Here is a 57,671-nt window from a genome sequence, read left to right as displayed (position 1 = left end):
ACCGACCATTCATGGTTTATCCGTTATGAGGGACCCGGCTGGGAAAACAGTAAAATTGGCTACCGCCTCTATTTAGATTGGCGAAATGCTATCGATATTTTTGGTAAAAAAGTAGATTCTATTGTTTTGCCTTTTGTTGGTCAAGACGGGTTCGACTCATATCATGAGCCCTCTCCTTGGGGTCAGGATATTTTAAAAGCCGGGAAATCAATGGGCATTGGTAGCTACGGACGCATTGTTGCCGATACCATTGTGCATTTTCAAAAGGTTGAAAATACCTTCGCTAAAGTTGAAAATTCAGAATACAGCTCTTCAGTACATATCAATTACAAAGGCTGGGAAACTGGAGGAGAAAGTATCGACTTAGATTCAAAACTAACTATCTTTCCTGAGGGACGCCATACAATAGCTGAATTAACGCCTTCAAAGGAAATTACCGGACTTTGCACCGGTATTGTAAACCATGGGGTAGCTTTTCATAAAAAAGAGGGTGAAAAATGGGCGTACATTGCTACTTATGGTGTGCAAACTTTGGCTAGTCCACCTGATAATTTAGGTATGGCTTTATTCTACAAATTAGACGATGTTGCCGAACAAAAAGATGGACAATACGACCATTTGGTTATTTTTAAACCCACTACAAGCACCATATCTTACTACTTTTTAGGCGCTTGGGAGCAAGAACCTAATGGTATTAAGACCGAAGAGGCCTTTATCGCTGACCTTGATAAAAAATTAGAATCATTAAACACCACAAACGCAATACAATAAAAACCTATGAAAATGAAAAAAGCAACTATATATATTGCACTGTTTGCACTGGCCGTTGGCTTGTTTACGTCTTGTAAAGACACTAAAAAAGAAAACGTACAAGAAGAAACCGCTACTGTAGAAAAAGTCGTTCCCGAAGATTTGAAATGGTCTGAACGCATGATGCTTTCAGAAATTCATCGTTTTCCAGAAGCTACAAAACTGGATTTTTCAACAAAACCACGTTGGACTTACACGCCTGGTTTAGTGTTAAGTGCATGTTCTCGTGTTTATGAAGCAACAAATAACAAAAAATATTACGATTACATCTACGATTATGCAGATACTCTAATCGATAGTACGGGTACAATAGACACCTACTCGTTAGAAAAACAAAATCTAGATATGATAAAGTCTGGTGATGTTCTTTTGTTTCTCTACCCTATCACCAAAGAAGAACGTTTTTTAACCGCTATGCACACCTTAGACAAGCAGTTGCAATCGCAACCATCAACGTCTGAAGGTGGCTACTGGCACAAAAAAAGATATCCGCACCAAATGTGGCTTGATGGGCTTTACATGGCCGAACCATTCCATGTTAGATATGCTAAAGAATACGTTGATGACGAAGAGGAAAAACAAGACATCTACAACCATGCTGTATTACAATTCGATTTAATTCAAAAGCATAGTCGGGATGAAAAATCCGGCTTATTATATCATGGTTGGGATGAAAGCCGTGAGCAAAAATGGGCAGATAATGAAACTGGAAACTCACAACATTTCTGGTCACGCGGTATGGGCTGGTACGGTATGGCTATGGTCGATGTATTAGACTTTTTACCAGAAGACCACCCCGGTAGAGAACGTATTATAAAATACTTAAATCAATATGCCGAAGCTGTAACTAAAGTTCAAGACGAATCAGGCTTATGGTGGCAAGTTTTGGATCAAGGTGACCGTGAAGGCAATTACCTTGAAGCTACAGGAACGTCTATGTTCACTTATACTTTTGCCAAAGGTGTGCGTAAGGGATATTTACCTGAAAAATATTTGGACGTGGCTAAAAAAGCCTACCAAGCTTTATTAGACGACCTAATTACTGTTGAAGAAAACGGCGTGGTTAACCTAAATCAATGTTGCGCGGTTGCCGGATTGGGTGGAAACCCTTATAGAGATGGGTCTTTTGAATACTACATAGGAGAAACCATTAGATCAAATGACCCTAAAGGTACTGGGCCTTTTATAATGGCTAGCTTAGAGCTAAACAAATAAAATGCCCCAAAACAACTAATGTCAATGAGACTAAAATTATTAATACTTTCATTATTCTTCACCGCCATTCTATTTGCTCAAAACGAGAAACCTTATGTGTCAGACGTATGGGTAGCTGATAATGGTGATGGCACATACAACAATCCAATTATTTACTCCGATTATTCCGACCCCGACGTGGTTCGTGTTGGTGACGATTATTACATGACAGCTTCTAGCTTTAACGTCGCTCCAGGCTTACCTATCCTGCATTCAAAAGATATGGTAAATTGGAAACTGATAAACCATGCTCTGGAAACCCAAGTTCCCGAAGAGCACTTTAGCGTTCCACAACACGGTAATGGTGTTTGGGCACCGGCCATACGTTACCACAAAGGCGAAATTTACATTTATTGGGGAGACCCCGATTTTGGAATTTATATGGTAAAAACCAAAGACCCATATGGAAAATGGGATGAGCCTATTTTGGTTATGGAAGGCAAAGGCCTTATTGATCCATGTCCGCTTTGGAATGACAACGGTGATGCTTATTTGGTTCATGCCTATGCAGGAAGCCGTCGTGGTGTCAAAAGTTTACTTACAGTAAATAAAATGAATGCTGAAGGTACCAAAGTTATTGATAAGGGAGTCCATGTGTTTGATGGTCACGACAATCACGAAACCGTTGAAGGCTCTAAATTCTACAAACGAAATGGCTATTACTACATTTTTGCTCCAGCGGGTGGCGTAGCTACGGGATGGCAGCTTATTTTACGCTCTAAAAACGTTTATGGCCCTTATGAAGAAAAAGTAGTTTTAGAACAAGGAAGCACTGAAATTAATGGGCCTCACCAAGGCGCATGGGTAGATACACCAAATGGCGAATCTTGGTTTTACCACTTTCAGGATGTGGGTGCCATAGGTCGTATTGTCCACCTGCAACCTATGAGCTGGATAAACGATTGGCCAGTTATGGGCAAAGATTTTGACGGTAACGGTATCGGCGAACCCGTTAAATCGCATAAAAAACCAAACGTTGGCAAAACCTACCCTATTGAAACACCTTTGGAAACTGATAATTTCAACGAATTCAACATTGGGTTGCAATGGCAATGGCACGCCAATAACGATGTGGTTTGGCATGCTAAACTACCAGGTGAAGACCACTTGAGATTATTTTCAATTAAAGTACCAGAAGATGCACCAAACTTATGGATGGCGCCTAACTTATTGCTTCAAAAAGTACCTGCACCCGAGTTTACAGCTTCAACAAAAATCACTTTAATTCCTGAGGAGGCCAAAGAAGGTAAAACAGCAGGCTTGATTGTCATGGGGATGGATTATGCCACATTGAGTATTTCCCATAACGATGATGGTTATTTCCTAAAACAAACCGAAGCCATTAACGCCATTAAAGGCAATGAAGAACAAGTGAACGAAGAGGTAAAACTGAAATCGAACGCTGCTTATTTTAAAGTAGAAGTTTTGGCTCCCGATACTATGTGCCAATTTTATTATTCTGAAAATGGTAAGAAATTCAAAAGAATAGGCAAACCATTCAAAGCCAGGGAAGGAAAATGGATTGGCGCTAAAGTAGGCGTATTCTGTATAAGTACGCAAGAATCTAAACGTGGTGGTTATGCCGACGTCGATTATTTTAAAATTTCAAAATAATTCAATTCAATAATGAAAATTTCAATAACAAAATTAGGGTTAATGCTATTAACCCTTTTTTGTGCAAAAAACTTAAATGCACAACAAATAAACGAACAAACCATTTATGATGGCATAGCTTTTAATATGCCCAAAGTAAAAACAACAAACTTCCCTAATTACAGCGTAAGTATTTCCGATTTTGGCGCTGTATCCGGAGGTTTGGTTAAAAACACCGAAGCCTTCGCAAAGGCCATTAACGACGTAACAACAAAAGGCGGCGGCAAGGTAAACGTTCCAAGAGGTATATGGCTTTCAGGCCCCATTACTTTAAAAGACAACGTTAATTTACATTTAAACGACGGTGCATTAATTCTTTTTAGTGATGATTTTGATGACTATCCGTTGGTAAAAACCAGTTTTGAAGGTCTTAACACGGTAAGATGCGTGTCGCCTATTAATGCCAATGGTGCTGAAAACATTGCTATTACAGGAAATGGTATAATAGACGGAAATGGCGGTGCATGGCGTCCGGTAAAAAAATCGAAAATGACAGATGGCCAATGGAAACGTCTAATAAAATCAGGTGGAGTTGTTTCCACAAACGGGAAAATTTGGTTTCCATCAGAAAAATCAAAAAAAGGTTACGAAAGCACCACCAATTTTAACGTTCCCGATTTAATAAGCGACGAAGAACTGCAATCGGTAAAAGATTATTTGCGGCCAGTAATGGTTAGTATCGTCAATTCTAAACGCATTCTTTTAGATGGCCCAACCTTTCAAAACTCACCAGCTTGGAACATCCATCCCTTAATGAGTGAAGACCTCATCATTAGAAATCTTAATGTTAGAAATCCGTGGTACTCCCAAAACGGCGACGGACTTGATTTGGAATCCTGTAAAAATGTGTTGATTTACAACAATACCTTTGATGTTGGCGACGATGCCATTTGTTTTAAATCGGGTAAAAACGAAGATGGCCGAATACGCGGTATGCCTACCGAAAATGTCATTGTAAAAAATAATGTAGTGTATCACGGCCATGGTGGGTTTGTTATTGGCAGCGAAATGTCGGGTGGTGTTAAAAATGTTCATGTTTCAAACTGTACGTTTTTAGGCACCGATGTTGGGCTGCGTTTTAAAAGTACCCGCGGGCGTGGCGGTGTGGTTGAAAATATCTATATATCTGATATTGATATGGTAAACATTCCAACGGAGTCTATTCGTTTTAATATGTTTTATGGTGGTAATTCCCCTATTTTAGAAGACGATCAAGATGCAGAGGATGAAAAACGTGATGAAACCATGATGCCCGTAACTGAAGAAACACCTTCATTCCGAAATATTTTTATGAAAAACATTAAGGTATCAGATTCTGAAACGGCTATATTCTTTATGGGATTGCCCGAAATGAACCTCAAAAATGTATCACTTGAAAATTCAATTTTCCAGACCAAAAAAGGGATTACGGCTATCGATGCCGATGGTATTACACTTAAAAACGTAAAAGTTATCGCTTCGCAGGATTATGCCTTAACGGTTTACAATAGCAAAAATGTTTCGGTAAGTGGACTGTCATTTTCCGAAAGTGAATCACCTATAAAAGTTTTGGGTGAAAAAAGTGCCCATATCGAGTTTGATAAAAATGATTTTTCAAATTCAAAAGCACAGCTGAAACAAGGCAAAGGTGTTGACAAAAAGCGATAAAACTAAAGTAACATAAAATCATTACGTCATTACGAGCGTAGCGTGGCAATCTTTTTTTATTAAGAGTTCTCTTCGGTCATTCTTCCCTGGTAATGATGCATATATTTACTAATTACATATCATTCAAGATAAAACACAACCATGACAAAAACGGTATTCGTCTATTTAACTTTTCTATTTTCTTTGGCTACCTTAGCCCAAGAAAACATCTCATTATGGCCCAAAGGAAAAATGCCAAACACCAAAGGCTTGATGCTTGAACACATTGAAGAACGTGAACGTATTACACAAGTTTCAGAACCTAAAATGTTGGCGTTCTTTCCTCCAAAAGAAGAACAAAATGGCAGTAGTATTTTAATTTTACCGTCGGGTGGCTATCAAAAACTCACTTATAATTTAGGTGGTATTCAATTGGCTAAATGGTATAATACACAAGGTATTACCGCTTTTGTATTATTGTACCGTTTACCCAACTCACCCGATTTAATTATTAGTGAGCAAGGTCCCATTCAAGATGCGCAGCGTGCTATGAAGCTCATTCGGACTAATGCCCAAAAATGGAACCTAAATAAAGGCAAAGTAGGTGTTTTTGGTTCATCGGCAGGTGGCCATTTAGCTTCGACCATAGCAACACATTCCACTGACTTTTCAAATATTGAAAACGACACTATCAGCAAACAATCTTTTAAACCTAATTTTATGGTGTTGGTTTCGCCCGTTATCAGTTTTGGAAAATATACCCACGAGGGCAGCAAAAAAAACTTCCTTGGAGATTACCTTACTACAGAGAACATTCATTACTATTCCAACGAATTTCACGTTTCAAGACAAACGCCTCCAACCATTTTGTTCCATGCCCAAAACGACCATGCCGTAAACCCCATGAATAGTATCTTATTTTATCAAGCCATGTTAGAAAATAATGTTAAAGGGTCATTGCACATTTTCCCGAAAGGCGGACATAGCATTGGTATTTATAACGCATCAAACCTTACAGAACTATGGAAAACCATTTCAACAAAATGGCTTAAAGAGATAGAAGTTATACCTTAAAACTTAGAACTAACCAGGTAATAACTAAAACATGAATCGCACTAATTTTATCTTAAAATTTTTTTTAGTACTCACCCTTATCGTTTGTTCGCTTTCGTGCAAAAATGAAAATACCGAAAGTCAAGCAGTATCAAACAATATAATGTGGTACAACAAAGCCGCCAATAATTGGAATGAAGCCTTACCTATAGGAAACGGTCGAATTGGTGGTATGCTCTTTGGTGGAGTTGAACACGACAAAATTCAACTTAACGAAGAAACCGTTTGGGCAGGCGAACCTGGAAATAATGTACCAAAGGACTATTATAAACAGATTGAAGAGATAAGAAATTTGCTGTTCAACGGCAAATACAAAGAAGCCCAAGACATGGCTAATGCCGTGTTTCCTAGAGGTGCCGAGGAAGGCAATAATTACGGAATGCCTTACCAAACTGTTGGCAACTTGAATTTAAATTTCCCAAACCATCAAAATAGCACTCATTACAAAAGAACATTAGATATAGGAAATGCAATTTCTACAGTATCTTATACCCATAACGGCATTGATTATAAAAGAGAGTATTTTGTTTCCTATCCAGAACAAGTCATGGTTGTTCACCTTACAGCCAACAAGCCTAAAAGTATAAGTTTTAATATGTCTATGGACAGCCCTCAAATTGACCATAATATTTCGTACAATAATGGACTTATTACGCTAGCAGGCACCACCGGAAATGTAGATAATAAAGAAGGAAAAATAAAATTCACCACCTTGGTTGCGCCTAAATTTGTTGGCGGTGAATTGGTAAAAAACGACGAAAATATTGAAATAAAAAACGCTGATGAAGTTACCGTATTTGTAAGCATCGGAACGAACTTTAAAAATTATAAAGATTTAAGTGATTCTGCTGAAAATATTGCAGAAAATCATTTAAAAGTGAGTCAAACAAAACCTTTTGATGCACTAAAAAAGGCCCATGTTGAAGATTACCAAAAGCTTTTTAACCGCGTATCTCTTGAATTGACCAAAAATACCAACGATTCTATACCAACAAACAAAAGATTAGAAAATTTTGCCACTAACGAAGACTTATCGTTGGTATCATTATATTTCCAATTTGGAAGGTATCTATTGATTTCCAGTTCCAGGCCCGGGGGGCAACCTGCCAATCTTCAAGGTATTTGGAACAACCATTTATCTCCGCCTTGGGACAGCAAATACACGGTAAATATCAATACCGAAATGAACTATTGGCCGGCCGAAATAACTAATTTATCGGAATTACACCAACCTTTATTTTCCATGCTGGAAGATTTATCGGTAACCGGTCAAGAAAGTGCACAAAAAATGTATCATGCCCGCGGTTGGAATATTCACCACAACACAGATATTTGGCGAATTTCAGGAATTGTAGATGGTGGATTTTATGGCTTTTGGCCTATGGGAGGCGCATGGTTGAGCCAACATATATGGCAGCACTATCTGTTTACAGGAAATACGGAATTCTTAAAAAAGTACTATCCTATTTTAAAAGGCAAAGCCCAGTTTTATGTTGATGTTTTACAGGAAGAACCCGAAAATAATTGGCTGGTTGTTGCTCCATCTATATCGCCCGAAAACAAGTACTTAAATGGTGTTGGTGTTACTTATGGAACAACCATGGACAATCAGTTGGTATTTGATGTGTTCAGTAATGTTATCAATGCTTCAAAAGTTTTGGGTATCGATACCGAATTTGCCGATTCCATTGCGGTTATGAAAAAACGTTTGCCTCCTATGCAAATTGGTCAACACAACCAATTACAGGAATGGATAAAAGATTGGGACAGCCCTAACGATAAACATAGGCACATTTCTCATTTATACGGTTTACATCCATCAGCTCAAATTTCACCATTTAAAAATCCAGAATTATTTAAAGCTGCCGAACAAACCTTAAAATACCGAGGAGACAAATCTACGGGTTGGTCTATGGGTTGGAAGGTGAATTTTTGGGCGCGCTTATTAAACGGAAACCGAGCATACGATTTAATAAAAACCCAATTAACATTGGTACACGATGGCACAACTGATGGCGGAACTTATCCCAATTTATTGGACGCCCATCCCCCATTTCAAATTGATGGCAACTTTGGTTGTACGGCTGGCATTGCAGAAATGTTAATCCAATCGCACGACGAAGCACTCCACCTTTTGCCTGCCCTACCCGATAGTTGGCACGATGGCGATATTGAGGGGTTAAAAGCAAGAGGTGGTTTTGAAGTGGATCTGCATTGGAAAAATAACCATTTGAATTCGGTTAAAATAGTATCTGAATTGGGCGGAAACCTTAGACTAAGAACTACTGAAACTTTGGTTGACGCCAACGGAAACGAATTGACCAAAGCAAAAGGCAAAAACACAAATATCTTTTACCAAACACCAGAAATTAAAACACCTCTTATTTCTGAAAAAGCTGAAAAACGTATTTTAGAGCTTCCTGAATATAAACTTTATGATATCCAGACCGAAAAAGGAAAGACTTATCAATTTCATGTAAAACGTTAAAAATGAATTTTAAAATTTCAACTTATTTCCTAGCAATTTTATTTGTACTAAATTTTTCCTCCTGCAACTCCAACAAACAACAAGACATTGCGAAAGAAAAAGAAGATGAATCTAAAATCACCACCATTTATTTGATAGGAGACTCCACTATGGCCGATTATACCGGCGATTACGACAAAGGTAAAGACTATATGAAAACCCGATACCCCGTTACGGGCTGGGGGCAAGTGTTTCAACCCTTTCTGGTTTCCGATAGCTTAAGTCAAGTTTCAAACCTTATCAGAACTGATAGCGCTTTGGTCGATGACCGTGCCCGTGGCGGACGAAGCACTCGTACTTTTTTTCAGGAAGGAAGATGGCGCGCCGTTTATGAAAACTTGAGAAAAAACGACATTGTTATCATGCAGTTCGGGCATAACGATGCTGCCGAAAATAAGACCGAACGTTACGTAAATATTGAAGGCTACAAAGAATTTTTAAGGCTATTCGTTTCGCAAACCAGACAAAAAGGAGCGGTCCCTATTATTTTAACGCCTGTGGCAAGAAATTATCCTTGGAAAGACGGCAAACTTGAAGATGTTCATGGCGCATACGACCTAGCTCCAAAAGATGTAGCTGAAGAAATGGATGTGTATTTAATCGATTTAAACTTAAAGTCGCGCGAATTCTTCACCATAAAAGGAAAAGATTTTGTTTCTGAAAATTATTTTATGAACCTCCCTGCTGGCAAATATGAAGCCTACCCAGATGGTGCAGACGATAATACACACTTTCAAACCAAAGGCGGCATAGAAGTTGCACGATTGGTGTTTGAAGGACTAAAGGAAATAAATTCAACCGTAAAAAAATAACATATGAAATCGCTTTTTCCTCTTTTTACCATTTTTCTAATTATAGCGTCAACTTCAACATACGCCCAAAAAAAAGAAGATTACAAAGAATATACGATTGAAAACACATATAAAAAACTAAGAAAGCATTTCCCCAACGTTTCGCCCATTAAGCCGTTGGTTTCTAACGATATTAAATACAAAAAAGACGTTACCTACAAAAAAACGGAAACCAGTAAATTAAAATTGGATGTCTACTTTCCAAAAAACAATCGCAAAAAAACCTTTCCAGCTGTTTTACTTATTCATGGTGGTGGTTGGCTTACAGGCAGTAAAGAAAACGAACGTGTTATGGCACAACACTTGGCCTTAAATGGCTATGTGGGGGTTTCTGTAGCCTACAGATTAGGTTTTGAAGCCACCTACCCTGCTGGAGTAAACGATTTAAAAGACGCCATTATTTGGTTAAAAAAACATGCTAAAAAATACCACATAAACCCTAGTAAAGTGGCTGTTTTAGGTGCTTCTGCTGGAGCTCAATTGGCAACTCTAGTTGGTGTAACACCAAACTCGTCCCTATATCATATTGATAAAACTATTTCGAATGAAGTTCAGGCCATTGTTAATATAGATGGCATTGTATCGTTCATTCATCCTGAAGCGGCCGCCGAATCGAAACCTGGAAAAGCGTCTATGGCCGGTATTTGGCTAGGTGGAGAAAAAGAAGAAAATTTCGAAAAATGGAAAGAAGCTTCACCTTTGGAATATGTTGGTAAAAATACACCCCCGACGATTTTTATCAATAGCTCTCATGAAAGATTTCATGCAGGGCGCGATGATATGATAAGTATTTTAAGCCAACATAATATTTATAACGAAGTCCACACAATTCCCGAGAGTCCGCACTCCTTCTGGCTTATGCACCCTTGGTTTGAAACTACGCTAAACTACACAGTAAACTTCCTAAATAAAGTTTTAAAAAATTAATAATGACAATATGCCCGTGAGCTTACTGGCGAACAAGTAAGGTGGGAGGATTTAAAGCGTTTTGGAAAGCTTAGCAACGCTTACCTAAACGAAACCAATCCAGATATTACAGGCTTTGTTGACAGAAAGCACACCGTAAGGCCAATTCCTCAAGCATTTTTAGACGCTATAGGAAATGCCAACGAATTTGGCACTAACGGGTATTAAAATTTAGTATTTAGTTTAGTTAGTTTTAGTTTTTGAAATATTACCCATGTTCCTGTTAAAAGTAGGATACATGCGGTAATATTTCATTTTTACCTCTATTCTAAATTAGGAATTTAAGGAAATAGTTTATTCATTTACAAAAACTAAACTACTTAAGATATGAAAACTAAATTTTTAAAAAGTATTTTATTCCTATTGTTATCCTCCTGTTTTTTAATGGCACAAGAACAAATAACAAACATTTATTTAGTTGGCGATTCAACCATGTGTTTATATGATGATAGCCGATTTCCACAAGCTGGTTGGGGCATGCCGTTCGTTCATTTTTTTGATGAATCTGTTGCCATTGAAAACCATGCAAAAGGCGGAAGAAGTTCCCGGTCATTTATTGAAGAAAATCGTTGGCATCCTATTGTCGATTCTTTAAAAACCGGTGACTATGTTTTAATTCAATTTGGACACAACGACGCGCATAACTCCAAAGACCACCCCGATAGAAAAACCACTCCCGAGGAGTACAAAACATATATGGCCAAATACATTAATGAAACCCGGGCTAAAAAGGCCCAACCTATTATTATAAGTCCTGTTACCCGATGGAACTTTGATGAAAAAGGTAAAGCCATAGAATGCCACGCACCCTACCTCAAAGCGCTAAAAGAAGTAGCAAAAGCATACCAAGTGCCCTTTATTGACCTTGATACAAAAAGTCGTGAACTTCTCAATAAAATGGGAAAAGCATGTTCTAGATATTTGTATATGTATTTTGAACAGGGTGAGTATTTTAAATTCCCCGATGGTTATCCTGATAACACACATTTTACCGAATTCGGTGCCCGAAAAATGGCCGAAATTGTGATTAAAGAAATTAAAAGTCAAGGTTTAGAACTTGCAGAACATATTATAAAACCATATAGGAGAAAGAATTAGATTTCTTAATGAAACCTTTCAAACAAAAACATCAAAACCATAGCAGTAAGGTCTTTATTTTCTATGGACCTCAGAAAAGCGTAAGAACGCTTCATTTGGGTTTTTACAGTATTAATTGAAATATCATAGCGCTCTGCTATCTGCGCATAACTTAAACCGTCAACAACATGCGAGATAAATATTTTACGCCTGCTTTCGGGTATTCGATTAACTAGTTCACGAATTTTAGCCTCTTTGTTGCCACCTTTTTCAAAAAAAATCGGTTCAACAAATTCTTCAGAAGGCACCGTCGCTGTTTCGGCTAATTCCATTTTTTTATGCTTTTCAACATATTGAAGACTTAAATTTTTTACCGCTCGTGTAGCATAAGCGTTAAACGATACATTAATTTTTGTCTGATCGTCCTTGCTCCATAAATAAATAAAAAAATCCTGCACCACATCTTCGGCTACAGCTCTATTCTTGGTAATTTGAAAGGCTACCAAACACAGAAACTGAAAATGCGCTTTGTATAATTTTTCAAATGCTTTTATGTCGTTTTGAAAGGTCATTTTTTCATAAAAATCAATACGCTAAATTGATAAAAAGGCAGGGCTAAGGTTGCCAAATATATAAATTTTTCATGGCGATGATAAAAAAATCAAAATTTTTGTCACCCTAAATTAATATTTACATAACATAAATGTAACACGTCTTATTATGCATACGAACGAAAACATTATAAATATTCTTCGGGAAATAGCAAAAACCAAAACTATTAAGCCCGAAAGCTTAAAACATTTATCCCCTGAAGCGCAAGAGTTAATACGTAATTTGCACGAAGACAATTTGGTTCAGGAAGCTCTGGAATTTTCAGAATCTCTCAACGTCAACGAAAACTGGGACAAGCTAAAATTGACTTTAACAGAAAAAGAAACTACCGTTACCCCATTATGGCAAAAAGCTTTTAAATACGCGGCTATTTTGGTGGTTTTATTGGGGCTTTTGTTTGTATTTAAACAACAATTCGCCCCAAATGAAAGTCCTACACAAGTGGCCACCGACGCCATTGAACTGCTTTTAGAAGACGGAAGCGTTAAAACACTTGACAGCAATGGCAACTATAAAATTGCAGATGCCCAAGGAAAAGTTATTGTTAATCAAAAAGACGATGTATTAAATTATAACAGCACCTCTGAGTCTCAAAAACTGGTTTACAACCAATTAAAAGTGCCTTATGGCAAAACATTCAACATTGTGTTGTCTGACGGTACAAAAGTTTATTTAAACTCTGGCACAAGCCTAAAATATCCCGTTCACTTTATAAATGGTAAAAACAGGGAGGTTTTTCTTGATGGTGAGGCGTATTTTGAAGTTTCAAAAGACAAAAACCATCCCTTTATAGTTAACGCTAACAATATGAACATAAAAGTTTTGGGCACACAATTTAACGTTTCGTCTTATAGCGATGAAGACGAGACAAATACCGTTTTAGTTGAAGGTTCTGTTAGTTTAACCAATGAAAATTCAAACGCCCCTACCCTGCTTAAGCCAGGTTTTAAAGGTTATATCAATAAAAACAATCCCACTAGTATAGAAATTGAAGAAGTAGACACCAAAATTTACACCGAGTGGATGAACGGCGACGTTATCTTTAGGAATTCAATATTTAAAGACATGGTGAAAAAGCTGGCTAGAAACTATAACGTAACCATTGAAAACCATTATGAATCGCTTAACCAAAAACGGTTCAACGCCAGTTTCAACAGGAAGATTGAAAGCATTGATGATATTATGGTTGCCATAAGTGAAATATATCCATTTACTTATTCAAAAACAGAAAATAAAATAATTATAAACCCGTAAAATTTTAATGCCAATGAAATAAAGTGAATATGCAGCATTAATCACTTAAAAAAAAGAAAATCGGAAAATAGTACCAGTATTTCCCGATTTATTGAGTGTATTAAACGATCCAACAAACGTTAACCATTTAAACTAAACAAAATTATGAAAAAACTAATTAAGGTAAGCAGGAAACTTACGTGCTTTCCGAAAATGGACTTAAAAATGAAACTCACCACTATTTTACTAATAGTTTCGTTGTTGAAAGTACAGGCCAACACCTATTCTCAAAATACAAAACTAACACTAAATGCTAAAGACTCCACGGTCGGTCAGGTATTCAACCAAATTGAATCGATGTCCGAATTTCGGTTTCTTTACGAAAGCCAGCAAATAGACTTAAACCGAAAGGTTACGGTTCAGGTAGAAAATAAAAAAATAACAGATGTACTGTCTTTGCTATTTAAGGACACCAATGTTGTTTATAAAACGAACGACCGTCAAATAATCTTGACTTTAAAAAGCGGGAAAGATGACAAACCCATAAATGCAAACACTCAGGGCGCCATACAAGATATTCAGGTAAACGGTAATGTAACCGACGAAACAGGGATGCCTTTGCCGGGCGTAAACATTTTGGAAAAAGACACATCCAACGGAACACAAACCGATTTTGATGGTAATTATGCAATCACCGTTAGCGGAAACAATAGTGTACTTGTGTTCTCATATATAGGTTTTGCGACACAAGAAATTATTATAAATAACCAAAGCACCATAAATATTGTTCTAAAAGAAGATTTATCAGAACTAGATGAAGTTGTAGTGGTTGGGTACGGTGCCATCAAAAAAAGTGATGTTACAGGATCTGTGGTTTCACTCGACAGCGAACAAATAAACAAAGTAGGCGCAACAAGCCCTATGCAAGCTTTACAGGCTAATGCTGCTGGGGTAAATATATCCCAAAGAACAGGTTCTGTAGGTGCCGGGTTTGATATTCAAATTCGTGGCACCAATTCTTTTTCAGAACAACAGCCTCTGTATGTTGTGGATGGTATCTTTACCGAAAATATTGATTTTTTAAACCCTCAGGATATTGAGAGAATCGACATTCTAAAGGATGCTTCATCTACAGCTATTTACGGATCAAGAGGTTCTAATGGGGTTGTAATAGTCACCACGAAATCTGGAGAAGGTGCAACAAACCGAAAACCTTCCATTTCATACTCTGGTTTCGTGGGAATTCGAGAAATAGTCAATATGCCTGATTTTCTAAACAGTTATGACGAGAGCGTTCTATGGAACAGAGACCGACAAGTAACCCGTGACCTGGTATTGGGCAACCCAATAGTAGACTCTCCAACTTATGGATTTCCCGATGTTATTTTAGAAGATGGCACCAATTACTGGGAAGAAAATCTTTCCAACAGAAATGGTACCGATTGGTTAGATGAGTTCTTAAAATCTAGCATACAACAAAACCATTTTATTTCAGCTAATGGCGGTAATGAAAACGTTGGCTACGTAGTAGGATTTGGATATCAAGGTGACGACGGAAATACCAAAGGACAATACTACAAGAAATATAACTTCAAGGCAAGTGTAGATGCGAGAGTAAGTGATCAATTTTCAATTGGCGCTAATATTAACTTGGCCTTTTCAGAACAAGAATTGGTTTCTAGACAAGACTACTTACAACAAATATTTAGAATGCCTTCATACGCGCCTTCACATAATGCTGATGGATCCATAATTCAACAACCTATGCAAGGAATCTCTGGTAATGTTAGCCCATTTACATTTGAAAACGGCAACTCTGAGTGGAATGTAGAGCAATATAATATTATATCTAATTTCTACCTTAAATTCAATCCCATCAAAGAATTAAGCTTTAAATCTACGTTTTCCCCAAATGCGAGAATACAAAGAGATGGCGAATATAAAGATCGATTTGCCACTAGATCAATATCTGTTGCTAGGTATTGGACCAATAATAGGCTTTCGTATGTTTGGGACAACCAAGTTAATTTTACAAAAGAATTTGGAAACCATAACATTTCTTACGACTTCATACAATCGGCGGCCTTTGATAGATTAGAACGTTCCTTCTCATATGGTAGAGACGTTCCCTTTAAGTCATCATTTTACAACGTGCAAAGTGCCCCACGTCGAGATGCAGAATCTGGGTTTATTAAAAGTACATTGCTATCGTTTACAAATCGTGTAAACTATAGTTTTAAGGACAAATATCTCTTTACAGGTACCTTTAGATGGGATGGCGCCTCACGTCTTGCCCAAGGAAATAAATGGGCTACTTTCCCTTCGGCAGCCGTAGCTTGGAAAATGGACAAGGAAGATTTCTTAACAAATGTTCCTGAAATTAACAGCTTAAAACTTAGGCTAAGTTATGGTTATACTGGTGGTTTAGGTCCAATTAACCCTTATGTGACACAAAACTCCTTGAATAGACAAAAGTATTACGATTGGGACGGGTCAACAGCTAATGGATTTGTTCCAAGTGACTTGTCAAACAAATCATTAACATGGGAACGTACTAGGGAGTGGAATTTTGGTGCAGATTTCGGCCTATTTAACAATAGAGTTTCTGGAGAAATCAACCTATACGACAGACTTTCTGACGGAACCATATTAAGTCGAAAATTAGCCATACCTAGTGGATGGGCATCAACCTTCGATAATATTGCTTCCATAAGCAATAAAGGTATAGAACTTCAATTAAAAACTGTAAACATAGACAATGGCGATTTTAAATGGGAAACTAACTTTATCTTTTCAAAGAACAACAACAAAATTGTTGATTTATACGGAAAAAAAGAAGATGATGTGCCCAATAGATGGTTTATTGGTCAACCTGTAGACGTTATTTATGCTATGGTATTTGATGGTGTTTGGCAACGCGATGAATTAGCGCCTGAAGATTTACAAACCATGGAAGGAACGGCTAAGGTAAAAGATTTAAATGGAGATGGAAGTATTGACATTGAAAATGACATGAAAATTTTGGGATCGCCTGCACCTGATTGGATAGGAACATTTTCAACAACCTTTACCTATAAAAACTGGGATCTTTATGCCTCTGTATACACAAAACAAGGCTCTCTTGTTTACAGCCCGTTTCATCAAGAATTTACAGATTTCAACAGTAAGGTTATATTAGATGTACCTTATTACGTTAGAGAAAACTCGATAACAAGATCTAGATTCTCAAATACCTACCCACAACCAGCCTATCAAGGCCAATACTGGGGAGAAGATGCCGGAAATTATGGTTATCCAGGTTTTAATAAAGATGCGTCTTTTGTTCGTGTTCAAAATATAACCTTAGGCTATAATTTTGATACTAACTTCTTGAGTAAAGCTGGCATATCTGGTTTACGTTTATATGTAAACGCTTTAAACCCTTTTACGTTCACAAAATATGATGGATTTGACCCTGAGTGGGCAGGTGCTAGTATGGCTTGGAATGCTGATGCTAATAATACTGGGTATTCTATTTATCAATTAGGTGTTAATGTTAAATTTTAAGATTATGAAGAATTTAAAAACAAAAATATATGTAATCCTTTTAGGATTGTCAATCATAAGTTGTTCAGATTATTTAGAGGAAGAAAATCTGGGCAATACAACAGCAGAAAACTATTATGGTACAATAGAAGGCTACGAGGGGCTCGTTAATGCGTCATATGCGACATTACGCGATGTATATGCACCAACGCCCTACATTTTTTGTGCTGGAACCGATTTGTTCTTTGCTGCACACCAAGAAGTGCCGTTAGGATTAGCTGCTTATAAAACGTTAACCCCTGGCAACAGTGATGTTGAAACGTTGTTTAGTAGTCTTTATCAAAGTATTCAAATCACTAATATGGCTTTACATTATTCTGATAAGACTGAAGACTTTTCAGAATTAAATACCAGAATTGCAGAGTTAAAAGCCATAAGAGCCTATTATTACTTTTTATTGGTTCAAAATTTTGGAGACTCATCTATTGTTACAGACTTAACAACAGAACCCATAACCCATTTTGATAGAAATCCAGCGAGTGAAGTCTATCAATTCATTATAGACGAGCTAACCAGTGCCATTAGTACACTACCCAATACACAAGCAGAATTTGGTAGGGTTACAAAACGGGCAGCTCAACACATATTAGCCAAAGCTTATTTAACACGAGGATATGAAGATTACGGTGATGGTTCTGATTTTGCTACCGCAGCATCACTAGCGGATGAGGCCATAGGAGGACAAGGCCTAAATTTACCGTTTGCAGACCTATTCCAATATCAAAATGATAACAACGAAGAAATCTTATGGTCTATTCAATATAGCCAGTCCTTATCTGGAGAAGTCTCCCATAATTGGGATTACCCATGGGGTCCTTTGGTTACTGGTAGCAACGATGGTGTAAACAAAAAAAATACATTACACCCAACTGAATATTTATTCACTTTATTTGATGATAACGATACACGTTTTGAGGGCACCTTTTTAAATGTAAAGACCACACCTTATTCTGGATGGAGACTAGACCCAAGCAATACCCCTGTCCAATATTATTATCCCAGAACGGACGAACAAATTACAAATGTTGATGCCTGGAGGGCAGAAGACCCAGACAATAGAACTGATACGACTATTTCTCCTATTGACCCACATTGGTGGGACGGGTTAAACCAAACCGATTACCCAGCAATCAGAAAATTTGACAGAGTACAATTACCTTCTATTCAGTACACGCATGATTTGTATTTAGCAAGATTGGGAGAAACCTATCTGATTGCAGCCGAGGCTTATTTACAATCAAATAACCCTGGTAATGCTTTGGCACGTGTTAACACAGTTCGTCAAAGGGCTGGCGCAGATCTTGTTGGAACTGTTGACCTTGATTTCATTTTAGATGAAAGAGCTCGAGAACTTGCTGGTGAAGGCTTCCGTTGGTTAGACTTAAAACGCACAGGAAAACTTATGGAATACACCAAAGTTAGGAATCCTGATATAAAAACGCTTTCTGATACTGGTACCGATCCATTTTTAGGTACTGATGGAAATTTAAAGATATTAAGACCTATTCCACTTTCAGCTATTTCGTTGGATAGTGGTGATTACCCGCAAAACCCGGGTTACTAAAATTTAGTATTTAGTTTAGTTAGTTTTAGTTTCTGAAATATTACCCATGTTCCTTTAGAAATAGAGGATACATGCGGTAATATTTCTATTTATATTGATATCTTGTAACAGTTTAAATTATTCTATTTTATGAACATTCAGTTACACAAAATCAGTACCCTCACATTTTCCACATTACTTTGCTTTCATCTTAATTCTCAAAATCCTAAAAAAGAAATTCCCCGAGACAGTTCTTACAATATTATGGGGCAATTCAAAAAATACGTTAAGTACTATCCAGAAATAACACCTGGTAAAGACTCGGTTCCAGAAAATGTTGTTGCCTATAGAGATGTGGTTTATACTATGTTAAAAGACACTCCTTATGGCGATAGAGACTTACATATAGATATTTTTTCACCTAAAAAATCTGGCCAATACCCAGCTTTAATTATGGTTCATGGCGGTGCGTGGCTTACCGGCGATAAGTCGATGCAAGTTCCTATGGCACAACAATTAGCTACTAGAGGTTATGTTACCATTTGTGTAGAATACCAACTTACCCTAGAAGCCAAATATCCTGCAGCCGTTTACAATATAAAAAGTGCCATCCGGTGGATGCGCGCCAACGCCCAGAAATATAATATTGACCCGAATAAAATAGCCATATCTGGCAGCTCAGCTGGCGGACAATTGGCTATGTTGGTTGGACTGACAAATGGCGTTGAAAATAAGGAAGGTAACCATGGAAATCCAGATTTTTCAAGTGATGTAAATGCCATAATAGACTTAGATGGCGTTATTAATTTTATGGCTCCCAAATCGCTCAACCTAACACGCAGACCCAATTCACCAGACGTTAAGTGGCTAGGCGGCACATTTGAAGAGAACCCAAAAAATTGGAAAGACGCTTCAAGTATTTACTGGGCCAATGAAAATTCCGTACCTATCCTGTTTATTAACAGTAATTACCCAAGATTTCATGCTGGGCAAGACGAACTTATTGCTATGATGACTGATTGGGGCATTTATACAGAGGTAAAAAAAATGGGTTTGAATGCGCATTCCTTTTGGTTGTTTGAACCATGGATAGAAACTACGGTTAGTTACATGGATGCTTTTCTAAAAAAAGTTTTAAAGTAAAATATAAATCATCAAAAATCAAATGAACAAATTATTGAAAATCGCCTTAATACTTTCGGTGATATGTACGTCTCAAATTTTAAGTTCACAAACATCCAATCCAGATAAATACAAATACGATTTTGTAGTCGCCAAAGATGGCAGTGGGGATTACAAATACATTCAGGACGCCATAGATGCCACGCGCGTATTTCCTTTAAAACCTATCACGCTTTTTATAAAAAAAGGCGTTTATACTGAAAAAGTGGAATTACCCCGATACAACGTTGATGTGACTTTTATTGGCGAAAGTGTAGACAAAACCATCATAACATATAACGATTACGCTGGACGCGGAAAACATATTGGCACCTTTAATTCGTATACCGTTAAAATTTCAGGGAACCGTTTTAAAGCTGAAAATATCACCTTTGAAAACTCGGCTGGTTCTATGGGTCAAGCAGTTGCCCTGCATGTTGATGGTGACAAAGCTATTTTTAAGAACTGTAAATTTATAGGGCACCAAGACACTATATATAATGGCGGTGAATTTTCTCGACAACTTTTTGAAGATTGTTATATTGAAGGAACAACCGACTTCATTTTTGGTCCTGCAACAGCCGTTTTTAAAAATTGCACCATTCACTGTAAAAGGAATTCGTATATAACTGCTCCCAACACGCCAAAACACAAAGCGTTTGGTTTTGTGTTTTTAGATTGTAAAATCACCACAGCTAGCGACGTAACCAAATTGTATCTGGGTAGGCCTTGGCGCTACTACGCAAAATCTGTTTTCATAAATTGCGAAATGCCTCAGGCCATACGGCCAGAAGGCTGGCATAATTGGGGCAACCCTGAAAATGAGAAGACCGCTTTTTTTGCTGAGTATAATTGCTATGGAGAAGGATACTCTACCGAAAACCGTGTGAGTTGGTCGCATCAATTATCTGATAAAGAAGCAAACAAGTATAACCTCAAAACTATTTTTGATACCTGTGCAACCCTTGGAAAATATAAAAATAATTATAGTCATAAAAAAAGGTCGCCTAAACAGCGACCTTTTTCATGACTAACTCAAGTAAAACTTAAATACCATGCTTGCTTTTCCAAGCATTATGATCCGCATTTAAATTTTTTGCCCAACTACCATACCAAGCATAACCATTTCTTCTTTCATGTGATATCTCTGCAATGGTCTTTTTTGGTATACCATCTCTACTACAGAAAAATGGTTCATTAGCTCCAAACGAATCAAAATATGAACTATATGAATAACCGGTATAATCATCTAAACTGTAAAACCTAGCCCACATCACATTACCTGGTGATTCTACCAAAATTTTATCATATCCGTTTTCATACTCATCTCCAGTAACATCCTTTAAAGCATACCCAACAATTTTCACCGATTCAAACCAAGCTACAGCACTGTTAACGGCATCAATCACTTCCGATGATGGATTTTCTAAAGTCATTAATAATCTAACTACACCTACTGACTCGGAACCGCTATTGGAAGCTAACTCGTATGATCTTGCCATCCTCGGGGCCAGAGTAACTTCATCGTGCTGTGCACACCAAGCTGCTTTTGTTCCGTTGATTGTAACTTGAGTATCCAAAATAACTTGAATACCTTGATCAAAAGCTGTTTGAGCTTTGGCTACATAGCTTTCGTCAAGTAGTTCCAAATTATTTTGTTTTAAGAAAATATCACGCATTAAGTTCATAACATTAACCATAGCGTTATCATTATAGGTTATTCTTGAACGATATCCACTTGTATCTGGATAATATTGAGGCCAACCGCCATTATCATACTGTGCTTCAAAAAGGTAATCAACACCTCTAATGGCAGCATCCAAATATTCCTGGTTACCAGATGCTTGGTAGGCGCTTAATAAAATTCTAATTTCTCCTATAGTATGGTTATTATCAATAGTTGTGTCTATCGCATCTTTTTTTGCTGCCTCTTGTAAATCTGCAGAAGTTTGAGTTCTGTCATATCCAGAAAAATCGTTATGATATTTTGACCAACCACCGTTGTTTCGTTGAAATAACAATACGTTTTCGGCTTTTGGTATTGTTATTGAAATTCCAGAGATTTCTATATTGATTTCTCCTTTAACATTACTACCATCAATTGAGGTAGCAGTTACTTTAACCGTTCCATTTTTCTTAGGGTTGACCAACCCTTCACTAGTTATGCTAGCAACAGTCTCATCTGAAACCGACCAAACCACAACTTTGTTGGTGGCATCTGTTGGCAGTACTTCGGCTGAGAGCTGTAATGGTTGTCCATCGGTAATTTCGGTACCACCAGTTATCGATATACTTTCAACAAGCACAACAGGACCAGATAAGCCAGAAATGTTTACTGTCTTTTCATCACTTACACCAGAACCATCGTTAGCTTCTGCAATTACTTGAACGGTGCCATTATCGAGAGGTGTTAATATGCCAGTATTAGATATGGTAGCAATAGTTTCATTTGAAACACTCCATGTAACCGTTCTATCAGTTGCATTGCTTGGTAACACTGCTACAGTAAATTGTTTTGCTAAACCGTTAGTTATGTCACTACCGTTAATTACAATAGTAGATACCTTTACATCTTTTGTTTCATCTACGGCATCACTGTCACTGCTGCATGAGCCCAAAACCAATAACCCTAAAGTGAGGATTAAAAGTCCTTTTAATTTTTTCATAAAAATCTTTATTTAGTTTAGTATTCTTCACTGCATTGTTGAAATGCAATCGATTACACAATATTAATGAATTATATTTTTGAATAAAACTAATTAATGTTAAATTTTTAATATTGTCGTTTCAAAACACTTTTTGGGGTTGTATAACACTGTGTGATTTTTGAAAACAATCTTATACGTCCTGTTTAGGTAACAAAATTAATATACTTTTTGTGGTTATTTAAATTAAAATACTATATTTATGTAATCGATTACTTAACAGAAGTAACAAGTTCCAATCATGAACATAATTTGTTTTGTTTTTTAAACGTACATTAGCATCATTATTTAATAGTATATGAGTAAAAAAACCACCATTTATGATATTGCAAAAAAGCTCAATATCACCGCTGCAACGGTCTCTAGGGCATTAAACAACAATCCTAAAATAAGTGAAACTACCAGGGAACTTGTATTAAAAACAGCCGCAAAAATGAATTATGAGCAAAATAGGCTAGCTCAGGCATTAAAAAGTGGCAAAAGTTATAATGTTGGTGTTGTTGTTCCTCGTATTGACTCTAATTTTTTCGCTTCTGTTATTCGAGGTATCGAAGAAGAGCTTCACCCAGAAGGCTATCATGTTATTATCTGTCAAACCCACGACCAAAAAAGTCTTGAACTTGCCAATATCAATTCATTGTTAAATGCTCAAGTAGATGGTGTACTAATGTCTATCTCTAATGCTAACGATGCTAACGATGCTGATGATGCCATAAAAGCTAAAGACATCAATGCTGAGGAAAATAGTGTTTTTGAAAACTTGATTAAAAAAAACGTACCCCTCATATTTTTTGATAGAAAAAAAGATATTAAAGGGGTGAGCTCTATAGTTATAAACGATTTCAAAGGTGCTTATGATGCTACACAGCACTTGATAGATCAAGGCAAAAGACGGATTGCTCACCTATCGAATAATAGGGATATGGAAATTTTTAAAAACCGATACCTTGGCTATAAGCAGGCTATAATTGATAATGGTTTGGAGTTTGACGAAAATTTGGTGATTGAATGTTACAGTAAAGTACCTGATGGACAAAAAGTAACCCAAAAACTTTTGGCTATGAAAAACCCTCCAGATGCCATTTTTTCTGTCAGTGATTTTTCTGCACTCGGTGCTATACAAGAAATAATTGAACAAGGATTGAAAATACCCGAAGATATCAGCGTAGTAGGGTTTAGTAATGAACCTTTTACAAAATTCATGGAACTTTCTATAACTTCAGTTGATCAATCTCCCACAGAAATGGGAAGAATAGCTGCTAAAGTGTTTTTAGAAGAAGTGAACAACGGCAACAAAGTAAAGTCTGTAAAACACGTTGTTTTGAGTCCTGAATTGATGGTTCGTAAATCTTCACTCATAAATACAACGGCAGAGATTAGTTAATCTTTTTAAGATATAAAATGAATAAAAAAGCCAAGATTTAAAAATCTTGGCTTTTTTATTTTTATAGCGAAACACCGCGTCTCCACGGAATAAAATCGTTTTGATTTAACAGTTTTGCTTTTGTTTGTATACGTCCACTTGCTACTTCAATAATAAAGTCTAACATTTGTTCTGCCATCTCTTCAATTGTTTTTTCTCCTCTAATTACCGCTCCGGTTTCAATATCTATAATATCAGACATTTTCTCCTTTAACTCGGTATTTGAAGACACCTTTATTATAGGTGCAATTGGATTTCCTGTTGGCGTTCCCAAACCAGTTGTAAACAATACCACATTAGCTCCAGAGCCAACCAAACCTGTTGTACTTTCTACATCATTACCTGGTGTACACAATAGGTTTAATCCAGGTTCGTGTATATACTCACCATAGTCTAAAACACTCACCACAGGTGAGGTTCCGCCTTTTTTAGCAGCTCCTGCCGATTTCATAGCATCGGTAATCAAGCCATCTTTAATGTTTCCTGGTGAAGGATTCATGTCAAACCCAGAACCCGCATCAACAACCGATTTTTCGTAGGCTTTCATCAACTCTAAAAACTTCTCTCCATCCTCGTCATCAACACATCGGTTAACCAATTCTTGCTCAACACCACATAACTCTGGGAATTCAGCTAAAACAGCCGTGCCATTGAGTGCTACCAATAAATCTGAAACAGCTCCCAACGTTGGGTTAGCAGAAATACCTGAAAAACCATCAGATCCGCCACATTCTAAACCTACTCGTAATTTAGAAAGTGGAGCTGGCTTACGTTGTATGTTATTGGCTTCCTTCATTGCTAAAAATGAATCTTTAACAATGGCCGATAACATTTCGTCTACCGTTCCCATTTGTTGCTGTTCATAAATTAAAACAGGCTTATTTAAATCAGGATTAATGGCATCTAAGGCCTCTTTAAAAATACTTATTTGTAAGTTTTGGCATCCCAAACTCAAAACAGTCGCTCCTGCAACATTAGGGTTATTCACATAACCTGCTAACAACTTAGCCAAACTTTCTGAATCTTGACGGATACCGCCACAGCCACCAGGATGCGTGATGAACTTAACATCTAAATTATCGAAAACATCGGTTGATTCTTCAACTGTTTCAACCTCATCGCCTCCACTTACCAGAGAACGCAACAACATTTGGTGCGGATTAACTTTTTTCTTTAAAAGTTCCTTTTCAAATATTTCCTTGAGCTTTTCAATATTTCGGTTTTCGCAAAACACCAAAGGGAAAAACAACCAAACATTTTCTGTTCCTACTTGGCCATCTTCTCTATGGTAACCCATAAAAGTTCTGTCTTTCCACTTTTCTACGTTAGGTGGTGTCCAAGTGAAGGATTCTGTTTTACCAAAAACCTTTTCACTTTGATGCTTTACGTTACTCACGGTTAAAACATCGCCTTTTTCAATAACGCCATTGGCGGAACCCACCAAAACGCCATACATTATAATTCGGTCTCCAGATTCAAATTTTTCTAAAGCTATTTTGTGCTTCGATTTAACATCTGAAAGAACCTTAATGTCTTCTCCTTCAAAAGGTATAACCTCTCCTGCCTTTAAATTAACCAAAGCAACGGCAACGTTGTCTGACGAATTTACTTTTATAAGTTTCTTTTGCATCCTTACTAATTGGATTTATATTTTAATTTATAATTTTTAGTATGTTTTGCTATAATTTGCAAAACCTTCCTCTATGCCATTAGCTTCTATTTCTTTTAGAGCTAAGGCTACTGCATCAGTTAAATTTTCAACTTTTGTTAAATCTTCGCCCCAATACGCTTCTGTACTTAACACCTCTTTTGCTACTTTTTGGTAGTCGTTGGATTCCCAAATTTTTGCAAAGTTGGCAACAATATCCTCGCTATCCTGTACTGGTAAACTTTCGCCATTCCAAGTACCTTTATAGAATCTTATCAAGCAAGCAAAAGCAAATGTTAAGTTAGTTGGCAATTTACCGTTAACATCTACATAGCCCAATAAACTTGGCAATACTCTTACTTTAAATTTAGAGATTGAGTTTAAGGCTATACTTGATAAGTTATGAATAATAAATGGATTTCTAAAACGGTCGAATATTTCGTCTGCGAAGCTGTTTAACTCATCGCGGTCCATATCTAAAGTATCAATAATTTCGTTGAACACGGCCTCATTGATAAATTTACCTGTAAAATCGTTATCTACCGATTGTTTTACGGTCTTGTTCCCGTAAAGTAATGAAAACGGCACCATAGCTGTATGCGCTCCGTTCAATATACGTACTTTTCTAGTACGGTAAGGTTGCATGTCATCAACAATTTTTACGTCTAAATCGGTTTTGTTGAACGGTAATTTTGCTTTTAATTCGTCTCCACCTTCAATAACCCATAATAAGAAAACTTCTGCAGCAACAATTAAATTATCTTCATAACTTAGCTCTGCATTATACGATTCGATATCGTCTTTTGGGTACCCAGGTACAATTCTATCAACTAATGTACTGTGGAAGGCGTTGTGCTCCAACAACCATGATTTAAAGTCGTCACCTAAATTCCAATCTGAAACATATTTTAAAATAATTTCTTTTAATGTTTCAGAGTTATGGTTAATCAACTCACAAGGGATGATGGTCAACCCTTTACTTGCATCACCATTAAAATGCTTAAATCTTTCGTGTAAAAGCACGGTTAATTTAGCTGGGAATGAGCTTGGTGGTTGCATATCAGCCGTATCGGAAGCTACATAGGCAATACCGGCCTCTGTAGTATTAGATATGATAAACTCTAAAGATTCCTCTTTTGCCAAACTTAAATAATCGTTGAAGTTAGCATAAGGGTCTACACCTTTTACAATATTATCAATAAGTTCAACCTCTTGTATTTCCTTTCCTTTTTTTACACCTTTCATAAAAAGTGTATACAAACCATCTTGATCGTTCAGCATTTTCACCAAACCTCTATCAATAGGCTGAACAACAGCAATACCTGCGTTAAAATCCGCTTTTTTATTCAATTCTTGAAACGCATAACCAATAAAAGCTCTTAAAAAGTTGCCCTCTCCAAACTGAACTATTTTAATGGGGCGCTTATCTTCCAACCCTAAATTTGCTCTATTTAATTTTTTCATTTTTGTATTATAAAATCAATAATTGAATTTACCGTTACATTGTTTAGAACAACTCATGTAACGGTAAATATATTTTTCTTTATTCCTCTATTAAGTTAAGGTTTTCATCCAATGGGGTCATTTTAGGCATTAATATATGTACCAGACCTAATATTATTAAATAACAAGAACCTGCTACTAAGAACGCCCAGAAGTAACCTGTATTTCCTGCTTGGTCTAAAACAGAACCTAGCAAGGCATCTGCAATAATACCCGCAACCGCACCTAGCATTCCTCCAATACCAACAACCGATGCTGTCGCCTTTTTCGGGAAAACATCAGATGCCAGTGTAAATATATTTGCGGACCAAGCTTGGTGACCTGCAGCGCCTAAACCGATTAGGAAAATGGCTAACCACTTACTATCAGTAACTGCTACGACGGCCACTGGTAAAATAATTAATGCACATATCAACAACGTAATTTTTCTTGCTTTGTTAACAGACCATCCTTTTCTCATGAATACACCTGATAGGTAGCCTCCTAAAATACTTCCTCCATCTGCCATAATGTAAATTACAAAGAATGGCAGAGCAATATCGTGAATATCAACACCGAAGGTATCGTGCAAGAATTTTGCACCCCAGAATAAATAGAACCACCAAACAGCATCGGTAACTTTTGCTAAACCAAAGGCCCATGTTTGGCGCTTACCAAGTACACTTTTCCATGGTAACTTTTCTTCAGACTCAGCTTTACCCGAATCACTATTAATATATGCTAACTCTTCTTTTGAAACTCCAGGATGAACCTCAGGTTTTTTGTACGTTCTAAACCACAAAAATACCCATAGTGCACTAAGCGCACCAGTAATTAAAAACGGTATTTGCCAGTTTTTACCATCTTCATGTACAATCCAACCCACAACAAAAGGCGCGGCAATGGCCCCTACACTAGTCGCAGCATTAAACAAACCTGTAGCAAAAGCACGGTCCTTTTTAGGAAACCACTCTGCAGTTGTTTTAATAGCAGCAGGAAAGTTTCCTGATTCACCAAAACCAAGACCAAACCTTGCTGCGGCAAACCCTATAACACTCCAACCTGGACGAACGGCAGCATGAAGCATTCCGAAAAAACTCCAAAGTCCTATGGATAAAATATATCCTTTTTTTGTACCCAAACGGTCAATTAAACCTCCCATTGAAAGCATACCTAACGCGTAGGCTACTTTAAAAGAAATCATGATGTTGGCATAATCCGTATTGGTCCACCCAAACAACTTTTCAAGAGTTGGAGCCATCACTCCAATAATACTTCTATCAAAATAGTTGATGGTTGTAGCAAACATAAGTAGTGCTAAAATCCTGTAACGATAGTTCCCTATCTTCTTTGTTTCACTCATAATTATTTTAGTTTAGTTGGCATTAACTATTGCTTAAAAGTAATGTGAAGTTACTTTATAAATCAATGCATTATTTAAAAATCGAAATATTGTTTAGCGTTGTTATAACTAATGTCTGCAACCATTTTACCAATCCACTCCATCTCTTCTTTTGGTAATTCTCCTCTCTGGATTTCATCACCTAAAAGATTACAAAGTATTCTACGGAAATACTCATGTCGTGGAAAAGACAGGAAACTTCTAGAGTCGGTTAACATACCCACAAAACAACTGATAAGCCCCATATTTGAAAGTGCGTTCATTTGTTTTGTCATCCCGTCCTTTTGATCCAAGAACCACCACCCAGAACCAAGCTGTACTTTTCCTCGCACACTACCATCATTAAAATTACCAATCATGGTAGCCATGACTTCGTTATCTGCTGGATTAAGGTTATAAATTATAGTTTTTGTTAACTTATCTTTGCTATCTAAAGCATTTAAAAATGCCGACAATTTTTGCGCTTGTGGGTAATCGCCAATAGAATCCCATCCTGTATCCGGACCTAAAATTCTGTGCATTCGGGCATTGTTATTTCTTAAAGCACCTAAGTGAAATTGTTGAACCCAACCAAATTCGTGATAAGTTTCGCATAAGAATACTAAAACGGCACTTTGGAATTTTAGAGCCTCTTCATTAGAAATTTCTTTTCCTGAAAGTTTCTTTTGGAGGATAGAGTTAACCTCTTTTTCGGTATAGTTTTCGAAATAAATTTGATCTAAACCATGGTCACACAGTCTACATCCGTTATCATGGAAAAACTGAATACGGTTTTTAAGCGCATCGCATAAATCTGAAAAAGAATTTACCGTTACTCCTGAAGCATTTGCTAATGATTCTAAGTAGTCGGTGTAGCCATCAGCTGAGATTAAAATGGCTTTATCTGGCCTAAAGGCTGTGCTTACTTTGAAACCAAAATCTTCTTTCGACATTTTTTGATGGTATTCCAAAGTATCAATTGGGTCTTCGGTAGTACAAACCAACTCGGCATTAACCTTTCTTAATAAACCTCTACAGCTGTAACCATCAGAGTTTAGTTTCTCTTGTGTAATGTCCCAAACCTTTTCTGCGGTCTTTTCACTTAACAGGTCGGTAATTCCAAAATATCTAGTGAGTTCTAAATGCGTCCAATGATAAAGTGGATTACGCATAGTATAAGGCACCGTTTTCGCCCAATTTAAAAACTTATCTTTGTCTGAACCATCGCCTGTTATAAATTTTTCGTTAACACCTAAGGTTCTCATGGCACGCCATTTATAATGGTCTCCATTAATCCAAACGTTGGTTATATTATTGAATGTTTTGTCTTCTGCAATTTGCTGAGGCGGTAAGTGGTTGTGATAATCAATGATGGGCTGATTTTTCGAATAATCGTGATAAAGTTCTTCAGCGTATTTATTTTCCAGCAAAAAGTTATCGTGAATAAATGTCTTGCTCATTTTTAATATGTATTAGTTTGGTTTAATCTTCGTTTGCTGGCTTACCGATGGTTGCTAAAATTCCGCCATCAACGTAAACAATCTGTCCACTAACGAAATCGCTAGCTTTTGATGATAAAAATATGGCAGCTCCTTGTAAATCTTCTGGGTCGCCCCAACGCCCTGCTGGTGTTCTTCCAATAATAAAATCGTTGAACGGATGTCCGTCTACTCGAATCGGTGCGGTTTGGCTGGTGGCGAAGTAACCTGGTCCAATTCCGTTTACCTGCACGTTATGTTTAGACCACTCTGTAGCCATATTCCGCGTAAGCATTTTAAGTCCGCCTTTTGCTGCCGCATAAGCGCCTACGGTATTTCTTCCCAATTCGCTCATCATAGAGCATATATTGATGATTTTACCACCACCTCGCTCAATCATACCCTTTACGATATGTTTAGATACGATGAATGGGCTGACTAAATCTACCTTTAAAACCTGCTCAAAATCTTCAACCTCCATGTCTTCCAGAGGTGTTCGCTTTATAATTCCGGCATTGTTCACCAGGATATCAATATGACCAACTTCTTTTTCAATTTTAGCTACGTTTTCCATAACTTGAGCTTCATCGGTTACATCAAAAAGATATCCATGAGCCTCATAACCGGCCGATTTATACTCGGCAACGGCATTATCTAACTTGTCTTGCGAGGATGCCCCATTTACCACTAGAGTTGCGCCAGCTTTACCTAGCCCCATTGCCATTGCCATACCTAAGCCATGCGTAGCACCGGTAACCAACGCTGTTTTTCCTTTTAAATCAAATAAATCCATTGATTTTAATATTTTTTAGAATTATCTTAATTCGTTTATTTTACAAACGTCCATATCACCGTAATCCAAGTTTTCACCTGCCATACCCCAAATAAAGCTGTAATTGCTTGTACCTGAACCTGAGTGAATTGACCATGGCGGAGAAATTACAGCCTCATTATTGGCCATCCAAATATGACGCGTTTCTGTTGGCTCACCCATAAAATGGCAAACAGCTTGGTCTTCCGGTACTTCAAAATAGAAGTAAACTTCCATTCTTCTATCGTGAACATGGGCTGGCATGGTATTCCAGCTGCTTCCTGTTTTTATAGACGTCATACCCATTTGCAATTGGCAAACATCAACAACACTGTTTACAATATATTTTCTTAATGTACGCGCATTGGCTGTTTCTGGAGAACCTAATTCAATAGTTTCAACATCGCCTTTTCCTATTTTTTTATTAGGATATGCTTTGTGAGCTGGTGTTGAATTGATATAAAATTGGGCCGGCTGGTTAGCTGACTTACTTGAAAACTCAACATCCTTATTGCCTTGCCCCAAGTAAAGAGCTTCTTTGTTATCTATATCATAAGCTGTACCATCAACAGTTATGGTTCCTGCTCCACCAATATTAATGATTCCCATTTCTCTTCTTTCTAAGAAAAAAGAAGCCTTTAAAGGATCAATTGCTTCTAGTTTCACACTTGTTTTAACAGGAACAACTCCTGCTACCATAAATCTGTCGTAATGTGTATAAACCCATTCTATACCATCCTCTTTAAACAAATTTTGAATTAAAAATTCTTCGCGTAATTGCTGTGTATCATATTTTTTTACTGCTTCTGGACTAGAAGCGTAACGCATGCTATAGTTTTTCATAATTTAAAATTGTTTATAATTTAGATAGTGTAATCGATTACGCAAAAATAAGGGAATTAAGTTGAAATATAAATATTTTTTGGCTTAATCTTGCTTTGAAATTCAAAAAATTCGCTCTTAACATTTCTTAATTAAACTTTTCACCTAATTGCCAACAAAACTGTTAATCATACAAAATGAATAACACAATTGCACAATAAGGGTTAAGACACCCCCTTTTTCGCTTTTAAAAGTATCGAATATAAAAGATATATTTTGTTTCTAGGCCTATCCTTTTAATTTTTTATGCACAGACCATGATTGAGACCTTTAAAATAAGCTTTTCAACTATTATTTTTAATACTCATAAGACCAAAATCAATACATTTCATCGTATTTCTTTTATTTCTTGGCTAATTAGTTTTACATCAAACAATTTGTCCAATATTAAACTCTCATAAACAAACCTATTCTTAATAACAAAAGTTTACTAGCGTTATATTAAGTATAAGTTTATTGATGTTAATCGCTATTCACAATCTCAAGCATTCACGTCTTCTGAAACAAAACCACCTTAAAGAGCTATTTCCTTGCAGGCAAAGCTTTTTTCTGCTGTATGAAACGCCAACTTGAACCGCTCAATCCAATCCTTTATGGATGGAGATTTATTGTTTAAAAACCAATAGGATTCTAAACAATAAATAATTTCAGCTCAAAAAGCGACTCGACATTCTTAAAGCCTAAAAAAAAAAAAAAAGGAAATATACTGAAGAATTAACACTTCAAAGCACATTAGCCAAGCTATCGATAACTTTATTGCTAAGCAATTTCCTTTTAATTCCTCTTAATTATTCTTAATTCTTCTTAAAAATTAAGCTCTTACCACAATTTTCAGGAACTCGACCACTGTATTTCTCTACCCCCAGAGGATACAAATAGATTTGAAATCACATTCACAAAAACCTCATTAAGTACAGGCGATTTTGAGACCGCAGCAAACCTATATACATTCAACACAAACAAAAGAACAAGTATCACTATCAACAATCCGAAACTAAAAGAATGAAAACAATAAAAAAAACAGCATTTATCTTACAAATATGCTTTTGCCCGCAAGACCTAAAATATTAAAATTATGTATTTTGTCGTATTTTTTTGTTTTTTATCGATAAAAAACAAAAAAAATTTTATATTAGCCGCATAAATAATTTTAGAAAAGAATTATTAAAAACGATTAATCCATAAGAAACAATTATGCTAATACAGACCAAAGATTAAAAATGTATTTCAACGAGTATTTTTAACTAAAAGCCATTATTAACATAGTTTTGTAACCTCCCTCATAATTATTGATTAATAAGCAGTTAGACCCTTAATAATTTGTCTTTGAGCTCAAATAGCTCTAAGACAAGATTATAGTTATTGAATAAAGTCAGAAAGCCCCATTACGTAAAATAATTATGAAGCACAATTACTTCAAGAACATAACCGCTTTAATATGCTTATTTTTTATAAGCGTGCACTTAAATGCTGTTACTAATTATGTAACAAAACGTCCTAATAATAATACAACACAAATTACCTCCATCTATTACGGAGCGCTTTCTGATTACGTGCATTTCATAGAGCGTGAGTTGGTGAAGACTGAATATTCCATAAATACGAATTCTAAATCCTTAACCACTGCTTTAATTTTGGCTGACACCTCAGGAGATTATCGATCTGTTCAAGATGGTAATTGGACCACTTTATCTACTTGGGAGTACTACAATGGTTCTGCTTGGGTTGCAGCTACATCTTACCCAGGGGAACTTGCAGGTACAAATATAGTAACCATAGATGCTGCTAATACAATAACTGTTGGTTTAAATTTAACCACAGAATCTATGGGAGATGTTATAGTGAATGGCACACTAATATTAGATCCGCCAGGAACTCCCAATACAATTACTTTATCTACCCTGTCACTTAATATAAACGGGGGCACATTAAGTTTTTTAGGAACAAAAGTCCGATTGGATTTACCTGATGCCGCTTCTGTTATTACTATTGATAATGGTGGAAGTTTAACAGCTGGGACCTGCAACAACAATAATGAAATTTATATTGGTTCCAGTAAATATGCCGCTTGTTCAGGTAGTGGCGGAACAGTCTATACTTTTGGAGAAGTAGTTGCATCTGGTGGTAATGTTAATGCTATGATTACAGTTCCTCCTTCTGATCCAATAGATGTATCCAGCTGTGACCCTATCAATTTAACAGGTGGTTATACCGGAACTGGAACCGAAACCAATGTAACCTTTGAATGGACTCTTCTAGATTCTGATGGAAATATTGCAACAATAACAACTTTAACACCTACCCCTCCATCAAATACACTTGCTGATGAAAATGAAACTACTACTGCTACATTCACTCCTACAATAGAAGGTGAATATTTGGTCTCGCTTGAAATAACAACCACAGCAGGAGCTACCAACGTAGAAACAAGAACTTTTAACGTTAGTGATACTGATGCACCAATATGGGATACCGTAGCAGGAGACCTTAATAGAACTGTAGATTGCGATGACACTACTGCTCTTACAAATGCTCAATCTTTAGTTCCTGTTGCTTCCGATAATTGTGACACTTCACTTACTCCTGTTAAAACTTCAGGGGCATTTGTAGAGGGTTCCTGTCCGCAAGCCGGTACTTTCACCAATACGTGGGTTGTTACAGACGATGCTGGGAATACTTCTGCTACATATTATACTCAAACTATTACGGTTGTTGACACCACCGACCCTACTTGGGACGTGGCCCCTAGCGATATGGCCGTACAATGTGACGGTACCGCTGACCCTAGCGGTGCTTTTGCCGCTTGGCTCACCAGCTTCTCTGGTTCTGACTCTTGTGGTAACGCTACCGTGACAAACAACAGTGCCGGTCTTAGCGACCTGTGCGGGGCTACCGGTTCGGAAACCGTGACTTTCACATTAACTGATGAGTGCGGTAACGATATTACTGCCCAGGCAACATTTACTATTGAAGATACCACCGACCCTACTTGGGACGTGGCCCCTAGCGATATGACCGTACAATGTGACGGTACCGCTGACCCTAGCGGTGCTTTTGCCGCTTGGCTCACCAGCTTCTCTGGTTCTGACTCTTGTGGTAACGCTACCGTGACAAACAACAGTGCCGGTCTTAGCGACCTGTGCGGGGCTACCGGTTCGGAAACCGTGACTTTCACTCTAACTGATGAGTGCGGTAACGATATTACTGCCCAGGCAACATTTACTATTGAAGACACCACCGACCCTACTTGGGACGTGGCCCCTAGCGATATGACCGTACAATGTGACGGTACCGCTGACCCTAGCGGTGCTTTTGCCGCTTGGCTCACCAGCTTCTCTGGTTCTGACTCTTGTGGTAACGCTACCGTAACACATAACAGTGCCGGTCTTAGCGACCTGTGCGGGGCTACCGGTTCGGAAACCGTGACTTTCACTCTAACTGATGAGTGCGGTAACGATATTACTGCCCAGGCAACATTTACTATTGAAGATACCACCGACCCTACTTGGGACGTGGCCCCTAGCGATATGACCGTACAATGTGACGGTACCGCTGACCCTAGCGGTGCTTTTGCCGCTTGGCTCACCAGCTTCTCTGGTTCTGACTCTTGTGGTAACGCTACCGTGACAAACAACAGTGCCGGTCTTAGCGACCTGTGCGGGGCTACCGGTTCGGAAACCGTGACTTTCACATTAACTGATGAGTGCGGTAACGATATTACTGCCCAGGCAACATTTACTATTGAAGACACCACCGACCCCACTTGGGACGTGGCCCCTAGCGATATGACCGTACAATGTGACGGTACCGCTGACCCTAGCGGTGCTTTTGCCGCTTGGCTCACCAGCTTCTCTGGTTCTGACTCTTGTGGTAACGCTACCGTGACAAACAACAGTGCCGGTCTTAGCGACCTGTGCGGGGCTACCGGTTCGGAAACCGTGACTTTTACACTAACTGATGAGTGCGGTAACGATATCTCGGCCCAGGCAACATTTACTATTGAAGATACCACCGACCCCACTTGGGACGTGGCCCCTAGCGATATGACCGTACAATGTGACGGTACCGCTGACCCTAGCGGTGCTTTTGCCGCTTGGCTCACCAGCTTCTCTGGTTCTGACTCTTGTGGTAACGCTACCGTGACAAACAACAGTGCCGGTCTTAGCGACCTGTGCGGGGCTACCGGTTCGGAAACCGTGACTTTCACTCTAACTGATGAGTGCGGTAACGATATTACTGCCCAGGCAACATTTACTATTGAAGATACCACCGACCCTACTTGGGACGTGGCCCCTAGCGATATGACCGTACAATGTGACGGTACCGCTGACCCTAGCGGTGCTTTTGCCGCTTGGCTCACCAGCTTCTCTGGTTCTGACTCTTGTGGTAACGCTACCGTGACAAACAACAGTGCCGGTCTTAGCGACCTGTGCGGGGCTACCGGTTCGGAAACCGTGACTTTCACATTAACTGATGAGTGCGGTAACGATATCTCGGCCCAGGCAACATTTACTATTGAAGATACCACCGACCCTACTTGGGACGTGGCCCCTAGCGATATGACCGTACAATGTGACGGTACCGCTGACCCTAGCGGTGCTTTTGCCGCTTGGCTCACCAGCTTCTCTGGTTCTGACTCTTGTGGTAACGCTACCGTGACAAACAACAGTGCCGGTCTTAGCGACCTGTGCGGGGCTACCGGTTCGGAAACCGTGACTTTCACTCTAACTGATGAGTGCGGTAACGATATTACTGCCCAGGCAACATTTACTATTGAAGATACCACCGACCCTACTTGGGACGTGGCCCCTAGCGATATGACCGTACAATGTGACGGTACCGCTGACCCTAGCGGTGCTTTTGCCGCTTGGCTCACCAGCTTCTCTGGTTCTGACTCTTGTGGTAACGCTACCGTGACAAACAACAGTGCCGGTCTTAGCGACCTGTGCGGGGCTACCGGTTCGGAAACCGTGACTTTTACACTAACTGATGAGTGCGGTAACGATATCTCGGCCCAGGCAACATTTACTATTGAAGATACCACCGACCCCACTTGGGACGTGGCCCCTAGCGATATGACCGTACAATGTGACGGTACCGCTGACCCTAGCGGTGCTTTTGCCGCTTGGCTCACCAGCTTCTCTGGTTCTGACTCTTGTGGTAACGCTACCGTGACAAACAACAGTGCCGGTCTTAGCGACCTGTGCGGGGCTACCGGTTCGGAAACCGTGACTTTCACTCTAACTGATGAGTGCGGTAACGATATTACTGCCCAGGCAACATTTACTATTGAAGATACCACCGACCCTACTTGGGACGTGGCCCCTAGCGATATGACCGTACAATGTGACGGTACCGCTGACCCTAGCGGTGCTTTTGCCGCTTGGCTCACCAGCTTCTCTGGTTCTGACTCTTGTGGTAACGCTACCGTGACACACAACAGTGCCGGTCTTAGCGACCTGTGCGGGGCTACCGGTTCGGAAACCGTGACTTTCACTCTAACTGATGAGTGCGGTAACGATATTACTGCCCAGGCAACATTTACTATTGAAGACACCACCGACCCCACTTGGGACGTGGCCCCTAGCGATATGACCGTACAATGTGACGGTACCGCTGACCCTAGCGGTGCTTTTGCCGCTTGGCTCACCAGCTTCTCTGGTTCTGACTCTTGTGGTAACGCTACCGTGACAAACAACAGTGCCGGTCTTAGCGACCTGTGCGGGGCTACCGGTTCGGAAACCGTGACTTTCACTCTAACTGATGAGTGCGGTAACGATATTACTGCCCAGGCAACATTTACTATTGAAGACACCACCGACCCCACTTGGGACGTGGCCCCTAGCGATATGACCGTACAATGTGACGGTACCGCTGACCCTAGCGGTGCTTTTGCCGCTTGGCTCACCAGCTTCTCTGGTTCTGACTCTTGTGGTAACGCTACCGTGACAAACAACAGTGCCGGTCTTAGCGACCTGTGCGGGGCTACCGGTTCGGAAACCGTGACTTTCACTCTAACTGATGAGTGCGGTAACGATATTACTGCCCAGGCAACATTTACTATTGAAGATACCACCGACCCTACTTGGGACGTGGCCCCTAGCGATATGACCGTACAATGTGACGGTACCGCTGACCCTAGCGGTGCTTTTGCCGCTTGGCTCACCAGCTTCTCTGGTTCTGACTCTTGTGGTAACGCTACCGTGACAAACAACAGTGCCGGTCTTAGCGACCTGTGCGGGGCTACCGGTTCGGAAACCGTGACTTTCACATTAACTGATGAGTGCGGTAACGATATTACTGCCCAGGCAACATTTACTATTGAAGACACCACCGACCCCACTTGGGACGTGGCCCCTAGCGATATGACCGTACAATGTGACGGTACCGCTGACCCTAGCGGTGCTTTTGCCGCTTGGCTCACCAGCTTCTCTGGTTCTGACTCTTGTGGTAACGCTACCGTGACAAACAACAGTGCCGGTCTTAGCGACCTGTGCGGGGCTACCGGTTCGGAAACCGTGACTTTCACTCTAACTGATGAGTGCGGTAACGATATTACTGCCCAGGCAACATTTACTATTGAAGACACCACCGACCCCACTTGGGACGTGGCCCCTAGCGATATGACCGTACAATGTGACGGTACCGCTGACCCTAGCGGTGCATTTGCCGCTTGGCTCACCAGCTTCTCTGGTTCTGACTCTTGTGGTAACGCTACCGTGACACACAACAGTGCCGGTCTTAGCGACCTGTGCGGGGCTACCGGTTCGGAAACCGTGACTTTCACTCTAACTGATGAGTGCGGTAACGATATTACTGCCCAGGCAACATTTACTATTGAAGATACCACCGACCCTACTTGGGACGTGGCCCCTAGCGATATGACCGTACAATGTGACGGTACCGCTGACCCTAGCGGTGCATTTGCCGCTTGGCTCACCAGCTTCTCTGGTTCTGACTCTTGTGGTAACGCTACCGTAACACATAACAGTGCCGGTCTTAGCGACCTGTGCGGGGCTACCGGTTCGGAAACCGTGACTTTCACTCTAACTGATGAGTGCGGTAACGATATCTCGGCCCAGGCAACATTTACTATTGAAGATACCACCGACCCCACTTGGGACGTGGCCCCTAGCGATATGACCGTACAATGTGACGGTACCGCTGACCCTAGCGGTGCATTTGCCGCTTGGCTCACCAGCTTCTCTGGTTCTGACTCTTGTGGTAACGCTACCGTGACAAACAACAGTGCCGGTCTTAGCGACCTGTGCGGGGCTACCGGTTCGGAAACCGTGACTTTCACATTAACTGATGAGTGCGGTAACGATATTACTGCCCAGGCAACATTTACTATTGAAGATACCACCGACCCTACTTGGGACGTGGCCCCTAGCGATATGACCGTACAATGTGACGGTACCGCTGACCCTAGCGGTGCTTTTGCCGCTTGGCTCACCAGCTTCTCTGGTTCTGACTCTTGTGGTAACGCTACCGTGACAAACAACAGTGCCGGTCTTAGCGACCTGTGCGGGGCTACCGGTTCGGAAACCGTGACTTTCACATTAACTGATGAGTGCGGTAACGATATTACTGCCCAGGCAACATTTACTATTGAAGATACCACCGACCCCACTTGGGACGTGGCCCCTAGCGATATGACCGTACAATGTGACGGTACCGCTGACCCTAGCGGTGCTTTTGCCGCTTGGCTCACCAGCTTCTCTGGTTCTGACTCTTGTGGTAACGCTACCGTGACAAACAACAGTGCCGGTCTTAGCGACCTGTGCGGGGCTACCGGTTCGGAAACCGTGACTTTCACTCTAACTGATGAGTGCGGTAACGATATTACTGCCCAGGCAACATTTACTATTGAAGATACCACCGACCCTACTTGGGACGTGGCCCCTAGCGATATGACCGTACAATGTGACGGTACCGCTGACCCTAGCGGTGCTTTTGCCGCTTGGCTCACCAGCTTCTCTGGTTCTGACTCTTGTGGTAACGCTACCGTGACAAACAACAGTGCCGGTCTTAGCGACCTGTGCGGGGCTACCGGTTCGGAAACCGTGACTTTCACATTAACTGATGAGTGCGGTAACGATATCTCGGCCCAGGCAACATTTACTATTGAAGATACCACCGACCCTACTTGGGACGTGGCCCCTAGCGATATGACCGTACAATGTGACGGTACCGCTGACCCTAGCGGTGCATTTGCCGCTTGGCTCACCAGCTTCTCTGGTTCTGACTCTTGTGGTAACGCTACCGTGACAAACAACAGTGCCGGTCTTAGCGACCTGTGCGGGGCTACCGGTTCGGAAACCGTGACTTTCACTCTAACTGATGAGTGCGGTAACGATATTACTGCCCAGGCAACATTTACTATTGAAGATACCACCGACCCTACTTGGGACGTGGCCCCTAGCGATATGACCGTACAATGTGACGGTACCGCTGACCCTAGCGGTGCTTTTGCCGCTTGGCTCACCAGCTTCTCTGGTTCTGACTCTTGTGGTAACGCTACCGTGACAAACAACAGTGCCGGTCTTAGCGACCTGTGCGGGGCTACCGGTTCGGAAACCGTGACTTTCACTCTAACTGATGAGTGCGGTAACGATATCTCGGCCCAGGCAACATTTACTATTGAAGATACCACCGACCCTACTTGGGACGTGGCCCCTAGCGATATGACCGTACAATGTGACGGTACCGCTGACCCTAGCGGTGCATTTGCCGCTTGGCTCACCAGCTTCTCTGGTTCTGACTCTTGTGGTAACGCTACCGTGACAAACAACAGTGCCGGTCTTAGCGACCTGTGCGGGGCTACCGGTTCGGAAACCGTGACTTTCACTCTAACTGATGAGTGCGGTAACGATATCTCGGCCCAGGCAACATTTACTATTGAAGATACCACCGACCCTACTTGGGACGTGGCCCCTAGCGATATGACCGTACAATGTGACGGTACCGCTGACCCTAGCGGTGCTTTTGCCGCTTGGCTCACCAGCTTCTCTGGTTCTGACTCTTGTGGTAACGCTACCGTGACAAACAACAGTGCCGGTCTTAGCGACCTGTGCGGGGCTACCGGTTCGGAAACCGTGACTTTCACTCTAACTGATGAGTGCGGTAACGATATCTCGGCCCAGGCAACATTTACTATTGAAGATACCACCGACCCCACTTGGGACGTGGCCCCTAGCGATATGACCGTACAATGTGACGGTACCGCTGACCCTAGCGGTGCTTTTGCCGCTTGGCTCACCAGCTTCTCTGGTTCTGACTCTTGTGGTAACGCTACCGTGACAAACAACAGTGCCGGTCTTAGCGACCTGTGCGGGGCTACCGGTTCGGAAACCGTGACTTTCACTCTAACTGATGAGTGCGGTAACGATATCTCGGCCCAGGCAACATTTACTATTGAAGATACCACCGACCCCACTTGGGACGTGGCCCCTAGCGATATGACCGTACAATGTGACGGTACCGCTGACCCTAGCGGTGCTTTTGCCGCTTGGCTCACCAGCTTCTCTGGTTCTGACTCTTGTGGTAACGCTACCGTGACAAACAACAGTGCCGGTCTTAGCGACCTGTGCGGGGCTACCGGTTCGGAAACCGTGACTTTCACTCTAACTGATGAGTGCGGTAACGATATCTCGGCCCAGGCAACATTTACTATTGAAGATACCACCGACCCCACTTGGGACGTGGCCCCTAGCGATATGACCGTACAATGTGACGGTACCGCTGACCCTAGCGGTGCATTTGCCGCTTGGCTCACCAGCTTCTCTGGTTCTGACTCTTGTGGTAACGCTACCGTAACACATAACAGTGCCGGTCTTAGCGACCTGTGCGGGGCTACCGGTTCGGAAACCGTGACTTTCACTCTAACTGATGAGTGCGGTAACGATATCTCGGCCCAGGCAACATTTACTATTGAAGATACCACGCCACCAACAGTATCAGCCCCAACAGCTACTGCACTACAATGCGCTGAAGATATACCAGCCGCCGTAACAACAATAACAGCATTTAATGCGCTTACAGGAGCAAGTGCTTCTGACAACTGTACTGCTATAACTAATTTAACCGTAACCTCAACTACAGGAAACGTTGCTGGACAAAGCTATAACGGTACGATTACAAGAACTTACACTATTACTGATGATTGTGGAAATGAAACGGATGTAGACCATGTGTTTAATATAAATGACACTACAAGCCCTACAGCTGTCTGCCAACCTATCACCGTTCAACTGGTTAACGGCATGGCTAATATAGACGTATTAGATATTGAAAACGGATCGTCTGACAATTGTGGCGTACCCACACCTGTTAATGTATCGCCTTCTAGTTTTGATTGTAATGATGTTGGAGATAATACTGTTACCTTAACTGTTCAAGATGCCAACGGCAACATAGATACCTGTACAACTACCGTAAAAGTTGAAGACAATGAAACTCCCAATACAATCTGCATTGCTCCATCAACTTTAACCGTTACTTTAGACCCTGTAACAGGAACGGTTTCTCTTACTCCAGACCAAATAAATAATGGTTCAAATGATGCTTGTGGGATAGCTTCAATAAGTGTTAGCCCAAATTCGTTTGATTGCAATAACGTGGGCATTAATACCGTAACACTTACAGCAACGGATGTAAATGGGAATTCAAGCAGTTGTTCTACAACCATTAACGTAGACCCGCCTACCATATCAACTGGAGCTATCACTGGAGAAGTTGTCAACCCAACACCAGAAAACCCCGTTCCACCAAGCGACTTAATCGAAGTCACTGCTTGTCCTGGTGGCTCTTTAGTCTCCAGAGATGTTCAATTAACGTTAGATCTTTCTGGTAGTAACATCAACGCAAGCAATATAAGTATATGGCAAATATCTTCAGATCAAGGAACAACTTGGCAAGATGTCGCTGGAACTTCGGGTCAAACAACTGTAACAGTAACCGGATTAACAAGCACAACGATTGTTAGAGCCTATATCCTATCAGGTAACTGCCCTTCAATTTCTCCATATGCTTTAATACGCTTTTTACCACCAGATGAACCTCCTGTTATAGAAAGTGTAACAAATACCAACATATGTTTGGGCACTGGTGTAGACATTGTTGCTTCTAGCTTTTTTGAATATGGTGGCCAATTTGGAGGCGGCGGTTACTTTAACTATGCCAACCCTGAAGATTGGTTGGTAGACGGTGAAGAGTCTTTACCTGCTCCTGGAAATAACTCCAATCCTGCCAATTGGTTTGAAACTAATGGCCCTAAAATTTTTGGAGGCATTCGTTATGACACCACAGACAATACTAAATTCGCTGTTGCTAACGGAATTGGTTTTAGAACAGAAATGGAAACCCCTATTTTCAGTACGATAGGAATGTCCGACAGCGAAGCTATTCTCGAATTCTATCAAGCATTCTATTTCTGCGATGGTGCTTTTGGTGAAATTAGGCTATCTCTTGATGGCGGTGCTAATTATGACATCGTACTAAACACCGATCAAAACGACGACCTTACTTCTGGTAAAAATTCTGGTTTTTCTGTTTTGGCAACTAGTGGCGGTTGTGGTAGCGGACCACAAGGTCAGCAACCAACCTCAGACCCTTTCCAGCCTGCCTCAATTGATTTATCAGATTACTTAAACGAACCAAGTTTAAGAATCAAGTTCATTTTTGATAGTACGGCATCAACATCGACGTGCAATAATGCTTACTTCCCTGATGGTGCCACCAATACCTGTGGCAATATCCCAAATAATTTTGATGTTCACAGTACATGGGTAGTTGATGATGTTGGTTTTCCTTATGCGCCAATTGATGAAATTTTAGAATGGACTGACGAGAACGGAGATGTAATAGAAATTGGCAACGATGTAACTGTAACTCCAGAAACACCGGGAATAAGAGAATTTGGTGTTACAGCATTGGTGAACGACTGTAGAGCCGACACAGATGAAGGCACTGAATTTGTCAGTATTTATACAAGTTTAGCTTACGCTGGTGCCGACCATTTGATTACATCTGGAAAATGTGGAGAATCTACCATTCAATTGCACGCTTACGACAATACCGTTTCGGCTGTTACCAATTATAATAATGGTGCTTGGGAAGCTAGTCCGGGCACAGGTAATTACAAAGTACCTGATGTAAGTGCTGGTGAGACTGATTACCCTGGCACAGGTGTAACCGGTACTTGGTCTGTACAGTCTGCACCTTCAAGTGCTTGCGGATCTTCAGCAACATTCTCGAGTAACACCGATCCAAATGCTACGTTCACAGGAGAATCTGGAACATATGTTTTAAGATGGACCCTAAATGATGCTAATGCATGTTATGATGAGGTAACTGTAGAAATCAATAACTGTAACAATATAGACTTTGATGGTATTGACGACTATGTTACGTTCAAAAACAACTACAATTTAAATTCTCCATTTAGTATTGAAGCTTGGTTAAAACCTGAAGATGTTAATGGCTCTCAAGTTATTTTCTCTAGAAAAGATGCTAACGTTAATACCAGTGGTTATTCATTAAGTTTGAATGGCAGCACCCCAACTTTTAGTTGGTACAATGCTGGAGATAGCGGCTCTCTACCATCTTCAAATACCATTAACAATAATAGATGGTATCACATTGCCGTAACATTTGACGGTAGCGAATATAACATTTATGTTGATGGTGTTCTTTCGGGCACAATACCAGGAAGCGCCCCTGATTTAACCCCTAACAATATTGAAGCTATTTTAGGCGCAATGGATCAAAATCCCCCTGGAGACCCTGTGGATTATTACCATGGTTGGGTAGATGAGTTTAGAATTTGGAATAAATCACTAGATGTACAACATATCAGACAAATGATGAATCAGGAAATCAAGGAGTTTGGAGGTAATGTACAAGGAGAAGTCATTCCTACTAAAATATACGGCCCAGACACAGATCAAGATGGCACAGAAGAAAACCTTCTCACTTGGGCTAATCTAGAAGGCTACTACCGCATGGCTGTGGATTGTGGTTATTTAACGGCATACAAGGGAGTTACTGGTCGTTTGCGTAATATTTTTACAAATCAAACCGAAAATGCACCTATACCATACACTACCAAACAAAATGGCAATTGGAACAACAGTAATACTTGGACCCATGGCAATGTATGGCATATCCCAAACAGTACAGAACATGGCACTACAATAGACTGGAACATTGCACGAACAAGTCATAATCTTGTATCGGAGTCTGAAGATATAACACTACTTGGGCTACTAGTTGAATCTAATGAATTAACTATTACTAGCCCTGGGACGCAAGATGAAAACACCCCAGGAACCGGGCTTTGGGTTACCCATTATTTAAAATTAGATGGACAAATTGATCTTGTAGGAGAATCACAATTAGTTCAAAAACGCTACAATAGCTCTGGAAACCCAACAGTACAGTTTAATGAAAGTATTTTAGACGTAAATAGTAGTGGGTACATAGAACGCGACCAACAAGGTACGAACAACCCTTACAACTACAATTACTGGGGCTTACCTGTTGGGCCACAGGTAACGGGTACCAACAACAACCCTAGAAATATTAATAGTGTTATGAGAGATGGCACAAACTCATCTGCACCTTTAAACATTCAATGGACCAGTGCTAAAACCCCTCCAAGTACATCTCCAATAACGCTGAGCACACGTTGGCTTTATTCTTACGAAAATCATACCACAAATACTTATGCTGCTTGGAGAAGGCTAGGTAACAGCAGCACCTTTGCTGCCGGGCTTGGATATACCATGAAAGGTAGTGGTAAAAATTACATACCATACACTTTAGGCACCCAAAACTATGTGTTTATTGGAAAGCCAAATAATGGAACCATTACCACACCATTAAACCCTGGCTATGATGCCTTGATTGGTAATCCATATCCATCAGCAATTGATGCTAATCAGTTTCTTATTGACAATGCCGGCACTATTACTGGGGCATTATACTTTTGGGAACACTATCCAGGTAACAACACCCACGTTTTAAGAGACTACTTAGGAGGCTACGCTGTTTTAAATTTTATTGGTGGTATTGCAGCAACAACTCCTCCTCCAACAGCAGAAGGTTATGTTATTATTGGTGGCGAGGGAACCAAAATCCCTGAACGTTATATTCCGGTGGGGCAAGGCTTTTTTGTTTCTGCTACATCAACAGCTTACGGTACTGGAGTTGGAGGGCAAATCGTTTTTAACAACAACCAACGTGTTTTCCAACGGGAAGCCGTTAGCTCAGATAACTCGGGCTCTGTGTTCTTTAAGTCAAGTAATCCTAAAGCTAAAAACGACAAAAAACAAACGGATGCAATAAAACGCCTACGAATTAATTTTAAAACACCTGAGGGAGCGATGAGGCAATTACTTCTTGGCTTTGTTAGCAATGGCTCTGCTGGCGATGGCATCGATTATGGTTATGACGCTCCAAAATACAATACATTACCCAACGATTTGGTTTGGCGTATTGACAATAAATCTTTCGAAATACAAGGCCTTGGAACGTTTGATGAAAACAAACAATGTGAGCTTGGTTTATTTTTGAGCAAAAACGGGACTATAGAAATTTCTTTAGCTAGTTTGGAAAACTTTGACCCAAACACTAAAGTTTATGTATATGATGCCCTATTAGGAACTTACACCAGAATAAATAATTTAAGTTTCTCAATTGATTTAGATTCAGGGGACTATACCAATAGGTTTTACATTGCCTTCAAAAAAGAACACGCATTATCGATTGATGATGATGCAGCTATAAATCAGGTTTCTGTAAATTATTTACATAATAACCACATAATAAACATTAAAACCCCTAATCGTTTAAATGTAAAACAGGTATATCTAATTAATGTATTGGGACAAACTGTTAAATCTTGGGAGGCCACCAATATAGCTCTTGATTCTAACAACATTAATATTCCTGTATTCAACATAAGCGAAGGTAACTACATAGTAAAAATTATAACTTCTGAAGGAACCACTAGCAAGAAAATTATTATAAATCAATAAAAATTAAAAGAACACAAAAAAGAAGGGTGACTTTATAAAGTCGCCCTTCTTTTTGTTTTTAAACCTAAATATTCACTTACATAAAATACCTTTCGTCGATTTTTTAAGTATTTCATAGGTTTTTTGGTGTTTAAAATTTATCTTAGCAATAAGAAAACCAAATCTTAAAACCTTAACCCATGCTACCTAAAATAAATTTTAAACTAATAACTCTATGTTTAGTTATTACATTCTGCTTAACAAGCAGTTCTGATGTTTTGGCTGACAACATACAAAGAGTGCGGATTGATTTTACAATGCCTAACGGTTATGTTAGACATTTATTACTAGGGTTTACCCTTGATGACACCGCAACAGATGGGGTCGATTATGGCTATGATGCTCTTAATATCGACTCTTTTCCTGATGATTTAAACTGGATTATAGAAGACAAACGCTATGTTATTCAGGGTGTTGGAAGCTTTGACGACACAAAGAAATATCCGTTAGGCCTTTTCTTGGGAAATAGTGGTGATATAAAAATCGATTTAGATACGACTACAGGTTTTGAAAATCCAATTAATGTATACGTCTTTGACGCACTTCTGAACACCTATACCAATATTAACAATGCTAGTTACTCTAATGCATTTGAAAAAGGTGAATATTTAGATAGATTTTACATTGCTTTTAAAGCCAACACCACCAATGATGTGGCTAACAAAAACTTATCTACAACTGACGCTATATTAAGAAATACTAAAATACAATACTTAAGAAACTTTAAAGAACTTCTTATTGACACCAATAATGGTGTAAAAATAAGCGATATTAATATTTCCAACAGTCTGGGGCAAAAGCTTCACACCATTAAAAATGTAAATAGCAACCGTACAAAAATTCCGGTTCAACAAATATCTACAAATCGAATTTTTGTAACTGTAGAAACTGAGTTAGGCCAAATAACCAAACAAATATTACTGCTATAAAAAATCCAAGATATTAACTTAAAAAAGTCCTGAACCAAATTCAGGATTTTTTTATGGTAGCCACTAATGTTTCTAACGATACTTTTTCTTGAGATCCGGTAGCCATATTTTTCAAGGCATAGGTATTTGAATTAACCTCCTCTTCGCCCACAATCACCACAAATGGGATATTACGCTTGTTGGCATGATTCATTTGTTTTTTCATTTTGGCCGCATCTGGGTACAACTCAGCATTAACACCTTGCTGGCGCAATTGCTTAATGGCTTTTAAACTAAATAAAGCTTCCTGTTCACCAAAATTGATAAACAAAACCTCAACATTTCTATTTACGGTTTCCGGAAATAAGCCCAACTCCTCAAGCACCAAATAAATACGGTCCAAACCAAAACTAATGCCTACCCCACTCACGTTTTTCATTCCAAAAACACCAGTCAAATCATCGTAACGTCCACCACCGCCTATCGAACCCATTTTTACTGTCTTAGGTGCAGCTACTTCAAAAATGGCACCAGTATAATAATTTAAGCCACGAGCTAAGGTAACGTCTAATTGCAGTAAAGCTGTTGTCAAGCCTAATTCTGAAATGGCTTTATTAATAAAAGTTAGTTCCTCAATACCCTTTTTACCTTCTTCAGAAGTGTTTAAAATACCTTTTAAGCTTTCAATTTGTGACTCAAAACTCCCCGACAATGTGAATAACGGCTGTAATTTTGAAATACCCGATTCTGAAATACCTTTTGAACGCATCTCTTCTTTCACCTTATCCTCACCTATTTTATCGAGTTTATCAAGCGCCACGGTAAAATCAATTAATTTATCGGATGCACCGATTACTTCTGCAATGCCCGATAAAATTTTTCGGTTGTTGATTTTTATGGTAGCTCCCTCCAGTTTTAAAGCTGAAAAAACGGTATCGTATAATTGAATGAATTCCACTTCCTGCCATAAAGAATCGCTCCCAACCACATCGGCATCGCATTGATAAAACTCTCTAAAGCGACCTTTTTGAGGTCTATCGGCTCGCCAAACTGGTTGAATTTGATACCGCTTAAACGGGAATTCAATCTCGTTTTGATGTTGCACCACGTACCTGGCAAAAGGCACAGTAAGGTCGTAACGGAGGGCTTTTTCGGAGATAGATGATGTTAATTTATTTGAATCCTTTGTATTGTAAGCATCATTATCAGCTTTAGCCAAATAATCCCCAGAATTTAGAATCTTAAAAATCAACCTATCACCTTCATCACCATATTTTCCCATTAAGGTATCTGAGTTTTCAAAACTGGGCGTTTCAATAGGCTGAAACCCGAAAGTTTCAAATGCACCACGAATGGTGTTAAAAATATAATTCCTTTTCGCTACTTGCTCCGGATTAAAATCGCGGGTACCTTTTGGGATGCTTGGTTTTTGGGCCATAATATGTGCTGTCTTTCAACTCCGCTCAAGATGACTCCAGCGGTATCATTTTTTGATTATAAAATTTAAAGTGGATTCCTGCCTGCGCAGGAATGACAATGTTTCTGCAAAAATAATTAATGAAGATGTTATTGCGAGCTTTTTAACGAAAAAAAGCACGGCAATCTTTTCATTGAAATAGGCAAGCAACCGATAAACTCATAGGCGCGTCGCATGCGCTCCTCGCTATGACGTTAATTTATAAGCTTATAAAAATATTGATACAATTCACCTTTGGTTATGACAGCGCCTTGCTCAATCATGTTAAATTTATCGGCATTTTTATCTTCAGAATATTCTTTATCGGCCTGTAAAAACTCAACACTTTCATCCATTAAATTTTCCCGTAGCCAATCATATCCTTCTTGTGTGGTTATATCGATATCGTCATTCTTCACATTAACCACAATGGCGTGCATTTTATCTTCATCTAAATTAAACAGATACATATGCTGGGGCGCAAAATGCTCTAAATATTTCGCTTGGTTTAAAACACCTTCCCAAACCAAATCGCTAAAAACGTCCAATTCTGTTTCGGCCAACTCTGGTTTGTTAGCTTTTAGATTGGTCCATTCGTCGTGCGTAATAGATTGCGTTGCTAAGAAATTGATAAATTCTTGATGTAATTCTTCAAACTGTTCTTTTGTGAGTCTTCTGTATTTCATTTTTATAATGTCATAAAAAAAGCCCCAACAATGTTGAGGCTTTCTATTTTATTTCAGCTCAATTAAGCCTGTGCGATAACCTCAAAAGGGAAATCGAAAATCACTTCTCTGTGCAAACGTACAACAGCATTGTACTGCCCTAAACGTTTGATGTTCCCTCCAGTAATGGTTACAAATTTTTTGTCTACTGTATGTCCTGCCTTTTCAAAAGCTTCAACCAAATCGGCTTTGGTTACAGATCCAAATAATTTATCACCAGCCGTTGCTCCTTCGGTAGCTTTTGCTGTAATTTTAATATCCAATCCTTTAATAGCTTCGGCTGTTTTGTTAGCGTCTTCTATTAATTTTTTGTCTTTAAAAGCTCTTTGTTTTAAGTTTTCTGCCAATACTTTTTTAGCAGAAGGTGTAGCCAAAATGGCTTGACCTTGAGGAATTAAAAAATTTCTACCATAACCGCTCTTAACTGTTACAACATCGTCTTTAAATCCTAAATTTTCAACGTCTTGTTTTAATATAAGTTCCATCGTTATGTGTATTTTATTTTAATAAATCTGCTACGTACGGCATTAAAGCTAAGTGGCGTGCTCTTTTTACGGCAACAGACACTTTTCTTTGATACTTTAGTGAAGTTCCTGTTAAACGACGTGGTAAAATTTTACCCTGCTCGTTTACAAACTTCAATAAGAAATCTGGATCTTTGTAATCCACATATTTAATTCCAGATTTTTTGAAACGACAGTATTTTTTTTGCTTAGTAGTTTCAATATTTAAAGGCGTTAAATATCTAATTTCTCCGTCCTTTTTACCTTTTGATTGTTGTTCTATTGATGACATAATTAAGCTTTTACTTTAAGTTTTTCTCTTCTTCTCTCTGCCCAAGCTACTGCGTGCTTATCTAACTTTACAGTTAAGTAACGCATAAAGCGCTCATCACGTCTAAACTCTAATTCCAAGGCATTAATTACCTCACCTTCAACGGTGTACTCAAACAAATGGTAAAAACCACTTTTTTTGTTCTGTATTGGGTAAGCCAACTTTTTTAGCCCCCAATCTTCTTTTGCCACCATCTTAGCTCCGTTAGAAACAAGAAAATCTTCGTATTTCTTTACTGTTTCCTTTATCTGTTCTTCAGATAAAACGGGATTTAAGATGAAAACAGTTTCATAATGATTCATAAAAATCGTTTTTAATGTTAAAAATTGGCTGCAAAAATAAATAAATTCTATATATTACACAACATTATCCGCCCTATTTTAAACACTAAAGTACAGCACTCAAAAAATGTTAAAAATTTGTTAAAAAGTGTATTTTAACGATGTTTTTTGGTTTTTAACCGAATTATTCGTACTATTGTCGATATCTTAACCGAAATAATACAAATGTTATGACTTTAAACTGTGTAGTAGTAGACGATTCAGCAATACAACGTCTCTCTATTGTTAAGTTAGTTGAAAATCACCCTTCTCTAAACTTAATTGCAGAGTACAGTAGTGCCCTAGAAACAAAGAATGGTTTAAATACGCATCAAGTAGACCTTATCTTTTTAGACATTGAAATGCCAGTGCTTAATGGATTTGAACTTTTAGACGTATTAAACAACAAACCTCAAATTATTTTTGTAACCGGTAAAACAGAATATGCTTTTAAAGCATTCAACTACGATGCCACCGATTACTTGCACAAGCCCATCACAAAAGAACGCTTTAACACTTCCGTAGAAAAAGCCTTGGAACAACATAGATTGACCCAAGACATGAACGAAGAAGATGGCGAGCACATTTTTGTGAAAAGTAATCTTAAAAAACGTAAAGTATATATTAAGGACATTAAATGGATTGAAGCCCTTGGTGATTACGTAAAGCTGGTTACTGAAGAAAACAGCTTGGTAGTTCTTTCGACCATGAAAGCTTTTGAAGCCGAATTACCCGAAGGCAAATTTTTAAGAATACATAAATCTTACATTGTAAACCTTGACAAAATCGACAGGTTTAACAGTAAAAATGTTGAAGTTGGCGCTTATGAAATTCCTCTAAGTCGAAACAAAAAAACCCAGCTGGTTGATGCATTAAATAATATTTAATCACCAACCTCTTGTTTTAAAAGTTATCGACATTTAGAACTAACCTAACCGACCGAAAATCTTTTATACTCTGGAAGCTATTATTTACTTTAATAATAGCTTCTTTAGTTTTTGGTAAAGACTGCTTCTTAGGTATTTTTACCAATATATTTTTATGGAATTGATTTCTAATTCTTGCAATTGGCGGCGACTCTGGTCCCAAAACATAATCGCCAAAAATTTGCCGTAAAGACTTACCAAACCAAATCGAAGCCTTTTCAACCCTATCGTAATCTTTATGTTTTAGGGTAATTTTAATCTGCCTGTAAACTGGTGGATATTTAAAATTATAACGATCGTTCATCTGTTCATTAAACATATCAATATAATTATTGGTTGAAACTTGTTGCAAAATATTATGGTGCGGATTATAGGTCTGTATCAATACCTTGCCTCGTTCTTCGGTGCGCCCCGCCCTACCCGATACTTGAACCATAAGCTGAAAGCTACGCTCGTGAGCTCTAAAATCGGGAAAGTTCAGCATGTTATCAGCATTCATAATGCCTACCAGTTTTACATTCCTAAAATCCAAACCTTTGGTAAGCATTTGTGTCCCTACCAAAATATCGATTTCCTGCTGCTCTAAAGCGGTTATAATTTTTTCGTAGCCATATTTTCCACGGGTAGTATCTAAATCCATTCGGGCCACTTTGTGCTTTGGAAACAACACTTTCACCTCTTCTTCTATTTGCTCGGTACCAAACCCTTTGCTATCCAACTCTTGACTACCGCAAGCCATACAGTCTTGCAACATGGCCATCACGTAGCCACAATAATGGCAACGCAACTGGCTACGATACCGGTGGTAGGTTAAACTAACATCGCAATTAGGACATTGCGGCGAATGCCCACAAGTATTGCACTCTACAATAGGCGAAAACCCACGCCTGTTTTGAAACAATATAATCTGTTGACCTGAATCTAAAGTTTCGGCAATTTCTTCCAACAACCGGTCACTAAAATGACCTTTCATCTGCTTTCGTTTGCGTTTATCCTTAATATCCACCAATTCAATATCGGGCATAATAACGTTGTTGTACCGGTGGTTTAGTTCTACAAAACCGTACTTGTTTTGTTTCGCATTAAAATAGCTTTCTAAACTTGGGGTCGCCGAACCCAAAAGCACTTTTGCCTGATGCATATTCCCCAAAACAACAGCCGTGTCGCGCGCATGATAGCGTGGAGCAGGATCAAATTGTTTAAACGATTGCTCGTGCTCTTCATCGACGATAATTAGCCCTAGGTTTTTAAACGGTAAAAATATCGACGAACGGGCACCCAATATTATTTTCGCTTTCGCGGAACTTTCTAAAACATGGTTCCAAACCTCAACCCTTTCATTGGATGAATATTTAGAATGAAACACCGCTACATTCTCTCCAAAATAGTCTTGAAGTCTATTAATTAATTGGGCCGTTAAGGCTATTTCTGGAAGTAGATATAAAACTTGCTTGTTATCATTAAGGGCTTTCTCAATCAGTTTAACATAAATTTCGGTCTTACCGGAAGAGGTTACACCGTGCAATAAAGTTACGTGATGGTTTTCAAAAGCAGATTTTATTTCGCTTAGCGCCGTTTCTTGATACGCATTGAGTGTTTTTAAACTTTCAGTATCACCGCCCACATACTCAACCCTATCGGTTTGAATATGATATTCTTGAAGAATACCTTTATCGATTAATGTTTTGATAATGGCAGACGAACCATCGCTTTCCTCAATTAAATCTGATACTTTTACAGGTTTTTTTGTTTTGGCGGAAATAGAAAATAAAGTGAGTACCACCTGACTTTGCTTAGGCGCTCGACTCAAGTCTTCCAGCAGGCTTTGAAGCTTATTTTCTGTTGAAAAATCATCGTGCAATTTTACGTACCTCACCAACTTGGGTTTATACTTTTCATAAACCTCCTCGTCAACCGAAACAATCTCCTTTTCAATAAGGCGCTTTATTACCGGTAACACATTCTTTTTTTCAAGAATATTGGAAATATCATGAATTTTCAACGACGATTGATGCTGCAAGGCTTCGAACACTAAAAACTCATCGTCTTTTAAACTAGATTCATCTACCGTTTGCACTTTGCTTTTGGTAACCACCGTTTCACTTTCCAATATAAAAGCATTGGGCAACGCCGCCCGCATAACATCGCCCAGCGTGCACATATAATAATTGGCTATCCACTGCCAAAGTTTTAATTGCATTGGGTTAACAACGGGAACTTCATCTAAAATTTGCTGGATATCTTTAGCCTCATAAGCTGTTGGCGCATCTGTATGAATTTTAAAAACAATCCCTGTATAAATTTTCGACTTTCCGAAGGGTACAGCCACACGAACACCTGGTTTTAAAAAATTAGCTTCTGCCGGCGTTACGCTGTAGGTAAACAGTTTTTTTAACGGTATGGGAATGATGACATCTATAAAATTTGGCATAGGCTAATGTCTTTTCTTTAATTTGTTTAAAGACACATTTAGCTCGTAACCCAAAAGTAAGATATTGGCATTTATCCATAGGTAAAATAGCAAAATAAGCAGGGCTCCAATAGAACCATAAAGCTTATTGTATTGGCTAAAATTTTCGATATAAAGGCCAAACAAAAATGATGTGAGCATTATTAAAAAGGTGGTAAAAATAGCCCCCACTGAAAAGAATCTTGATTCTCTACCTTCGCGTGTTCCAAAATAATACAAGGTTGCTGTTGCCAGATACACCATGAGCACGAAAAAGAGGTATTGCACTACGTTGGTCCAAAACACACCGTTCGAATCAACGTGGTAACCCCTGCTTTCCAGCACACCCAACACACCCTGAACGACATAAATTTGAATGTACCCCAAGACTGCAATGGTAACAATGAGTAAAAAAGCTAAAATAAGGGCGATACCAAGAGCGAATAAATATTGGCGGAACACATTGCGTGTAAGCTGCTCATGATACGAGTTTTCAAACCCCGAAAACACAGCGTTTACGCCATTGGCCATTAAAAGAATTGATAAAACAAATACAGAAGACAACAGCCCCCCACGTTGCGATTGGTCTATATTTTCAAAGATATTTTTAAAGAAAAAATCGGATGTTGTTGGTGGTAAAAAAGATTCTAAAAACCTTAAAAACTCTACTTTAAAATCATCGATTGGCACATACGGAATAACGATAAGCACAAAAAGCAAAAAGGGAAAAATTGCCGTAAAAAAGCTAAAGGCAATAGCACTCGCCCTTGTTGTTAAAGCGCCTCGAACAACACCTGTTATGTATAGTTCCAACAAATCGTAAAAAGACAAGCCTTCGAGACCGGGCAACTTCAACTGTTTAAAAAACCGCACCAATACATTAACTACAGGTATTTTATCCAGTCTATCCTCTAAAGGTTTTGTCATTAATAATTTGCTTTTGCTGTTGTAAGCAAAGTTATTAAATTTAGCTTTTGCATTTAAAATTTATGTTGCCAATTTAAATATAGATACATTTATTTTACAGCTTTTAAGCTCATATCCATATTATAAACCGAATGTGTCAAGGCCCCACAAGATATATAGTTCACGCCGCACTCGGCATAATGACGAATGGTTTCTTCGTTAATATTTCCCGAAGACTCAGTCAAACATTTATCACCAATTATTTTTACGGCCTTTCTGGTATCTTCGTAGTCAAAATTATCTAATAAAATTCTATAAACACCATCGTTCTGAAGAATTTCTTCAACCTCTATGAGGTTACGTGCTTCAACCATTATGAGCAGGTTTCTACCGGTTTCTTCCAAATATTGCTTGGTCATTTCAATGGCTTTGGTTATTCCGCCGGCAAAATCAATATGATTGTCTTTTAGCATAATCATATCGTACAATGCAAATCTGTGATTTTCGCCACCTCCAATTTTAACGGCCCATTTTTCGAGCACTCGAATGCCAGGTGTTGTTTTTCTGGTATCTAGAATTTTGGTTTTTGTACCTTCAACCAAATCAACAAACATTCTAGTTTTTGTAGCAATGGCACTCATGCGTTGCATAGCGTTTAAAACGGTGCGCTCTGCTTTTAAAATAGATTGGGAAGGTCCTTCAACATACATCACCACATCTCCAAAAGTTACCTCGGTGCCATCCTCTATACGTACATCCAATTTTAAATTTTTATCGACGTAAGCAAAAACTTTTTTGGCAAAATTAACACCTCCAATAATGCCTTTATCTTTTACCAGAAGCTTAGCCCTGCCTCGAGCATTTTCTGGAATACATGCTAAGGAACTGTGGTCGCCATCACCTACATCTTCTCTTATGGCGTTTTCTATTATCCCTTTAACTTCGCTATCAAACTGTTCTTGTGTAATCATTATTTGTTGATTAGTTTTGAGCAAAAATAAGAAATTGATTTACTTATTTAAATTTAAATTTTATCAAATTTATATTTTTTACGTTATTTAGATGCGTTTTTCATAAACATAAAGCACTAATTTTGTTTTTATGACCATTAGACTCATTGCTATAGGCAAAACAGACAGCAAGCAACTTAATGTATTGATTAACGAATACATAAAACGATTAGGACACTACATTAAATTTGAATTGGATGTTATTCCAGACATAAAAAATGCCAAAAATCTGAGTGAGGCGCAACAAAAACAAAAAGAGGGCGAACTTATTCTAAGAAAATTAAAACCGACCTACAAACTTATACTATTGGATGAAAACGGGAAACAGTTTGATTCTCTGGCATTTTCATCGTATTTACAAAAACAAATGAACGCTGGCCTAAAACAACTGGTTTTTGTTATTGGAGGACCTTATGGGTTTTCGGAAGATGTCTATAAAAAAGCTAATGGGAAAATATCATTGTCTAAAATGACATTTTCCCATCAAATGATTCGTTTGTTTTTTATTGAACAGTTGTACAGAGGGTTCACCATTTTAAAGAACGAACCCTACCACCACCGTTAATATGTCTTGTAAACTTGTTTCCGTTTTTTTAACTGGCGCTCTAAATCGCTAATGGTCTCCCTAACGGCCACCTCATAATTATGTTCTTCTGAAGTCGCATATAGCCTTGGGCCGGGCAAACTCAATTCTATATTACATATTTTACCTTTATCATGGTGTTTCTCATCCTTTTTGAAATATACTGTGGCTCCAATTAAAAACTCGTATCTGTTAAATAATTTTTCTAACTTTTCTTCTGTAAAAGCCGAGAGCGTTTCACTTACATCTACACCTACATATTGAATGTTTACTGTCATAATCTAATCGTTTTAATAATTAATTTCAATGGTAAGATACAAGTTTTTTGAGGAATTCATAGTGACAAAAATCATAAAATTATTAGAAATACATACTGGGCAGAGCAACAACACTTAATTCGTTTTTAAAACTTATTTTTGTGCGACCAAAAATTATAATTATGGAACTTGTATTCGCTACAAATAACATCAACAAAATAAAAGAAGTTCAAGCTTTAACCCCTTCCAACATTAAACTTTTGAGTTTAAAAGACATAGGATGCCTTGAAGACATACCCGAAACCCAAAACACCATAGAAGGCAACGCCGTACAAAAGGCCGAATACATTAAGACACATTATGGCTACGACTGTTTTGCCGATGATACCGGACTAG

General features: G+C 39.0%; 37 protein-coding genes (2 of these 37 only partly in view). 20 read left to right on the top strand and 17 right to left on the bottom strand.

What is annotated here, in order from left to right; all coding sequences use genetic code 11:
* The 9 genes from GSB9_03069 to GSB9_03061 form a co-directional block, all read left to right on the top strand.
* Positions 1-771 carry the 3' portion of a DUF4861 domain-containing protein gene (locus tag GSB9_03069; GenBank protein ID UKM66479.1) on the top strand. 243 nt of this gene lie to the left of the window's left edge, so the window shows 771 of its 1,014 coding nt (coding positions 244-1,014); its start codon lies off the left edge, out of view; its stop codon occupies positions 769-771.
* A gap of 12 nt (positions 772-783) precedes the next feature.
* Positions 784-2,025: a glycoside hydrolase family 88 protein gene (locus GSB9_03068; GenBank protein ID UKM66478.1), complete on the top strand. Its 1,242-nt coding sequence runs from the start codon at positions 784-786 to the stop codon at positions 2,023-2,025.
* Positions 2,026-2,049: 24 nt separating this feature from the next.
* Positions 2,050-3,678, top strand: coding sequence for a glycoside hydrolase 43 family protein (locus tag GSB9_03067; protein UKM66477.1), 1,629 nt, complete (start codon positions 2,050-2,052; stop codon positions 3,676-3,678).
* A gap of 12 nt (positions 3,679-3,690) precedes the next feature.
* Complete coding sequence (locus GSB9_03066) at positions 3,691-5,364, top strand: glycoside hydrolase family 28 protein (protein UKM66476.1); 1,674 nt, start codon at positions 3,691-3,693, stop codon at positions 5,362-5,364.
* Positions 5,365-5,505: 141 nt separating this feature from the next.
* Entirely contained in the window at positions 5,506-6,417 is a 912-nt protein-coding gene (locus GSB9_03065; GenBank protein ID UKM66475.1) for an alpha/beta hydrolase, read from the top strand.
* A gap of 31 nt (positions 6,418-6,448) precedes the next feature.
* A complete protein-coding gene (locus GSB9_03064; GenBank protein UKM66474.1) occupies positions 6,449-8,944 on the top strand; it encodes a glycoside hydrolase family 95 protein in 2,496 nt (831 codons plus the stop codon).
* 2 nt (positions 8,945-8,946) lie between these two features.
* Entirely contained in the window at positions 8,947-9,795 is an 849-nt protein-coding gene (locus GSB9_03063; GenBank protein UKM66473.1) for a rhamnogalacturonan acetylesterase, read from the top strand.
* Between the two features lie 3 nt (positions 9,796-9,798).
* Complete coding sequence (locus GSB9_03062; protein ID UKM66472.1) at positions 9,799-10,761, top strand: alpha/beta hydrolase; 963 nt, start codon at positions 9,799-9,801, stop codon at positions 10,759-10,761.
* 366 nt (positions 10,762-11,127) lie between these two features.
* Positions 11,128-11,898 carry a rhamnogalacturonan acetylesterase gene (locus GSB9_03061; GenBank protein UKM66471.1) on the top strand — a complete coding sequence of 257 codons (771 nt, stop codon included), beginning with the start codon at positions 11,128-11,130 and terminating at the stop codon, positions 11,896-11,898.
* 5 nt (positions 11,899-11,903) lie between these two features.
* Here the strand turns inward: GSB9_03061 and GSB9_03060 are convergent, their stop codons facing one another.
* A complete protein-coding gene (locus tag GSB9_03060) occupies positions 11,904-12,449 on the bottom strand; it encodes a sigma-70 family RNA polymerase sigma factor (GenBank protein UKM66470.1) in 546 nt (181 codons plus the stop codon).
* A 148-nt stretch (positions 12,450-12,597) separates the two neighbouring features.
* On the opposite strand from GSB9_03060, the gene GSB9_03059 reads away from it, so the two are divergent.
* From GSB9_03059 to GSB9_03055, 5 genes are all read left to right on the top strand, one after another.
* Positions 12,598-13,743, top strand: a complete 1,146-nt coding sequence (locus GSB9_03059; GenBank protein ID UKM66469.1) for a FecR family protein — start codon at positions 12,598-12,600, stop codon at positions 13,741-13,743.
* A 144-nt stretch (positions 13,744-13,887) separates the two neighbouring features.
* Positions 13,888-17,268 carry a TonB-dependent receptor gene (locus GSB9_03058; protein UKM66468.1) on the top strand — a complete coding sequence of 1,127 codons (3,381 nt, stop codon included), beginning with the start codon at positions 13,888-13,890 and terminating at the stop codon, positions 17,266-17,268.
* Positions 17,269-17,272: 4 nt separating this feature from the next.
* Positions 17,273-18,871: a RagB/SusD family nutrient uptake outer membrane protein gene (locus GSB9_03057; GenBank protein UKM66467.1), complete on the top strand. Its 1,599-nt coding sequence runs from the start codon at positions 17,273-17,275 to the stop codon at positions 18,869-18,871.
* Between the two features lie 243 nt (positions 18,872-19,114).
* Positions 19,115-19,993 carry an alpha/beta hydrolase gene (locus GSB9_03056; GenBank protein UKM66466.2) on the top strand — a complete coding sequence of 293 codons (879 nt, stop codon included), beginning with the start codon at positions 19,115-19,117 and terminating at the stop codon, positions 19,991-19,993.
* Between the two features lie 22 nt (positions 19,994-20,015).
* Positions 20,016-21,041: a pectinesterase family protein gene (locus GSB9_03055; protein ID UKM66465.1), complete on the top strand. Its 1,026-nt coding sequence runs from the start codon at positions 20,016-20,018 to the stop codon at positions 21,039-21,041.
* Between the two features lie 16 nt (positions 21,042-21,057).
* On the opposite strand, the gene pelA is transcribed toward GSB9_03055, so the two are convergent.
* Positions 21,058-22,677 carry a pectate lyase gene (pelA, locus tag GSB9_03054; GenBank protein UKM66464.1) on the bottom strand — a complete coding sequence of 540 codons (1,620 nt, stop codon included), beginning with the start codon at positions 22,675-22,677 and terminating at the stop codon, positions 21,058-21,060.
* Between the two features lie 337 nt (positions 22,678-23,014).
* Here pelA and GSB9_03053 point away from each other — a divergent pair, with 337 nt between their 5' ends.
* Complete coding sequence (locus GSB9_03053; GenBank protein ID UKM66463.1) at positions 23,015-24,100, top strand: LacI family transcriptional regulator; 1,086 nt, start codon at positions 23,015-23,017, stop codon at positions 24,098-24,100.
* 61 nt (positions 24,101-24,161) lie between these two features.
* Here GSB9_03053 and GSB9_03052 read toward each other — a convergent pair whose 3' ends face one another.
* The 6 genes from GSB9_03052 to kduI form a co-directional block, all read right to left on the bottom strand.
* On the bottom strand, positions 24,162-25,769 hold the full coding sequence (locus GSB9_03052) for an altronate dehydratase family protein (GenBank protein ID UKM66462.1): 1,608 nt from the start codon (positions 25,767-25,769) through the stop codon (positions 24,162-24,164).
* Positions 25,770-25,805: 36 nt separating this feature from the next.
* Complete coding sequence (locus GSB9_03051) at positions 25,806-27,251, bottom strand: tagaturonate reductase (GenBank protein UKM66461.1); 1,446 nt, start codon at positions 27,249-27,251, stop codon at positions 25,806-25,808.
* Positions 27,252-27,330: 79 nt separating this feature from the next.
* The gene (locus GSB9_03050; protein UKM66460.1) at positions 27,331-28,632 is read right to left on the bottom strand and encodes an MFS transporter; all 1,302 of its coding nucleotides are present in this window, start codon (positions 28,630-28,632) and stop codon (positions 27,331-27,333) included.
* A gap of 74 nt (positions 28,633-28,706) precedes the next feature.
* Entirely contained in the window at positions 28,707-30,110 is a 1,404-nt protein-coding gene (gene uxaC, locus GSB9_03049) for a glucuronate isomerase (protein UKM66459.1), read from the bottom strand.
* 22 nt (positions 30,111-30,132) lie between these two features.
* The gene (locus GSB9_03048; GenBank protein ID UKM66458.1) at positions 30,133-30,921 is read right to left on the bottom strand and encodes a gluconate 5-dehydrogenase; all 789 of its coding nucleotides are present in this window, start codon (positions 30,919-30,921) and stop codon (positions 30,133-30,135) included.
* A 21-nt stretch (positions 30,922-30,942) separates the two neighbouring features.
* The gene (kduI, locus tag GSB9_03047) at positions 30,943-31,782 is read right to left on the bottom strand and encodes a 5-dehydro-4-deoxy-D-glucuronate isomerase (protein UKM66457.1); all 840 of its coding nucleotides are present in this window, start codon (positions 31,780-31,782) and stop codon (positions 30,943-30,945) included.
* Between the two features lie 1,439 nt (positions 31,783-33,221).
* Between kduI and GSB9_03046 the strand changes: the two genes are divergently transcribed.
* Both GSB9_03046 and GSB9_03045 read left to right on the top strand, forming a co-directional pair.
* Positions 33,222-46,862 (top strand): T9SS type A sorting domain-containing protein, encoded by a 13,641-nt coding sequence (locus GSB9_03046; GenBank protein UKM66456.1) that lies wholly within the window; start codon positions 33,222-33,224, stop codon positions 46,860-46,862.
* 257 nt (positions 46,863-47,119) lie between these two features.
* Positions 47,120-47,830, top strand: coding sequence for a hypothetical protein (locus GSB9_03045; protein UKM66455.2), 711 nt, complete (start codon positions 47,120-47,122; stop codon positions 47,828-47,830).
* Between the two features lie 40 nt (positions 47,831-47,870).
* Here GSB9_03045 and hisS read toward each other — a convergent pair whose 3' ends face one another.
* The 5 genes from hisS to rpsF all read right to left on the bottom strand — a co-directional run bounded on the left by hisS (position 47,871) and on the right by rpsF (position 51,126).
* The gene (hisS, locus tag GSB9_03044) at positions 47,871-49,247 is read right to left on the bottom strand and encodes a histidine--tRNA ligase (GenBank protein UKM66454.1); all 1,377 of its coding nucleotides are present in this window, start codon (positions 49,245-49,247) and stop codon (positions 47,871-47,873) included.
* A gap of 233 nt (positions 49,248-49,480) precedes the next feature.
* A complete protein-coding gene (locus GSB9_03043; GenBank protein UKM66453.1) occupies positions 49,481-49,951 on the bottom strand; it encodes a DUF6495 family protein in 471 nt (156 codons plus the stop codon).
* A 62-nt stretch (positions 49,952-50,013) separates the two neighbouring features.
* Positions 50,014-50,475: a 50S ribosomal protein L9 gene (gene rplI, locus GSB9_03042; GenBank protein ID UKM66452.1), complete on the bottom strand. Its 462-nt coding sequence runs from the start codon at positions 50,473-50,475 to the stop codon at positions 50,014-50,016.
* Positions 50,476-50,488: 13 nt separating this feature from the next.
* A complete protein-coding gene (gene rpsR / locus GSB9_03041) occupies positions 50,489-50,788 on the bottom strand; it encodes a 30S ribosomal protein S18 (protein UKM66451.2) in 300 nt (99 codons plus the stop codon).
* Positions 50,788-51,126, bottom strand: a complete 339-nt coding sequence (gene rpsF / locus GSB9_03040; GenBank protein ID UKM66450.1) for a 30S ribosomal protein S6 — start codon at positions 51,124-51,126, stop codon at positions 50,788-50,790. The genes rpsR and rpsF overlap by 1 nt, the downstream gene beginning before the upstream one ends.
* 209 nt (positions 51,127-51,335) lie before the next feature.
* Between rpsF and GSB9_03039 the strand changes: the two genes are divergently transcribed.
* Entirely contained in the window at positions 51,336-52,031 is a 696-nt protein-coding gene (locus tag GSB9_03039) for a LytTR family DNA-binding domain-containing protein (GenBank protein ID UKM66449.1), read from the top strand.
* A gap of 16 nt (positions 52,032-52,047) precedes the next feature.
* Here the strand turns inward: GSB9_03039 and priA are convergent, their stop codons facing one another.
* From priA to nadC, 3 genes are all read right to left on the bottom strand, one after another.
* A complete protein-coding gene (gene priA / locus GSB9_03038) occupies positions 52,048-54,501 on the bottom strand; it encodes a primosomal protein N' (GenBank protein UKM66448.1) in 2,454 nt (817 codons plus the stop codon).
* Positions 54,502-54,504: 3 nt separating this feature from the next.
* On the bottom strand, positions 54,505-55,446 hold the full coding sequence (locus tag GSB9_03037; protein ID UKM66447.1) for a YihY/virulence factor BrkB family protein: 942 nt from the start codon (positions 55,444-55,446) through the stop codon (positions 54,505-54,507).
* An 89-nt stretch (positions 55,447-55,535) separates the two neighbouring features.
* Positions 55,536-56,396 carry a carboxylating nicotinate-nucleotide diphosphorylase gene (gene nadC / locus GSB9_03036; protein UKM66446.2) on the bottom strand — a complete coding sequence of 287 codons (861 nt, stop codon included), beginning with the start codon at positions 56,394-56,396 and terminating at the stop codon, positions 55,536-55,538.
* Positions 56,397-56,526: 130 nt separating this feature from the next.
* Here nadC and rlmH point away from each other — a divergent pair, with 130 nt between their 5' ends.
* On the top strand, positions 56,527-57,000 hold the full coding sequence (gene rlmH, locus GSB9_03035) for a 23S rRNA (pseudouridine(1915)-N(3))-methyltransferase RlmH (GenBank protein ID UKM66445.1): 474 nt from the start codon (positions 56,527-56,529) through the stop codon (positions 56,998-57,000).
* Here rlmH and raiA read toward each other — a convergent pair.
* Positions 56,997-57,296, bottom strand: a complete 300-nt coding sequence (gene raiA, locus GSB9_03034) for a ribosome-associated translation inhibitor RaiA (GenBank protein ID UKM66444.1) — start codon at positions 57,294-57,296, stop codon at positions 56,997-56,999. The two genes, rlmH and raiA, sit on opposite strands and share 4 nt — an antisense overlap.
* Before the next feature lie 161 nt (positions 57,297-57,457).
* On the opposite strand from raiA, the gene GSB9_03033 reads away from it, so the two are divergent.
* Positions 57,458-57,671, top strand: the start of a protein-coding gene (locus GSB9_03033) for a non-canonical purine NTP diphosphatase (GenBank protein UKM66443.1). It continues 362 nt past the right edge of the window; 214 of the gene's 576 nt are visible here — the first part of the coding sequence; the start codon lies at positions 57,458-57,460; its stop codon lies off the right edge, out of view.

This window comes from Flavobacteriaceae bacterium GSB9, from assembly GCA_022749295.1.
GTDB lineage: Bacteria > Bacteroidota > Bacteroidia > Flavobacteriales > Flavobacteriaceae > Flavisericum.
Note: the sequence above shows the minus strand (reverse complement) of the source record. Positions and strands in the feature narration are given on the sequence as shown.

Bases quoted from the DNA above. Each gene is read 5' to 3' on its own strand.
- pelA (UKM66464.1), bottom strand. From the start codon at position 22,677: ATGAAAAAATTAAAAGGACTTTTAATCCTCACTTTAGGGTTATTGGTT.
- rlmH (UKM66445.1), top strand. From the start codon at position 56,527: ATGACCATTAGACTCATTGCTATAGGCAAAACAGACAGCAAGCAACTT.
- nadC (UKM66446.2), bottom strand. From the start codon at position 56,396: ATGATTACACAAGAACAGTTTGATAGCGAAGTTAAAGGGATAATAGAA.
- GSB9_03066 (UKM66476.1), top strand. From the start codon at position 3,691: ATGAAAATTTCAATAACAAAATTAGGGTTAATGCTATTAACCCTTTTT.
- GSB9_03062 (UKM66472.1), top strand. From the start codon at position 9,799: ATGAAATCGCTTTTTCCTCTTTTTACCATTTTTCTAATTATAGCGTCA.
- rplI (UKM66452.1), bottom strand. From the start codon at position 50,475: ATGGAACTTATATTAAAACAAGACGTTGAAAATTTAGGATTTAAAGAC.
- GSB9_03064 (UKM66474.1), top strand. From the start codon at position 6,449: ATGAATCGCACTAATTTTATCTTAAAATTTTTTTTAGTACTCACCCTT.
- GSB9_03050 (UKM66460.1), bottom strand. From the start codon at position 28,632: ATGAGTGAAACAAAGAAGATAGGGAACTATCGTTACAGGATTTTAGCA.
- hisS (UKM66454.1), bottom strand. From the start codon at position 49,247: ATGGCCCAAAAACCAAGCATCCCAAAAGGTACCCGCGATTTTAATCCG.
- uxaC (UKM66459.1), bottom strand. From the start codon at position 30,110: ATGAGCAAGACATTTATTCACGATAACTTTTTGCTGGAAAATAAATAC.
- GSB9_03037 (UKM66447.1), bottom strand. From the start codon at position 55,446: ATGACAAAACCTTTAGAGGATAGACTGGATAAAATACCTGTAGTTAAT.
- GSB9_03039 (UKM66449.1), top strand. From the start codon at position 51,336: ATGACTTTAAACTGTGTAGTAGTAGACGATTCAGCAATACAACGTCTC.
- kduI (UKM66457.1), bottom strand. From the start codon at position 31,782: ATGAAAAACTATAGCATGCGTTACGCTTCTAGTCCAGAAGCAGTAAAA.
- GSB9_03061 (UKM66471.1), top strand. From the start codon at position 11,128: ATGAAAACTAAATTTTTAAAAAGTATTTTATTCCTATTGTTATCCTCC.
- GSB9_03068 (UKM66478.1), top strand. From the start codon at position 784: ATGAAAAAAGCAACTATATATATTGCACTGTTTGCACTGGCCGTTGGC.
- priA (UKM66448.1), bottom strand. From the start codon at position 54,501: ATGCCAAATTTTATAGATGTCATCATTCCCATACCGTTAAAAAAACTG.
- GSB9_03055 (UKM66465.1), top strand. From the start codon at position 20,016: ATGAACAAATTATTGAAAATCGCCTTAATACTTTCGGTGATATGTACG.
- rpsF (UKM66450.1), bottom strand. From the start codon at position 51,126: ATGAATCATTATGAAACTGTTTTCATCTTAAATCCCGTTTTATCTGAA.
- GSB9_03065 (UKM66475.1), top strand. From the start codon at position 5,506: ATGACAAAAACGGTATTCGTCTATTTAACTTTTCTATTTTCTTTGGCT.
- GSB9_03053 (UKM66463.1), top strand. From the start codon at position 23,015: ATGAGTAAAAAAACCACCATTTATGATATTGCAAAAAAGCTCAATATC.
- GSB9_03048 (UKM66458.1), bottom strand. From the start codon at position 30,921: ATGGATTTATTTGATTTAAAAGGAAAAACAGCGTTGGTTACCGGTGCT.
- GSB9_03067 (UKM66477.1), top strand. From the start codon at position 2,050: ATGAGACTAAAATTATTAATACTTTCATTATTCTTCACCGCCATTCTA.
- GSB9_03052 (UKM66462.1), bottom strand. From the start codon at position 25,769: ATGCAAAAGAAACTTATAAAAGTAAATTCGTCAGACAACGTTGCCGTT.
- GSB9_03056 (UKM66466.2), top strand. From the start codon at position 19,115: ATGGGGCAATTCAAAAAATACGTTAAGTACTATCCAGAAATAACACCT.
- GSB9_03058 (UKM66468.1), top strand. From the start codon at position 13,888: ATGAAAAAACTAATTAAGGTAAGCAGGAAACTTACGTGCTTTCCGAAA.
- GSB9_03057 (UKM66467.1), top strand. From the start codon at position 17,273: ATGAAGAATTTAAAAACAAAAATATATGTAATCCTTTTAGGATTGTCA.
- raiA (UKM66444.1), bottom strand. From the start codon at position 57,296: ATGACAGTAAACATTCAATATGTAGGTGTAGATGTAAGTGAAACGCTC.
- GSB9_03063 (UKM66473.1), top strand. From the start codon at position 8,947: ATGAATTTTAAAATTTCAACTTATTTCCTAGCAATTTTATTTGTACTA.
- GSB9_03060 (UKM66470.1), bottom strand. From the start codon at position 12,449: ATGACCTTTCAAAACGACATAAAAGCATTTGAAAAATTATACAAAGCG.
- GSB9_03046 (UKM66456.1), top strand. From the start codon at position 33,222: ATGAAGCACAATTACTTCAAGAACATAACCGCTTTAATATGCTTATTT.
- GSB9_03043 (UKM66453.1), bottom strand. From the start codon at position 49,951: ATGAAATACAGAAGACTCACAAAAGAACAGTTTGAAGAATTACATCAA.
- GSB9_03059 (UKM66469.1), top strand. From the start codon at position 12,598: ATGCATACGAACGAAAACATTATAAATATTCTTCGGGAAATAGCAAAA.
- GSB9_03051 (UKM66461.1), bottom strand. From the start codon at position 27,251: ATGAAAAAATTAAATAGAGCAAATTTAGGGTTGGAAGATAAGCGCCCC.